Source organism: Comamonas endophytica, assembly GCF_023634805.2.
Classification (GTDB): Bacteria; Pseudomonadota; Gammaproteobacteria; order Burkholderiales; family Burkholderiaceae_C; genus Comamonas; species Comamonas endophytica.
The window spans coordinates 2,200,253-2,256,194 of sequence record NZ_CP106881.1 but is presented as its reverse complement, the minus strand read 5'-3'; the positions used below and the strand labels follow the sequence as shown (position 1 = coordinate 2,256,194).

The 55,942-nt window shown below is 68.1% G+C and carries 50 protein-coding genes (2 of these 50 cut by a window edge); 27 read left to right on the top strand and 23 right to left on the bottom strand.

Translation table 11 applies throughout. The features are described from left to right. From M9799_RS10140 to M9799_RS10130, 3 genes are all read left to right on the top strand, one after another. On the top strand, window positions 1–103 hold the 3' end of the coding sequence (locus tag M9799_RS10140) for a dihydroneopterin aldolase (RefSeq protein ID WP_175502659.1). It extends 272 nt beyond the left edge of the window; the window shows 103 of its 375 coding nt (coding positions 273–375); the start codon falls outside the window, past its left edge; it ends in the stop codon at window positions 101–103. A gap of 5 nt (window positions 104–108) precedes the next feature. Beyond that, window positions 109–1,065, top strand: a complete 957-nt coding sequence (ttcA, locus tag M9799_RS10135) for a tRNA 2-thiocytidine(32) synthetase TtcA (RefSeq protein ID WP_377007909.1) — start codon at window positions 109–111, stop codon at window positions 1,063–1,065. A gap of 73 nt (window positions 1,066–1,138) precedes the next feature. Then, window positions 1,139–1,810 carry a DUF4136 domain-containing protein gene (locus M9799_RS10130; RefSeq protein WP_231041558.1) on the top strand — a complete coding sequence of 224 codons (672 nt, stop codon included), beginning with the start codon at window positions 1,139–1,141 and terminating at the stop codon, window positions 1,808–1,810. Between the two features lie 290 nt (window positions 1,811–2,100). Here the strand turns inward: M9799_RS10130 and M9799_RS10125 are convergent, their stop codons facing one another. From M9799_RS10125 to M9799_RS10105, 5 genes are all read right to left on the bottom strand, one after another. Then, window positions 2,101–3,807 carry a dipeptide ABC transporter ATP-binding protein gene (locus tag M9799_RS10125; protein ID WP_231041557.1) on the bottom strand — a complete coding sequence of 569 codons (1,707 nt, stop codon included), beginning with the start codon at window positions 3,805–3,807 and terminating at the stop codon, window positions 2,101–2,103. Next, a complete protein-coding gene (locus M9799_RS10120; RefSeq protein ID WP_231041556.1) occupies window positions 3,804–4,754 on the bottom strand; it encodes an ABC transporter permease in 951 nt (316 codons plus the stop codon). The genes M9799_RS10125 and M9799_RS10120 overlap by 4 nt, the downstream gene beginning before the upstream one ends. A 13-nt stretch (window positions 4,755–4,767) precedes the next feature. Then, a complete protein-coding gene (locus M9799_RS10115) occupies window positions 4,768–5,733 on the bottom strand; it encodes an ABC transporter permease (RefSeq protein ID WP_231041555.1) in 966 nt (321 codons plus the stop codon). Between the two features lie 7 nt (window positions 5,734–5,740). Then, on the bottom strand, window positions 5,741–7,330 hold the full coding sequence (locus M9799_RS10110) for an ABC transporter substrate-binding protein (RefSeq protein WP_231041554.1): 1,590 nt from the start codon (window positions 7,328–7,330) through the stop codon (window positions 5,741–5,743). A gap of 207 nt (window positions 7,331–7,537) precedes the next feature. After that, complete coding sequence (locus M9799_RS10105) at window positions 7,538–9,127, bottom strand: ABC transporter substrate-binding protein (protein ID WP_231041553.1); 1,590 nt, start codon at window positions 9,125–9,127, stop codon at window positions 7,538–7,540. Between the two features lie 302 nt (window positions 9,128–9,429). Between M9799_RS10105 and M9799_RS10100 the strand changes: the two genes are divergently transcribed. The 4 genes from M9799_RS10100 (at window position 9,430) to M9799_RS10085 (ending at window position 12,644) form a co-directional block, all read left to right on the top strand. Further along, a complete protein-coding gene (locus M9799_RS10100; protein WP_231041552.1) occupies window positions 9,430–10,065 on the top strand; it encodes a histidine phosphatase family protein in 636 nt (211 codons plus the stop codon). A 51-nt stretch (window positions 10,066–10,116) separates the two neighbouring features. Further along, entirely contained in the window at window positions 10,117–10,311 is a 195-nt protein-coding gene (locus M9799_RS10095) for a YqaE/Pmp3 family membrane protein (RefSeq protein WP_231041551.1), read from the top strand. Window positions 10,312–10,590: 279 nt separating this feature from the next. Beyond that, entirely contained in the window at window positions 10,591–12,141 is a 1,551-nt protein-coding gene (locus M9799_RS10090; RefSeq protein WP_231042153.1) for a TerC family protein, read from the top strand. Window positions 12,142–12,182: 41 nt separating this feature from the next. Continuing rightward, a complete protein-coding gene (locus M9799_RS10085) occupies window positions 12,183–12,644 on the top strand; it encodes a hypothetical protein (protein ID WP_231041550.1) in 462 nt (153 codons plus the stop codon). Between the two features lie 24 nt (window positions 12,645–12,668). On the opposite strand, the gene M9799_RS10080 is transcribed toward M9799_RS10085, so the two are convergent. Next, a complete protein-coding gene (locus tag M9799_RS10080; protein ID WP_231041549.1) occupies window positions 12,669–13,427 on the bottom strand; it encodes a phosphoribosyltransferase in 759 nt (252 codons plus the stop codon). A 137-nt stretch (window positions 13,428–13,564) separates the two neighbouring features. On the opposite strand from M9799_RS10080, the gene M9799_RS10075 reads away from it, so the two are divergent. Further along, window positions 13,565–14,449 carry a lysoplasmalogenase gene (locus M9799_RS10075; protein ID WP_231041548.1) on the top strand — a complete coding sequence of 295 codons (885 nt, stop codon included), beginning with the start codon at window positions 13,565–13,567 and terminating at the stop codon, window positions 14,447–14,449. Here M9799_RS10075 and ruvB read toward each other — a convergent pair. Together ruvB and ruvA are read right to left on the bottom strand one after the other, a co-directional pair. After that, complete coding sequence (gene ruvB / locus M9799_RS10070) at window positions 14,404–15,456, bottom strand: Holliday junction branch migration DNA helicase RuvB (protein WP_231041547.1); 1,053 nt, start codon at window positions 15,454–15,456, stop codon at window positions 14,404–14,406. The genes M9799_RS10075 and ruvB overlap by 46 nt on opposite strands. 5 nt (window positions 15,457–15,461) lie before the next feature. Beyond that, window positions 15,462–16,034, bottom strand: coding sequence for a Holliday junction branch migration protein RuvA (gene ruvA / locus M9799_RS10065; protein WP_231041546.1), 573 nt, complete (start codon window positions 16,032–16,034; stop codon window positions 15,462–15,464). A gap of 48 nt (window positions 16,035–16,082) precedes the next feature. On the opposite strand from ruvA, the gene M9799_RS10060 reads away from it, so the two are divergent. Then, window positions 16,083–17,051, top strand: coding sequence for a PhoH family protein (locus M9799_RS10060; RefSeq protein ID WP_231041545.1), 969 nt, complete (start codon window positions 16,083–16,085; stop codon window positions 17,049–17,051). Window positions 17,052–17,074: 23 nt separating this feature from the next. Further along, complete coding sequence (gene ybeY / locus M9799_RS10055) at window positions 17,075–17,533, top strand: rRNA maturation RNase YbeY (RefSeq protein WP_231041544.1); 459 nt, start codon at window positions 17,075–17,077, stop codon at window positions 17,531–17,533. A 164-nt stretch (window positions 17,534–17,697) separates the two neighbouring features. Here ybeY and dtd read toward each other — a convergent pair whose 3' ends face one another. Both dtd and dbpA read right to left on the bottom strand, forming a co-directional pair. Then, on the bottom strand, window positions 17,698–18,147 hold the full coding sequence (gene dtd / locus M9799_RS10050) for a D-aminoacyl-tRNA deacylase (protein WP_231041543.1): 450 nt from the start codon (window positions 18,145–18,147) through the stop codon (window positions 17,698–17,700). Continuing rightward, window positions 18,144–19,541: an ATP-dependent RNA helicase DbpA gene (gene dbpA / locus M9799_RS10045; RefSeq protein WP_231041542.1), complete on the bottom strand. Its 1,398-nt coding sequence runs from the start codon at window positions 19,539–19,541 to the stop codon at window positions 18,144–18,146. The genes dtd and dbpA overlap by 4 nt, the downstream gene beginning before the upstream one ends. Before the next feature lie 118 nt (window positions 19,542–19,659). Between dbpA and M9799_RS10040 the strand changes: the two genes are divergently transcribed. Continuing rightward, window positions 19,660–21,753 carry a putative bifunctional diguanylate cyclase/phosphodiesterase gene (locus tag M9799_RS10040; protein WP_231041541.1) on the top strand — a complete coding sequence of 698 codons (2,094 nt, stop codon included), beginning with the start codon at window positions 19,660–19,662 and terminating at the stop codon, window positions 21,751–21,753. Window positions 21,754–21,756: 3 nt separating this feature from the next. Then, window positions 21,757–23,238 carry an AMP nucleosidase gene (locus M9799_RS10035; RefSeq protein WP_231041540.1) on the top strand — a complete coding sequence of 494 codons (1,482 nt, stop codon included), beginning with the start codon at window positions 21,757–21,759 and terminating at the stop codon, window positions 23,236–23,238. A gap of 908 nt (window positions 23,239–24,146) precedes the next feature. On the opposite strand, the gene purT is transcribed toward M9799_RS10035, so the two are convergent. Further along, complete coding sequence (gene purT / locus M9799_RS10030; RefSeq protein WP_231041539.1) at window positions 24,147–25,388, bottom strand: formate-dependent phosphoribosylglycinamide formyltransferase; 1,242 nt, start codon at window positions 25,386–25,388, stop codon at window positions 24,147–24,149. Between the two features lie 204 nt (window positions 25,389–25,592). Between purT and M9799_RS10025 the strand changes: the two genes are divergently transcribed. Further along, window positions 25,593–26,441 (top strand): 3-hydroxybutyryl-CoA dehydrogenase, encoded by an 849-nt coding sequence (locus M9799_RS10025; RefSeq protein WP_231041538.1) that lies wholly within the window; start codon window positions 25,593–25,595, stop codon window positions 26,439–26,441. 36 nt (window positions 26,442–26,477) lie between these two features. On the opposite strand, the gene M9799_RS10020 is transcribed toward M9799_RS10025, so the two are convergent. From M9799_RS10020 to M9799_RS10010, 3 genes are read right to left on the bottom strand one after another with little or no spacing between them, the layout of a single operon-like run. Beyond that, a complete protein-coding gene (locus M9799_RS10020; protein WP_231041537.1) occupies window positions 26,478–27,467 on the bottom strand; it encodes a Bug family tripartite tricarboxylate transporter substrate binding protein in 990 nt (329 codons plus the stop codon). A gap of 25 nt (window positions 27,468–27,492) precedes the next feature. After that, window positions 27,493–28,671, bottom strand: coding sequence for a CaiB/BaiF CoA transferase family protein (locus tag M9799_RS10015; RefSeq protein WP_231041536.1), 1,179 nt, complete (start codon window positions 28,669–28,671; stop codon window positions 27,493–27,495). Between the two features lie 51 nt (window positions 28,672–28,722). Further along, the gene (locus M9799_RS10010) at window positions 28,723–29,661 is read right to left on the bottom strand and encodes a hydroxymethylglutaryl-CoA lyase (protein WP_231041535.1); all 939 of its coding nucleotides are present in this window, start codon (window positions 29,659–29,661) and stop codon (window positions 28,723–28,725) included. A 99-nt stretch (window positions 29,662–29,760) separates the two neighbouring features. Between M9799_RS10010 and M9799_RS10005 the strand changes: the two genes are divergently transcribed. Continuing rightward, window positions 29,761–30,495, top strand: coding sequence for an IclR family transcriptional regulator (locus tag M9799_RS10005; protein WP_231041534.1), 735 nt, complete (start codon window positions 29,761–29,763; stop codon window positions 30,493–30,495). Window positions 30,496–30,554: 59 nt separating this feature from the next. Beyond that, the gene (locus M9799_RS10000) at window positions 30,555–31,604 is read left to right on the top strand and encodes a serine/threonine protein kinase (protein ID WP_231041533.1); all 1,050 of its coding nucleotides are present in this window, start codon (window positions 30,555–30,557) and stop codon (window positions 31,602–31,604) included. A gap of 7 nt (window positions 31,605–31,611) precedes the next feature. Here the strand turns inward: M9799_RS10000 and M9799_RS09995 are convergent, their stop codons facing one another. From M9799_RS09995 to M9799_RS09980, 4 genes are read right to left on the bottom strand one after another with little or no spacing between them, the layout of a single operon-like run. After that, window positions 31,612–32,643 carry an ABC transporter substrate-binding protein gene (locus M9799_RS09995; protein WP_231041532.1) on the bottom strand — a complete coding sequence of 344 codons (1,032 nt, stop codon included), beginning with the start codon at window positions 32,641–32,643 and terminating at the stop codon, window positions 31,612–31,614. A gap of 34 nt (window positions 32,644–32,677) precedes the next feature. Beyond that, window positions 32,678–33,796 (bottom strand): oxamate carbamoyltransferase subunit AllG family protein, encoded by a 1,119-nt coding sequence (locus tag M9799_RS09990; protein ID WP_231041531.1) that lies wholly within the window; start codon window positions 33,794–33,796, stop codon window positions 32,678–32,680. An 11-nt stretch (window positions 33,797–33,807) separates the two neighbouring features. After that, window positions 33,808–35,409 (bottom strand): gamma-glutamyltransferase family protein, encoded by a 1,602-nt coding sequence (locus M9799_RS09985; RefSeq protein WP_231041530.1) that lies wholly within the window; start codon window positions 35,407–35,409, stop codon window positions 33,808–33,810. A 33-nt stretch (window positions 35,410–35,442) separates the two neighbouring features. After that, window positions 35,443–36,729: an amidohydrolase/deacetylase family metallohydrolase gene (locus M9799_RS09980; RefSeq protein WP_318530278.1), complete on the bottom strand. Its 1,287-nt coding sequence runs from the start codon at window positions 36,727–36,729 to the stop codon at window positions 35,443–35,445. Window positions 36,730–36,839: 110 nt separating this feature from the next. On the opposite strand from M9799_RS09980, the gene M9799_RS09975 reads away from it, so the two are divergent. The 8 genes from M9799_RS09975 to M9799_RS09940 all read left to right on the top strand — a co-directional run bounded on the left by M9799_RS09975 (window position 36,840) and on the right by M9799_RS09940 (window position 44,427). Further along, the gene (locus M9799_RS09975; protein ID WP_231041528.1) at window positions 36,840–37,349 is read left to right on the top strand and encodes a MarR family winged helix-turn-helix transcriptional regulator; all 510 of its coding nucleotides are present in this window, start codon (window positions 36,840–36,842) and stop codon (window positions 37,347–37,349) included. 422 nt (window positions 37,350–37,771) lie between these two features. Beyond that, a complete protein-coding gene (locus M9799_RS09970) occupies window positions 37,772–38,926 on the top strand; it encodes an ABC transporter substrate-binding protein (RefSeq protein ID WP_231041527.1) in 1,155 nt (384 codons plus the stop codon). Between the two features lie 62 nt (window positions 38,927–38,988). Continuing rightward, window positions 38,989–39,837 carry a branched-chain amino acid ABC transporter permease gene (locus M9799_RS09965; RefSeq protein WP_231041526.1) on the top strand — a complete coding sequence of 283 codons (849 nt, stop codon included), beginning with the start codon at window positions 38,989–38,991 and terminating at the stop codon, window positions 39,835–39,837. A 27-nt stretch (window positions 39,838–39,864) separates the two neighbouring features. Beyond that, window positions 39,865–40,890 (top strand): branched-chain amino acid ABC transporter permease, encoded by a 1,026-nt coding sequence (locus tag M9799_RS09960; protein ID WP_231041525.1) that lies wholly within the window; start codon window positions 39,865–39,867, stop codon window positions 40,888–40,890. Further along, the gene (locus tag M9799_RS09955; RefSeq protein WP_231041524.1) at window positions 40,887–41,696 is read left to right on the top strand and encodes an ABC transporter ATP-binding protein; all 810 of its coding nucleotides are present in this window, start codon (window positions 40,887–40,889) and stop codon (window positions 41,694–41,696) included. The genes M9799_RS09960 and M9799_RS09955 overlap by 4 nt, the downstream gene beginning before the upstream one ends. Then, a complete protein-coding gene (locus M9799_RS09950; RefSeq protein ID WP_231041523.1) occupies window positions 41,683–42,387 on the top strand; it encodes an ABC transporter ATP-binding protein in 705 nt (234 codons plus the stop codon). Before M9799_RS09955 ends, M9799_RS09950 begins: the two co-directional genes overlap by 14 nt. A gap of 44 nt (window positions 42,388–42,431) precedes the next feature. Further along, complete coding sequence (locus M9799_RS09945) at window positions 42,432–43,475, top strand: aromatic ring-hydroxylating oxygenase subunit alpha (protein ID WP_231041522.1); 1,044 nt, start codon at window positions 42,432–42,434, stop codon at window positions 43,473–43,475. After that, window positions 43,462–44,427 (top strand): PDR/VanB family oxidoreductase, encoded by a 966-nt coding sequence (locus M9799_RS09940; protein WP_231041521.1) that lies wholly within the window; start codon window positions 43,462–43,464, stop codon window positions 44,425–44,427. Before M9799_RS09945 ends, M9799_RS09940 begins: the two co-directional genes overlap by 14 nt. Before the next feature lie 4 nt (window positions 44,428–44,431). On the opposite strand, the gene M9799_RS09935 is transcribed toward M9799_RS09940, so the two are convergent. The 5 genes from M9799_RS09935 to M9799_RS09915 form a co-directional block, all read right to left on the bottom strand. Continuing rightward, window positions 44,432–44,854, bottom strand: a complete 423-nt coding sequence (locus tag M9799_RS09935) for a hypothetical protein (RefSeq protein WP_231041520.1) — start codon at window positions 44,852–44,854, stop codon at window positions 44,432–44,434. A 137-nt stretch (window positions 44,855–44,991) separates the two neighbouring features. Beyond that, a complete protein-coding gene (htpG, locus tag M9799_RS09930) occupies window positions 44,992–46,983 on the bottom strand; it encodes a molecular chaperone HtpG (RefSeq protein ID WP_231041519.1) in 1,992 nt (663 codons plus the stop codon). Window positions 46,984–47,097: 114 nt separating this feature from the next. Then, window positions 47,098–48,720, bottom strand: a complete 1,623-nt coding sequence (locus M9799_RS09925; RefSeq protein WP_231041518.1) for a tannase/feruloyl esterase family alpha/beta hydrolase — start codon at window positions 48,718–48,720, stop codon at window positions 47,098–47,100. Window positions 48,721–48,933: 213 nt separating this feature from the next. After that, on the bottom strand, window positions 48,934–50,532 hold the full coding sequence (locus M9799_RS09920) for a pseudouridine synthase (RefSeq protein ID WP_231041517.1): 1,599 nt from the start codon (window positions 50,530–50,532) through the stop codon (window positions 48,934–48,936). A gap of 140 nt (window positions 50,533–50,672) precedes the next feature. Next, the gene (locus tag M9799_RS09915) at window positions 50,673–51,419 is read right to left on the bottom strand and encodes a Crp/Fnr family transcriptional regulator (RefSeq protein ID WP_231041516.1); all 747 of its coding nucleotides are present in this window, start codon (window positions 51,417–51,419) and stop codon (window positions 50,673–50,675) included. A 213-nt stretch (window positions 51,420–51,632) separates the two neighbouring features. Here M9799_RS09915 and M9799_RS09910 point away from each other — a divergent pair, with 213 nt between their 5' ends. The 4 genes in view from M9799_RS09910 to M9799_RS09895 are tightly spaced (at most 19 nt apart) and all read left to right on the top strand, a layout consistent with a single transcriptional unit that may run on beyond the window. After that, window positions 51,633–53,567, top strand: coding sequence for an AMP-dependent synthetase/ligase (locus M9799_RS09910; RefSeq protein WP_231041515.1), 1,935 nt, complete (start codon window positions 51,633–51,635; stop codon window positions 53,565–53,567). A 19-nt stretch (window positions 53,568–53,586) separates the two neighbouring features. Next, on the top strand, window positions 53,587–54,372 hold the full coding sequence (locus M9799_RS09905) for an ABC transporter ATP-binding protein (RefSeq protein WP_231041514.1): 786 nt from the start codon (window positions 53,587–53,589) through the stop codon (window positions 54,370–54,372). A 16-nt stretch (window positions 54,373–54,388) separates the two neighbouring features. Continuing rightward, window positions 54,389–55,318: a branched-chain amino acid ABC transporter permease gene (locus M9799_RS09900; RefSeq protein ID WP_231041513.1), complete on the top strand. Its 930-nt coding sequence runs from the start codon at window positions 54,389–54,391 to the stop codon at window positions 55,316–55,318. Window positions 55,319–55,337: 19 nt separating this feature from the next. Further along, window positions 55,338–55,942, top strand: the 5' portion of a protein-coding gene (locus M9799_RS09895; RefSeq protein ID WP_231041512.1) for a branched-chain amino acid ABC transporter permease. 460 nt of this gene lie beyond the right edge of the window; only the first 605 of its 1,065 coding nucleotides appear in the window; its start codon is at window positions 55,338–55,340; its stop codon lies beyond the right edge, outside the window.

The window sequence follows — 55,942 nt, the reverse complement described above, 5'->3', positions numbered from 1 at the left end:
GATGCTGCTGCCCGGCGTGCGCGGCGTGCGCGTGAAAATTGCAAAATTGGAAATCTTCGACGACTGTGAAGTCGCCATCCGCATTGAAACCGGCCAATGGTGAGCCCGATGAACACCGCTACTGAACACAACCCCTGGATCGACGACGCGCCCGTCGCCGACGAAGCCGCCGCCACCAAGGCCGCAGGCATCAAGATCGAACGCGAGCAGCACAAGCTGGAAAAGCGCCTGTGCCGCGAGGTCGGCCGCGCCATCACCGACTTCAACATGATCGAGGAAGGCGACAAGATCATGGTCTGCATGTCCGGCGGCAAGGACAGCTACACCATGCTCGACATCCTGCTGAAGATGCAGCGCCGCGCGCCGGTGAAATTCGAGCTGGTGGCCGTCAACCTCGACCAGAAGCAGCCCGGCTTTCCCGAACACATCCTGCCCGAGTACCTCGAGGGCCTGGGCGTGCCCTTCCACATCGAGACGCAGGACACCTACAGCGTGGTCAAGCGCGTGGTGCCCGAAGGCAAGACCACCTGCGGCCTGTGCAGCCGCCTGCGCCGCGCGATCCTCTACAAGGTGGCCGACCAGCTTGGCTGCACCAAGATCGCCCTAGGCCACCACCGCGACGACATCCTGCAGACGCTGCTGCTCAACATGTTCTATGGCGGGCGCATCAAGGGCATGCCGCCCAAGCTGGTCAGCGACGACGGCAAGCATGTGGTGATCCGCCCGCTGGCCTATGTGCCGGAGAAGGACACGGAACGCTGGGCCAAGGCGCAGAATTTCCCGATCATTCCCTGCAACCTCTGCGGCAGCCAGGACGGCCTGCAGCGCGTGGCGGTCGGCGAGATGCTGCGCGAATGGGAGAAAAAGCACCCTGGCCGCATCGAGAACATGTTCCGCGCCATGCAGAATGTCGTGACCACGCATATGCTGGACCCCAAGCTGCATGATTTCAAGAACGCCAAGGCCACCGGCATTGCCGATCCCGAGGGCGACACGGCGTTCGACCACGAGGAATTCCCCGCCGCGGCCACGCTGCCCGGGGTCCAGGTGGTCCAGTTGTCCTGAACGGCGGCGGGGGATGCCGGGCTCGCCATCCCCCGCCTGGGCTTTTGCACCGCGAGCGCGAGAAGGAAACGCCATGGCTTTGATCCGCTGGAAACTCTCCCTCACGGTGCTCGGATGCGCCGCACTGCTTGGCGGCTGCGCCAGCGTGCGCGATGTGCAAAGCGACGTGCAGAGCTTCTCGACCCTCACCGCGCTGCCCGCGCCGCCGACCTACCGCCTCGAGCTGCTGCCCTCGCAGCAGGCCCAGGCGCCGCAGTTCGCGGCCATCGAGGCCCAGGCCCAGCAGGCGCTGGCCCGGGTCGGCCTGCAGCGCGACGACAGCCAGGCCAGCCTGGTGGTGCAGATCAGCGCCCAGGCCCGCTACACGCGCGACACCGCCTATTACGGCCCCTACGGCCCGCGCTGGAACTGGGGACTGGGCTTCGGCCGCGGCGCCGGCTGGGGCATGGGCATGGGCTTCGGCGGCTTCATGTTCGACACGCCCCCGCTGCTGCACTACCGCGCGGTGAGCGTGGTCATGCGCGAGCAGCGCACGCAGCGCGTGGTCTATGAGACCTCTGCGGTGCACGAGGACGTTTGGACCAATGATCCGGCGATCTTCGGGACGCTGTTCGATGCGGCGCTCAGCGGGTTTCCGAATCCGCCGCAGGGGCCCAGGCAGATCCGCACGCCGCTGCCGGTGTCGGGAGCGGCGCCGGCTGCGGCACCCGTGCCGAGCGTACAGCCGGTGCCGGTCAGGCCTTGAGGACTGGCCTGGCCTGAACCGGCCCCGCGGCCCGTCGGCACACCGCCTTGCGCCAGGCTTGGAGCGAATGGATAGAACCGTTTGTGGTGGGCCTGTCGAACCATGAACGGCCCCGCGAAAAATCCAGCAGGGCCTTTCCGACGTGCATAGACCCAAACTTTTGGACAGGACGTCCATCCTTCGACAGGCTCAGGACGAACGGGTGTTTTACCGCTCGCCCTGATCTTGAGCTTGTCGAAGGTCAAGAGCCCATGCAAAGAGTCCAGCAAGGCCTTCCCAAGTGCCCGACCTCAATGCGCATGCTGTATATCCGGCACCGCCGCCATCAGCGCGCGCGTGTAGTCATGCTGCGGCGCATCGAGCACCGCCTGGGCGTCGCCCGCCTCGACCAGACGGCCGCGCTGCATCACGCCGATGTCATCGCACATGTGGCGGATGACGGCCAGGTTGTGGCTGATCAGCAGATAGGTCAGTCCGAACTCGTCCTGCAGGTCGCGCATCAGGTTCAGCACCTGGGCCTGCACCGACACGTCGAGCGCCGAGGTCGGTTCGTCGCAGATGATGAATTCCGGCTGGCTGGCCAGCGCGCGCGCGATGGCGATGCGCTGGCGCTGGCCGCCGGAGAACTGGTGCGGGTACTTGCGCGCATCGTCGGGCGCCATGCGCACGCGGCGCAGCGCCTGGGCCACGCGCTCGGCGGTCTCGCCGGGGTGGGCGCTCAGGCCGAGCACCTCCAGCGGCTCGGCAATCAGCCGGCCCACGGTCCAGCGCGGGTTCAGGCTGGCGTAGGGGTCCTGGAAGATCATCTGGATGCGCCGGCGCAGGTCGGTCCGCGTCTTGAAGCGGTCTTCGCCATCGAACAGCACCTGGCCGCGCGTCGGCTGCGTGAGGCCCGCGACCATGCGCGCCACCGTCGACTTGCCCGAGCCCGACTCGCCGACCAGCCCGAAGGTGCGGCCCTGGCGAATGGCAAAGCTCACGCCATCGACCGCCTGCAGCATGCGCCGCGGCTGGCGCGACACCACGCGCTCGAGCCAGCCCAGCGACAGATCGAACTCCTTGCCCAGGTCGCGCACTTCCAGCAGGGTCCTGGCCTCGCCCGAGGGTGAGCGGGGCACGGGCTCGGCCTTGGCCGCAGGCGGGCTCACGCCCCGGCCTATCTCGGGCACGGGCAAGCGATCCAGCCGCTCATGCACCGAAGGAATGGCCGCCATCAGCACGCGCGTATAGGGCGCGGCGGGCCGGTCCAGCACCTCGCGCACCGGCCCGGTTTCCAGCACCCGGCCCTGGTACATGACCATGACCCGGTCGGCGGTTTCGGCGATGACACCCATGTCGTGCGTGATCAGCATGGCCGCGGCCTGGCGCTCCTGGCACACGCGGCGCAGCAGCGCGATGATCTGCGCCTGTACCGACACATCGAGCGCCGTGGTCGGTTCGTCGGCAATGATCAGTTGCGGCTCGGCGCACAGCGCCAGCGCGATGGCCACGCGCTGGCGCATGCCGCCGGAGAACTGGTGCGGGTACTGGCCGAAGCGCACGCGCGGATCGGGGATCTCGACTTCCTCCAGCAGCGCCAGCGCGCGCTCCCGGGCCTGGGCCTCGGTCAGCGGCAGATGGGTGCGGATGGTTTCGACCAGATGCCGCCCCACGGTATAGACCGGGTTCAGGCTGGTCAGCGGGTCCTGGAAGATCGAGCCGATGCGCCGCCCGCGGATGCGCCGCATGGCCTCGCCGCGCAGTTCGTCGATGCGCTCGCCGCCCAGCTCGACGCTGCCACTGGAGATGCGCCCGGGTGGATCGATCAGCCCGATGACGGCCGCGCCGGTCATCGACTTGCCCGCGCCCGATTCGCCGACCACGCCCAGGATCTCGCCGGCGGCGATCTCGAAGCTCACGTCGTCAAGCACCTGCACCGGGCCACGGTAGGTATCGAAGGTCACGCCCAGGCCGCGCACGCGCAGCACCGGTGGGGGATGGATGTCGGTGGAGCTCATTGCAGCTTCGGGTTCAGGGCGTCGCGCAGCCAGTCGCCGACCAGGTTGACGGACAGTGCCAGGGCCAGCAGCACCAGCGAGGGGAACAGCAATATCCACCACTCGCCCGAGAACAGGAAGCCCTGGCCGATGCGGATCAGCGTGCCCAGCGAAGGCTGGGTGGGCGGCAGGCCCACGCCCAGGTACGACAGCGTGGATTCGGCGACGATCGCGTGCGCGAAGCTGATCGCGGCAATGACCAGGATCGGCGCCAGCAGGTTCGGCAGGATGTGCCGCCCCAGGATGGCGCTGCGGCTGCGGCCGATCAGTTGCGCGGCCAGCACATAGTCCTTTTGCTTCTCGACCATGACGGCGCCGCGCACCGTGCGCGCGTACTGCACCCAGTCGGACAGGGCGATGGCCAGGATGATGACCAGCACCGCCACCTGCTCGCGCGCGCCCTCGGGCACCACGCCGCGCACGATGCCCAGGATCAGCATCGCCACCAGGATCACCGGAAAAGTGAGCTGCACGTCGGCCAGGCGCATCAGCAGGGTGTCGAACCAGCCGCCGGCATAGCCCGCCAGCAGCCCCAGCGGCACGCCGATGCACAGCGACAGCAGCACCGCCGACACGCCGACCAGCACCGACATGCGCAGGCCGTAGAGGATGGCCGAGGCCACGTCGCGGCCCTGGTCGTCGGCGCCCAGCAGGTAGAGCGACCCGCTGGCGCCCTCGGACCAGGGCGGCAGGAAGGCGTCGTTCAACTCGAGGGCGGCCGAATCGAAGGGGTTCTGCCAGGCCAGCCAGGGCGCGAACAGCGTCGCCAGCACGATCAGCAGCAGCATGGCCGCCGCGACCTGGACGGTGCGCGAGCGCGCGAACGCGCGTTTCACGGGAGAGTCGCTGTGGCGCCAGCCGCGCCGGGGTGCTGGCGGGGGCGCCGTTTTTTCAATCACATCGTGCATGTCATTTCCTTCATCACCGGCGGCGCAGGCGCGGATCGACGGCCAGGTAGAGGAAGTCCACCAGCAGGTTGATCACCACATACAGCAGCGCGATGAACATCAGATAGGCCGAGATCAGCGGCACGTCCACGCCCTGGATGGAGGAGATGAACAGCAGGCCCACGCCCGGCCACTGGAACACGGTTTCGGTGACGATGGAGAACGCGATCAGCGTGCCGATCTGCAGACCGGCAATGGTGATGACCGGAATGAGCGTGTTGCGCAGCGCATGGCCGAAGTACAGGTCCTTCTCGCGCAGGCCGCGCGCGCGGCCGAAGCGGATGTAGTCGGAGCGCAGCACCTCGAGCATCTCGGCGCGCACCAGCCGCATGATCAGCGTCATGTTGTAGAAGCCCAGCGTGATCGCCGGCAGGATGATCGCGCTCCAGCCCGAAGCCGTGAGCAGACCGGTTTCCCAGCCGCCGACCTTGACCGTCGTGCCGCGGCCGAAGGACGGCAGCCAGCGCAGCTCGACCGCGAACAGGTAGATCAGCCCGATGCCGATCAGGAAGGTCGGCAGCGACACGCCGACCAGCGACACGGTCATGACCGCGCGGCTGAGCCAGCCCTCGCTGCGCAGCGCCGTGTAGACCCCCAGCACCAGCCCGATCGCCAGCGCTCCCAGCGAGGCGATCAGCGACAGCTCCAGCGTCGCCGGCAGGCGCTCGGCAATGACCTCGCTCACCGGCCGCTTGAGCCGGTAGGAGATGCCCAGATCGCCCTGCACCACCTTGCCCACATAGTGCAGGTACTGCAGCGGCACGGGCTGATCAAAGCCCAGCTCCCTGGTCAGCGCCGCGCGTTCCTCGAGCGTGGCGTCCTCGCCCAGCAGGCTGATCGTCGGGTCGCCGATATGGCGGAACACCATGAAGGCGATGAGGGAGACCGCCAGCAGCACCAGGGCCGACTGGCCCAGGCGCCGCAACAGATAGGCCAGCATGGGAGCCTCACTTCGCGCCGAGCTTCACGTCCTTGAAGAGCACGGCGTTGTCCGGGTGCACCGGCACGTCGATGCGCTTGATGGAGGCGAAATGGATCACCTGGTCATGCAACGGAATGTAGAAGCGTTCCTTCTGCACCACGTTCCAGATGCGCTGGATGGTCGCATCGCGCTTGGCCTTGTCCGGCTCGGAAGCCAGCGACACGATGTCCTTGTCGACCTCGGCGCTGCTGAAGCCCGTGGCATTGGTCGGGCCGCGCCCGTCCTTGCCGCGCGTGTGCACCAGGAAGTCGAAGATATAGGCCGAGTCATAGGTCGGCACGCCCCAGCCGTAAAGGTAGAAGTCGAGATCGGCGTTGTTGATGGCGACGCTCTGCTGCGCGATGGGGCGCGCGACCACGGTGGTCTTGATGCCGATGCGGCCCAGGAAGCCGGCAATCGCCGTGCTGATGGCTTCGTCGTTGACGTAGCGGTCGTTGGAGGTGTGCAGCGTCAGATCGAAGCCGTTGGGGTAGCCGGCATCGGCCAGCAGTTGCTTGGCCTTGGCGGAATCGACCTTGGGATAGGCGGCCATGGCCTTGCTGTAGCCGTTGACGAAGGACGGCGCGATCATGCCCGAGGGAATCGACAGCCCGCGCATGGTGGAGCGCTTGAGCGCATCGCGGTCGATGGCCAGGTGGATGGCTTCGCGCACGCGCGGGTCGGCCAGCGGGTTCTTGCCCTTGAGGCTCGAATGCTTGAGCTCCTTGCCGCCGACGTTCAGGCCCAGGAAGATCGAGCGGTTTTCCGGGCCTTCGTTGATGCGCAGCCGCTGGTCCTGCTTCAGGCGCGCCACGTCCTGCGCCGGAATGTCCTGCGCGAAGTCGACTTCGCCCGACAGCAGCGCCGCGACGCGCGTGGCCGGCGACTTGATCGGCAGGTAGATCAGCTCGGTGATCTGCAGCGGCGCCTGGCCCTTGCCCCAGTACTGGGGGTTGGCTTTCATGACGGTACGCGAATCCTGCTCGCGGCTGGCCAGCATGTAGGGGCCGGTGCCGTTGGCGTTGCGCGTGGCGAAGTTCTCGGTGGAGCTGGCCGGGTCCTGCGTGGTTTCGGCGCCCTTGGCCTTGGCCCAGGCCTCGCTCATCATGAACAGGTTGGTGAGGTTGTCGGGGAAGATCAGGTTCGGGCCGTTGGTCTTGACATGCACCGTGAGCTCGTCGACGGCCTTGGCCTCGACCATCGAGGCCAGCAGCGACTTGACCTGTGCGCCCGGGCCCTTGGCGCGCTGCAGCGAGAAGACGACGTCCTTGGCGGTAAATGCCGTGCCATCGTGGAACTTGACGTTCGGACGCAGCTTGAATTCCCAGACCGAAGGGTCGGCGGTGAGCTTCCACGAAGTGGCCAGTGTGGGCACCAGCTTGCCCTTGGCATCGCGCGTGACCAGCGTCTCGTACATCTGATGCAGCAGCACGAAATTGGTGCCGGTGTTGAAGGAATGCGGATCGAGCGTGGTCGGATCGGAAGCGCGCGCCCAGCGCAGCGTTTCCGCCTGGGCGCCGCCGGCAGTCAGCAGGCCTGCGGCAAGCAGGGACGAGAACAACGTTTTCAGCAGCATCGAGGTTCCTCAAGCAAGTGGGTGAAGCCAGACCGCGCGCCGCTCTGGAGGCGGCTGCGTTCGCTCGCTGCACGGATGCAAGAACCGGGCCTGCGCTCCGTGCGGCACCCATCTTGGCGGGCCTGCCAATCGCAATCAACGGGGTAAACCTCAGCCACTCAGGCGTTTGGTCACCGCATGTAACAGTTTCCCCGGCGCCTTCTGCCCTTACTTCGCGCCGAACTTCACATTCTTGAAATGCACCTCGTTTTCCGGATGCACCGGAATGTCGAGCCGCCGGATGGAGGCGAAATGCACCATCTGGTCGTGCAGCGGAATGTAGAAGCGCTCCTTCTGCACCACGTCCCAGATGCGCTGGATCGCGGCATCGCGCCGCGCCGGATCGGATTCGTTGGCCAGCGAGGCGATGTCGGCATCGACGCCGGCATTGCTGAAGCCCGTGGCATTGGTCGGGCCGCGCCCGTCCTTGCCGCGCGTGTAGACCAGGAAGTCGAAGATATAGGCCGAGTCATAGGTCGGCACGCCCCAGCCGAACAGGTAGAAATCGGCATCGGCCTTGTTGATGGCCACGCTGTGCTGCGCGATCGGGCGCGCGACCACGCTGGTCTTGATGCCGATGCGGCCGAGGAAGCCGGCGATGGCCGTGCTGATCGCCTCGTCGTTCACATAGCGGTCATTGGTCGAATACAGCGTGAGGTCGAAGCCGTCGGCATAGCCGGCCTCGGCCATCAGCTTCCTGGCGCGGGCCACATCGGCCTTGGGATAGGCCGCCATGGCCTTGGTGTAGCCATGCACGAAGGGCGGCGCGATGATGCCCGAGGGAATGGACAGCCCGCGCATGACCGAGCGCTTGATCGCGTCGCGGTCGATGGCCAGGTGGATGGCCTCGCGCACGCGCGGGTCGGCCAGCGGGTTCTTGCCTTTCACGCTCGAGTATTTGAGCTCTTTGCCACCGACATTGAGCCCGAGGAAAATCGAGCGGTTCTCCGGCCCCTCGTTGATGCGCAGGCGCGGGTCCTGCTTCAGGCGCACCACGTCCTGCGCGGGAATGTCCTGCGCGAAGTCCACCTCGCCCGACAGCAGCGCCGCCACGCGCGTGGCGGGCGACTTGATCGGCAGATAGATCAGCTCGGTCACCTGCAGCGGCGCCTGGCCCTTGCCCCAGTAGTTGGGGTTGAGCTTCATCACGGTCCTGGCATCGAGCTCGCGGCTGGCCAGCATGTAGGGGCCGGTGCCGTTGACATTGCGCGTGGCGAAGTTCTCCACGTTGCTGCCCGCGTCCTGCGTGGTCTCGGCGCCCCTGGCCTTGGCCCAGGCGGCGTTCATGATGAACATGTTGGTGAGGTTGTTGGGAAAGATCAGGTTCGGGCCACTGGTCTTGACCTGCACCGTCAGATCGTCGACGGCCTTGACCTCGACCATCGACGACAGCAGCGACTTGACCTGCGCCGTCGGGCCCTTGGCGCGCTGCAGCGAAAACACCACGTCATTTGCCGTCAGCGGTGCGCCGTCGTGGAACCTGACGTTCGGGCGCAGCTTGAATTCCCAGACCGTGGGATCGGCGGTCATGCGCCACGAGGTCGCCAGCGCAGGGATGAGCTTGCCCTTGGCATCGCGGTAGACCAGCGTTTCGTACATCTGGTGCAGCAGCGTGAAATTGGTGCCCACATTGAAGGCATGCGGGTCGAGCGAGGTGGGGTCGGAGGCCCGCGCCCAGCGCAGCGTTTCGGCATGGAGCGCAGGGGCGCTCAGCAGGCCCGCGGCCAGCAGCAGCGAAGACAGGCGTTGGAATGACATGGGGAACCTCCCGGAATGAAACAACAAGCGGCGCTGCGGACGGGCCGGCATCGACCGTGGTGCCATGGCTCCTGCCTGCAAACCATCTTGGCGAGCGCCCTGGAGGTGTGCAAGGATGCAAGCATCCCCTGCCCTGTCGGCAGGCAACCCGGCACGGCGCAGGCGCAAATCGCTTCGTGGAGCGCGCATTCCCGCCGCGGCGCCTGCCAACCGGGCCGGGCCTGCGTGGCCCGCCCTGCGCCGCCCGAGCAGTTGCCGCACAATCGGCAGCTGCCTTTCCACTGCCAAACCGATCCCGCCGCATGCAAGCCACCCGCATCATTGCCATCCGCCATGGAGAAACCGCCTGGAATGCCACCGCCCGCCTGCAGGGCCACCAGGACATTCCGCTCAACGAACTGGGCCTGTGGCAGGCCGCGCAGGCCGCGCGCGCGCTGGCCGACGAGCCGGTGGCGCAGATCTACAGCAGCGACCTGCAGCGCGCCTACCAGACCGCCGAGGCGGTGGCCGCCGTCACGGGTGCGCCGCTCACGGCCGAGCCCGGGCTGCGCGAGCGCAGCTTCGGCATCCACGAGGGCCGCACCTTTGCCGAGCTGGAAGCCGAGCTGCCTGACATCGCGCGCCGCTGGCGCCAGCGCGACCCCGACTTCACGCCCGAAGGCGGCGAATCGCTGGTCATGCTGCGCGAGCGCGTGCGCGCCACGGTCGATCGCTTGGCCGCGCGCCATGCCGGCGAGCTGATCGTGCTCACCGCCCACGGTGGCGTGCTCGACACGCTCTACCGCCTGGCCACGGGCCAGGAGCTGCAGGCGCCGCGCACCTTTGCGCTGGGCAATGCGGCCATCAACCGGCTGCTTTGGACTCCACAGGGGCTGGGTTTGGTGGGCTGGTCAGACACTTCCCATCTTGAAAATACAGCGCGTGACGAAATATGCTGAGAGAGCCGGCGGCGATTGCGCACCGCCGGCCCATTCTCCGAGGGAACCTTGATGCGACTTCTTCTAGCCCTGCTGCTGCCTTTTTCCGTGTTCTTCACCATTGGCCGGCCGTTTTCCGGGTTGCTGTGCCTGGTGCTGCAGATCACGCTGATCGGCTGGATTCCGGCGGCGATCTGGGCGGTGTATGCGCTGAGCCAGTACAACACAGACAAGAAGATCGAAAGAATGAACCAGCAGCGGCGCTGAGCAAATCCGTTCGTGGTGAGCCTGTCGAACCATGAATGGCCTGCACTAGAGAACAGGCCCGTCATCCTTCGACAAGCTCAGGACGACCGGATTGCCCGTCATCATTCGACGGGACCGATGAGCGGATCGTTGGTTTTTGACCAGGTTGAACTTTCTTGCACAATCGTGCTCACAGAACGTCCTCAACCAACAGCGAAACCATGCCTGACAAACCTGCCCCCGCGGCACCCGATGCGTTAATTCCGGCCTCCATCCACGCGAACGATGGAGGCCTGCATGATTGAGTTGTTCAGCGACCCCGCCGTCTGGGTCGGCCTCCTGACCCTGGTGCTTCTCGAGATCGTCCTGGGCATCGACAACCTCGTCTTCATCGCGATCCTCTCCGAAAAGCTCCCCCCGCACCAGCGCGACAAGGCCCGCATCATCGGCCTGAGCCTGGCGCTGTTCATGCGCCTGGGCCTGCTTTCGGTCATCTCCTGGATCGCCACGCTCACCACCCCCCTCATCGATCTGGGACCATTGGCGCTTTCGGGCCGGGATCTGATCCTGCTGCTGGGCGGCCTGTTCCTGATCTTCAAGGCCACCACCGAGCTGCACGAGCGCATGGAAGGGGTGACGCACTCCGCGAATTCCGGCAAGGGCTATTCCAGCTTCCTGGCGGTCGTCACGCAGATCGTGATCCTGGACGCGGTCTTCTCGCTCGATGCCGTGATCACTGCCGTGGGCATGGTCGACGAGCTGCCGGTCATGATGGCCGCCGTGGTCATCTCGATTGCCGTCATGCTGCTGGCTTCCAAGCCGCTGACGCGCTTCGTGAACGCGCACCCCACGGTGATCGTGCTGTGCCTGAGCTTCCTGCTGATGATCGGCTTCAGCCTGGTGGCCGAAGGCCTGGGCTTCGATGTGCCCAAGGGCTACCTGTATGCGGCCATCGGCTTCTCGATCCTGATCGAGTTCTTCAACCAGATCTCGTCGCGCAACGCCAAGGCGCAGGAATTGCGCATTCCGCTGCGCGAACGCGCGGCCAACAAGGTGCTGTCGCTGATGTCGGCGCAGCGCGGCGACGCGGCGCACCAGGCCGACCCCGCCGACCTGCCGGACGAGCCCCAGGCCTTCGTGCCCGAGGAGCGGCTGATGGTCACGGGCGTGCTGTCGCTGGCCGAGCGCAAGGTGCGCTCCATCATGACGCCGGTGTCCGACGTGGACTGGGTGGACCTCAACGGCGACGCCGAGGACATCCGCCTCTCGCTCAACGACAACCCGCACAGCTACCTGCCGGTCTGCAACGACAGCATCGACGAGCTGGTGGGCGTGGCGCGCGCCAAGGACATGCTGCGCGACCTGATGCAGTTCGGCTCGATCCAGCCAGGCACCATCAAGCGCCCGCGCTTCGTGCAGGAAAGCACCGGCGTCATCGCGCTGCTCAACGACCTGCGCACTTCCAAGGGCCGCATGGTCATCGTCAAGAACGAGTTCAATGTGATGTGCGGCGTGGTGACGCCGATCGACGTGCTGGAAGCGATTGCCGGCGAATTCCCCGACGAGGACGAGACCTTCACCATCCAGAAGTCCGCCGAGCGCGACAACCTGTGGATCGCCAGCGGCGCGGCCGACGTGCACCTGGTGCAGCAGCTGCTGGGCACGCAGCAGCTGATCAGCGCCGGCGACTTCTACGCCACGCTGGGCGGGCTACTGACCGACCGGCATGGCGCCGTGCCGCCCAGGGGCACGCAGATCGACATCGGCGACTGGCGCTTCACGGTGCTGGAAAACGAGGACGATGTGCTGCGCAAGGTCAGCATCGAAAGCATCGACACCGAGCACCATTGATCGCCCTGCCATGCCGCCCTTGCGCGGCATGGCGTTTCGTCATGAACAAGTTTCTGTTGCTGTGCGGCGCCCTGGCACTGGCCGCATTGACCGCCTGCTCCGACTTCCGCGAGCGGCTGACGGACGGCTATCCGACCAAGGATGTCGTCATCGACAAGGACACTGCCACGCCCAACCAGCTGGCCGATGCCCTCAACCAGATCGCGCGCCTGTCGCTGATCGGCGACGACTGGGAATTCGAGGACGAGCGCGACCACTGCAGCGTGACCGTCATCGAGGGCGACACGCGCAATGCACGCCGGCTGAGCCTGCAGGATGCGACGTTCGCCATCCAGCGCGACAGGGCCAGCGGCAAGTATTACGCGACCCTCAGCAACCGCGGCCGGGTGCATCTGGAGCACGACGGCACGGCGTTGCGGCTGTTCGAGACCGACTCCTATCATGGCCTGTCCATTGCCGAAGGCTACCTGATGGCGCTGGCGCAGAAATGTGCGGCCGGCTAGGTGCGGCCGGCTAGGCGCGGCCGGCTAGGCGCGGCCGGCTAGGTGCGGCCGGCTAGGCGCGGCCAGCATGCAGCCCCCCGCCTGACCTTCTAGGCTTCTGGCACCCAGCCGCCGGGCGCGCGCACCAGCATCGGCGCGTCGAGCGCGCCCAGCACGGGAATGGGCGTGCCGTCGGCCTGGCGCAGCCGTTCGCGCCAGCGCGTGCCCTGGCGCATGGCCACGGCGATCGCCTCCACCTGCGCGCCGCAGCGCCGAGAGCATGGTGGCGCCGGTGCTCACGGTGTCGTCCACCACCAGCACGCGCCGGCCGTCCAGCAGGCTGGCCTGGTGCGGATCAAGGTAAAGCCGCTTGTCCTGGCCGGGCGAGCTGATCGAGCGCACCGGCTCGGACAGCTCGTCGCGGTACCAGTACTTGCGTGAAAAGCCCAGCGGCACGAAGCGCGCATGGCCGAGACCGCGCGCCACGGCCGGCGCGAAGGACAGGCCCAGCGTCGGCAGCCCGACCACGGCATCGACGGGGAAGTCGCGCGCCTGCTCGACCATCGCCTGGGTCAGCGCCTGCACCACCTCGAGCGCGGCCTGGTTGGCGACCAGCGAGGTCATGCAGCGCGTGGCGTCGCCGGGCAGGCCGCGCAGCGGCAGCAGCAGGTAGCGGCCATCGCGCAGCCGCGCGGGATAGCTGCGCTGGTAGGGCGGACTGGTCGATTGCGCCAGTTCATTGGCCGAGAGAATGCGCTGCCAGTAGCCGGTGGTGGCGTCGAAATCGGGGGAAGCGGGCTGCAATAGATGATCCACCATGCTGGCCTTGCATGCCGGAAGCGCCGGCGGCGCGCAGATGATAGTCGGCAGGAGCGTCCCCTGCCCAGGCCGAGGGTTCCCCTGCATCGCCAGCATGGGTAGGGCGCGACACAATCGGTTGCATGCACCTTCCACGCTACGCGCTGTCCTGGTCATGCCCCGCCCTGGGCATCGTCCTTGCGCTGGCATTTGCCTGGCGGGTGCTGGCCGCCGATACCGGGCACCCGCCGCTGGCGGAGTTCGCCATGGCATGGGGCACGGTGCTGGCCAGCCTGCTGGCGGGCGTGGCCGCGCTGCGCAGCCGCCTGCCGCCCGCCCTGGCCTGCATGCTGCAGGCCGGCGCGCTGGCCACGGCCGGCGGCGCCATGGGGCTGCAGCCCTGGCACCTGGTGTTCAAGCCGCTGGCCATGGTCTGTGCGATGGCCGCCGTCGCCTGGCATATGCGCCGCCATGGGACGTGGCGCGAGGGCGGGCTGCTGCTGGCGGCGCTGGCCGCGTCGCTGGCCGGCGATGTCCTGCTGATGCTGGACGGGCTGTTCATTGCGGGCCTGCTGGCCTTTCTGCTGGCCCATCTTTGCTATCTCGCGCTGTTCCAGCAGGGCCAGCGCTGGTTCGCGCTGCGCGGCGCGCTGGCGCTGTTCCTGCTGCTGGCCGCGGCCATGTATGCGTTTCTTTGGCACGGCGGTCTGCCCGCGAACCTGCGCCTGCCGGTCGCAGCCTATGTGCTGGCCATTGCGCTGATGGCCGCGCAGGCCTGGGGCCGCTGGCACCAGGCGCGCCCCGCCGGGCGCCGCGCCGCGCTTCTGGTGGCGCTGGGCGCCGCCAGCTTCCTGCTCAGCGATGCGCTGCTTGCCACGGACCGCTTCGTGCAGCCCCTGGCCTGGGCGCCGCTCGCCGTGCTTTCGAGCTATTACCTGGCGCAGGCATCGATCGTGGCCGGCATGCTCTGCGCGCCGCGGCCTCAGGCGTCTTCTGCCGGCAGGGCCGGCGGCATCACGCCCAGGTGAAGGTAGGCCGCCTTGGTGGCGATGCGCCCGCGCGGCGTGCGCTGCAGATAGCCCTGCTGGATCAGATAGGGCTCGATCACGTCCTCGATGGTGCCCGATTCCTCGCCGATGCTGGCTGCGATGTTGTCCAGCCCCACCGGGCCGCCATCGAAGCGGTGGATCACGGCTTCCAGCAGCTTGCGGTCCATGATGTCGAAGCCCTGCGGGTCCACGTCGAGCATGGCGAGAGCGCGGTTGGCGATGTCCTGCGTGATGCGGCCGTCGCCCTTGACGTCGGCGTAGTCGCGCACGCGCCGCAGCAGCCGGTTGGCGATGCGCGGCGTGCCGCGCGAGCGGCGCGCGATTTCCCAGCCGCCTTCGGTGTCGATCGGCACGCCCAGCAGCCCGGCGCTGCGCTCGACGATGCGCGCCAGTTCCTCCGAGGTATAGAACTCGAGCCGCGCGACGATGCCGAAGCGGTCGCGCAGCGGGTTGGTGAGCATGCCCGCGCGCGTGGTGGCGCCGACCAGCGTGAAGGGCTGCAGGTCGAGCTTGATCGAGCGCGCGGCCGGGCCCTCGCCGATCATGATGTCGATCTGGTAGTCCTCGAGCGCGGGGTAGAGGATTTCCTCCACGACAGGCGACAGGCGGTGGATCTCGTCGATGAACAGCACGTCGTTGGCTTCGAGATTGGTCAGCAGCGCCGCCAGGTCCTTGGGCTTTTCCAGCACCGGCCCGCTGGTCTGGCGCAGGTTCACGCCGAGCTCGGCGGCGATGATGTGCGACAGCGTGGTCTTGCCCAGGCCCGGCGGGCCGAACAGCAGCACGTGGTCAAGCGCCTCGCCGCGCTTGCTGGCCGCGCCAATGAAGATCTCGAGCTGCTCGCGCGCCTTGGCCTGGCCCACGTATTCCTGCAGCAGCTTGGGGCGCAGCGCGCGCTCCATCGCCTCCTCGTGGTGCGACAGCGGCGCGGCGGAGATGGCCCGCTTCGGCGGCGCGGGCGCGAAATCGTCGGTGTGGATGGTCATGGTGCCTATTTAGCCAGGGCCTGCAGCGCGCGCTTGATGCCTTCGCTCACGCCCACATCGGGCGGCAGGGCTTTGAGCGCGGCCGCGGCTTCCTTGTCGCTGTAGCCCAGCGCCAGCAGCGCCTGCAGGATGTCGTTCTGGTGCTCGTTGGTGAACAGCGACTTCGAGCCCATGTCGGCGCCGATCTTGCCCTTGAGCTCGAGAAGCAGCCGCTCGGCGGTCTTCTTGCCGATGCCCGGCACCTTGATCAGCCGCCCGGCCTCCTGCAGCGTCACCGCCTGCGCCAAGTCCTCGACGCCGATGCCGCTGATGATCGCCAGCGCCGTGCGCGGGCCGACGCCGCTGATCTTGATCAGCTCCCTGAAGGTCTGGCGCTCGCTGGGCGTGCCGAAGCCGAACAGCAGCTGCGCATCCTCGCGCACAATGAAGTGCGTGAGCAGGCTGACCTGCGCGCCGGTCGCGGGCAGGTTGTAGAAAGTGCTCATCGGCACCTGGACTTCGTAGCCCACGCCGTGACAGTCCACCAGGACCGTGGGCGGGTTTTTATCCAGCAGCGTGCCGGTCAATTTGCCTATCATTGAAATCCTTTGCCGCCACGTTGGCAGCTCCAGATTGGAATTATCCGCGTGATCCTGCGCCACACCTTCACACCCCACCACAACACCCGGCTCAGCCACCTCTGCGGCCCCGCCGACGTGCATCTGCGCACCATTGAAACCGCGCTCAAGGTCTCGATCGCCCACCGCCACGAGCAGTTCAAGATCGACGGCCCCAAGGCCCGCGCCCAGGAGGCGCTGGAGATGCTGCAGGCGCTCTACGAGATGGCCGACGACCCGATTCCCGAAGCCCAGCTGCAGCTGATGCTGGCCGGCGACAGCGAGCTGCTGGAAGCCCCGGCGGGCGCGATCCAGCTGTCCACGCGCCGCGCCGACCTGCGCGCGCGCACCGCCACGCAGAACCTGTACCTCGAGAACATCGCCACCCACGACATCACGCTGGGCATCGGCCCGGCGGGCACCGGCAAGACCTACCTGGCCGTGGCCAGCGCGGTGGACGCGCTCGAGCGCAGCGCGGTGCAGCGCATCGTGCTGACGCGCCCGGCGGTGGAGGCCGGCGAGCGCCTGGGTTTCCTGCCCGGCGACCTGACGCAGAAGGTCGACCCCTACCTGCGCCCGCTCTATGACGCACTTTATGACCTGATGGGCTACGAGAAGGTGCAGAAGGCCTTCGAGCGCAACGTGCTGGAGATCGCGCCGCTGGCCTTCATGCGCGGGCGCACGCTGAACAACGCCTTCGTCATCCTGGACGAGGCGCAGAACACCACGCCCGAGCAGATGAAGATGTTCCTCACGCGCATCGGCTTCGGCGCCAAGGCCGTGGTGACCGGCGACGTCAGCCAGATCGACCTGCCCAAGGGTGCGCAGAGCGGCCTGATCGACGCCGAGCGCGTGCTCAAGCGCGTCAAGGGCATTGCCGTGACGCATTTCACCAGCGCCGACGTGGTGCGCCATCCGCTGGTGGCGCGCATCGTCGATGCCTACGAAGCGCGCGGCAGCCAGGCCGTGGCGCGCCGCGCGCGCGCCCGCGATGAATGACCGAGTCTGCCCTTGAAGTTCCCATGCCCCTGCAACAACTGCAACTGTCCCTGCAATTCGCCCGCTTCGACGCGGCCCCGGCCCACCGCGCCGTGCTGTCCCGCAGCAAGGTCACGCGCTGGATCCGCCACGCGCTGGCGGCCGACGCCGAAATCACCGTGCGCATCGTCGATGCCGAGGAAGGCCAGGCGCTGAACCTGCAATACCGCCAGAAGGACTACGCCACCAATGTGCTGACCTTCGACTACCAGCAGGAGCCCACGGTGATGGCCGATCTGGTGCTGTGCGCCCCCGTGGTCGAGCGCGAGGCGCGCGAGCAGCACAAGACGCTCGAGGAGCACTACGCGCATCTGCTGGTCCACGGCACGCTGCATGCGCAGGGGTGGGACCATGAGACCAGCGAAGAGGATGCCGAGGAGATGGAGGCTTATGAGAGCGAGATCATGGGGGAACTGGGGTTTGCGGATCCGTATGCAAAATAGGGTTCGCCAGGCCTTTAGGGCAGGCCCTTCATCCTTCGACAGGCTCAGGACGAGCGGTTAGGAAGGTGGCAGGCTCGAGCATCAAGTCCAGGCATGAACCCGAGAACCGTTCGCCCTGAGCCTGTCGAAGGGTGGACGGCCTGCACTCCAGTAAATAGCCAGCCTCAGCCTTTAGCCCCCACCCGCAACGGCACCGTCACCGGCCCGTCGTTCACCAGATGCACCTGCATATCCGCCCCGAACTGCCCGGTCTGCACCGTGGCATGCGCGGCGCGGGCCTGCTGCACCAGATAGTCATAGAGCCGCCGGCCTTCCTCGGGCGCGGCGGCCTGCTTGAAGCTCGGGCGGTTGCCGCTGGCGGTATCGGCGGCCAGAGTGAACTGGCTCACCAAGAGCAGCCCCCCGCCCACGTCCTGCAGGCTGCGATTCATCTTGCCCTCGTCGTCGCCGAAGACGCGCAGCTTGAGCAGCTTGGCCAGCAGCCGGTCGGCCTCGGCCTCGGTGTCGCCGCGCTCGGCGCAGACCAGCACCAGCAGGCCCTGCCCGATCCGACCGCAGACCTCGCCCGCGACCTCGACGCGCGCCTCGCGCACGCGCTGCAGCAGGCCGATCACAGCAGCCGGGCCTTCACGCTCTTGCCCTTGACGCGGCCCGCGTTCAGCTTTGCCACGGCCGCGCCCGCAATGCGCCGCTCGACGGCCACATAGGTCGAGAAGTCGTTGACGCTGATCTTGCCGATCTGCTCGCGCGTGTAGCCGAAGTCGGCGGTCATCGCGCCCATCACATCGCCGGCGCGGATCTTCTCGCGGCGCCCGCCGATGATCTGGATGGTCTGCATCGGCGGCACCAGCGGCTCGCGGCTCGCGGGCGTGAGCCCGTCCAGCGGGAACCAGCTCGACGCGCGGCCCTGCAGCTGCTCGATCTTGCCGACGTTGCCCATCTCGTCGAGACTCGCCAGGTTCAGCGCCAGGCCCTCGGCGTCGCCGCGGCCGGTGCGGCCGATGCGGTGGATGTGGACTTCCGGATCCGGCGTGACCTCGACATTGATCACGGCCGCCAGGTTCGAGATGTCGAGTCCGCGCGCCGCCACGTCGGTCGCCACCAGCACCGAGCAGCTGCGGTTGGCGAACTGCACCAGCACCTCGTCGCGCTCGCGCTGCTCGAGCTCGCCGAACAGCGCCAGCGCGCTGAAGCCCTGGGCCTGCAGCAGGTTCACCAGCTCGCGGCACTGCTGCTTGGTGTTGCAGAAGGCAATGCTCGATTCGGGACGGAAGTGCAGCAGCAGGTCGGCCACGGCCTGCAGGCGCTGGCCCTCGGCGACTTCGTACCAGCGCTGCGCGATCTTGCCCTCGCTGTGCTGGGCCTGCACGGTGATGCGCTGCGGCTGGCGCATGAAGCGCGCGCTCAGGTCGGCAATGCCCTCGGGGTAGGTGGCCGAGAACAGCAGGGTCTGGCGCTCCTTCGGGCACTGGCGCACCACGGTGTCGATGTCGGCGTGGAAGCCCATGTCGAGCATGCGGTCGGCTTCGTCGAGCACCAGCGTGTTCAGGCCCGTCAGGTCCAGCGCGCCGCGTTCCATCAGGTCCATGACCCGGCCCGGGGTGCCGACCACGATGTGCGCGCCGTTCTCCAGGCTGGCGATCTGCGCGCGCGCGGGCACGCCGCCATACACCGTGACGATCTTGATGTTGTCGTGCGCCCGGGCCAGCCGGCGCAGCTCGGTCGCCACCTGGTCGGCAAGCTCGCGCGTGGGGCACAGCACCAGCGACTGCACGCCGAACCAGCGCGGGTTGAGCCGCGTCAGCAGCGCCAGGCCGAAGGCCGCGGTCTTGCCGCTGCCGGTGCTGGCCTGGGCGATCAGGTCCTTGCCCAGCAGCGCGGGCGGCAGGCTGGCGGCCTGGATGGGCGTCATCTGCTGGTAACCCAGCTGCTGCAGATTGGCCAGCATGGCCGGGCCGAGGGCCAGGGTGTCGAAACCGGTGCCGGCGGAAGAGGAAGAGGCATTCATGGGCGCGATTATCCGGGCTCGGGCGCCGGCCGGCGCCGCGCAGGGCTGTAGAGTCGGGACTTGTACGCTGCGTCGATTCGTCCGGTTACGATATAAACAGCTTTTCCCTAGGAAGGTCATGCCCCCCAGCCCCAGCGCGTCCCGCCTCGACAGCAGCAGCGAAAGCGACAGCAATGTCCTGTTGCGACTCGTCATCGATGCCGCGGCGGGAATGATGGCGTACTTCGAGGCCGGCACCCGGTGCTGCCGCTTCGCCAACCAGGCCTTCGCGCGCCACTATGGCTTCGGTCCGGACGAGATCATCGGCAAGCGCCCCTGGGAGATCATGGGCCAGGAGGGCTGGGAAGCGATCGCGCCGCACATGGAGCTCTGCCTGCGCGGCGAGCCGGTGCGCTATGTGCGCCAAGCGCGTTCGCCGCAGGGCGAGCTGCGCGAGATCGAGGCCCGCGTCACGCCGCACCTCGAGCAGGGGGTGCTGCGCGGCGCCGTGGTGCAGGTGCTGGACCTGAGCCAGGGCCGCTCGGTGCAGCAGCAGCTCGACGAGAGCGAGGAGCGCATGCGGCTGTTCTCGGCCGCGACCCACGAGGCGATCCTGCTGCACCGCGATGGCGTGGTGCTCGATGCCAACGATGCGCTGCTGCGCCTCATCGGCTACGAGCTCGAAGAGCTGCGCGGCAAGCCCGCGCTGCAGCATCTGGACAAGGAATTCTGGCCCATGGCGCTAGACGCCATGCACAGCGGGCGCCGTGCCGCCTACAAGGCCACCGTGCGGCACAAGGATGGCCACAGCATCCCGGTGGAAATCGATGCCATGCTGATGCCCGGCAGCAAGGGCGCCCAGGATTTCCGCATGGTCGTGCTGCGCGACATCACCGCGCACCAACAGGCCCAGGCCGAGATGCGCTTCATGGCCGATCACGATGCGCTGACACGCCTGCCCAACCGCTGGCACCTGAGCGACCGGCTCGAGCAGCTGATCGCGAAGGCGCACGAGGAAAAGCGCGCGGTGGCGGTGCTGAGCATCGACCTGAAGCATTTCTCGGCCATCAACGATTCGCTGGGCCACCAGGCCGGCGACCAGGTGCTGTGCGAGGTCGCGCGGCGCCTGTGCAGCTGCGTGCATGCCAGCGACCTCGTGGCGCGCGCGGGCAGCGATGAATTCATCGTGGTGCTGGCCGGCAGCACGGGCCGCGCCGAAACCGAGCTGCTGACGCGCCAGATGGTGGCGCTGCTGGAGATGCCGTACCACGTGGCCGCGCAGCCGCTGGTCGTTGCGCCGGCCATCGGCATCGCGGTCTTTCCCGAGGATGGAGAGAGCGTCGAGGCGCTGCTGCGCAACGCCGGCGCCGCGCGCCATCTGGCCAAGGAAAGCAGCCACCAGCCCTTCCAGTTCTACACGCCGGCGCTGGAGAGCCGCGCCAGCCGCATGCTCAACCAGGAGCAGCTGCTGCGCCAGTCGATCGCGCTGGGTGGCTTCGAGCTGCATTACCAGCCGCAGGTGCGCACCGACAACGGCGCGCTGGCGGGGTTCGAGGCCCTGGTGCGCTGGCGCCATCCGCAGCGCGGCCTGGTCAGCCCCGAGGAGTTCGTGGCGCTGGCCGAGGCCCGCGGGCTGATCACCGCCATCGACCGCTGGGTGCTGCGCCAGGCCTGCCACGAGGCCTGCGCCTGGCTGGCGCAGGGCATGCCGCGCGTGCCGGTGTCGGTGAACATGTCGGCGCAGGAATTCCGCCACCCGGACCTGGCCATCGACGTGGCCGCGGTGCTGGCCGAGACCGGCCTGCCCGCGCAGCTGCTGCATATCGAGCTCACCGAGAGCACGCTGATGCATTCCGACGCGCAGGTGCAGCGCACGCTGCATGCGCTGCAGCAGCAGGGCGTGCAGCTGGCCATCGACGACTTCGGCACCGGCTACTCGTCGCTCGCCTACCTGCGCCGCCACCCGATCCATCAGCTCAAGATCGACCGTTCCTTCGTCACCGACCTCACCGATAACGAGGACGACGCGGCGATCGTCACTGCCATCGTGCAGATGGCCAGAAGCCTGCGCCTGGGCACCGTGGCCGAAGGCGTGGAAACGCCCGCGCAGCTGGCGCTGCTGCGCCAGCTCGGCTGCGAGATGGCGCAGGGCTATCTCATCGCGCCGCCTATGCCCGCTGAACAATTGTTGCAATGGCAGCAAGATTACTGTCACAAGCTGCAGTCACAATAGGCCATGGAACAGTTCAATGATGACCGTGCCATCGTCTGGCACTCCACTCCCGAGCAGGCGCTCGCCCACATCCAGCAGCTCTACCGCGAGCAGATCGGCCACCTGCGCGATGCCATGCAGCGCTTCGTGGCCGGCGAAACGCCCTCCTCGCCGGTGCATGCCTACTATCCCAAGGTGCGGGTGCACACGCACACCGTGGCGCGCGCCGACACGACGCTGGCCTATGGCTTCGTCGAGGGCCCGGGGCTCTACGAAGCCACGCTGACGCGGCCCGACCTGTTTGCCGACTACTACGCCGAGCAGCTGCGCCTGCTGCGCGCCAGTCACGAGGTGGATTTCGAGGTCAGCCTGAGCGACAAGCCGATTCCGATCCACTTCTCCTTTGCCGACAACGACCATATCGAGGGCACGCTCACGCCCGAGCGCCGCATGCTGATGCGCGACGTGTTCGACCTGCCCGACCTGGAGTCGATGGACGACGGCATCGCCAACGGCACCTGGCACCCGCAGCCCGGCGGCGCGCTGCCGCTGTCGCTGTTCACCGCGCCGCGCGTCGACTATTCGCTGCACCGCCTGCGCCACTACACCGGCACCGCGCCCGAGTGGTTCCAGGACTTCGTGCTGTTCACCAACTACCAGTTCTACATCGACGAATTCATCCGCCTGGGCCATGCCGAGATGGCCAACCCGGAAAGCGAATACTGCGCCTTCGTCGAGCCCGGCAACGTGGTCACGCGCCGCGCCGGCCTGCCGGCCGAGCCCATCGACGAGTTCGGCAGCCCGCCGCCGCGCCTGCCGCAGATGCCCGGCTACCACCTGGTGCGCGCCGACGGCACCGGCATCACGATGGTCAACATCGGTGTCGGCCCGGCCAACGCCAAGACCATTACCGACCACATCGCGGTGCTGCGCCCGCATGCCTGGATGATGCTCGGCCACTGCGCCGGCCTGCGCAATACCCAGCAGCTGGGCGACTACGTCCTGGCGCATGCCTATGTGCGCGAGGACCATGTGCTGGACGAGGAGCTGCCGCTATGGGTGCCGATTCCGGCGCTGGCGGAGATCCAGGTGGCGCTGCAGCAGGCGGTGGCCGACGTCACGCAGATGCCGGGCAGCGACCTCAAGCGCATCATGCGCACGGGCACCGTGGCCAGCACCGACAACCGCAACTGGGAGCTGCTGCCCAACAACATGCCGCAGCTGCGCTTCAGCCAGAGCCGCGCCGTGGCGCTGGACATGGAGAGCGCGACCATTGCGGCGAACGGTTTCCGCTTCCGCGTGCCCTATGGCACCTTGCTGTGCGTGAGCGACAAGCCGCTGCATGGGGAGATCAAGCTGCCGGGGATGGCGAATCACTTCTATCGCGAGCGGGTGGATCAGCATTTGCGGATCGGGATGCGGGCGATCGAGATCCTGCGTGCTGGAGGGATCGAGCGACTTCACAGTCGGAAGCTGCGGAGTTTTGCGGAGGTGGCGTTTCAGTAAATACGGTTGGTTTAGCAGCGACGATATTTACTGCATGCTCTTGCCGGGGGCAGAGGCCGGGTCTCGGCCCGGCAGCCGACTTCATTTTCTTGCTCGCACAAGAAAACGAAGCAAAAGAATGCGGCCTAACTACCTGCGTCCCTCCGCTGCGCTCCGGGCAACCTGCCGTGCTCGGTCCCGGGCTGCACCGCGGAACTCGCTGCGCGGCTGCGCCGCTCCGCTCGGACAACCGCGGTGAGTCAGTTGACGAAGCCTCCGTGTCCTTCGGCACTCCGGCCCAGCCCGGGCCCTGCGCGCGGCAGGCGCAGGCAGATGGGCGGGGACCGGGGCCCGGGAACCGGGAACCGGATAGCTCTTTAGAGTTTTAGGACGCGCTCCTTGCCAAGGCTCGCCCCAACACCGTTCGTGGTGAGCCTGCCTGGCCGGCCGCGTCGAACCATGGACGGCCTGCCTAAAAACTAGAGGGCAGGCCGTCCATCCTTCGACAGGATGCCCTGCGCCAAGCTCAGGACGAACGGTTTTTAAAACCGAGAGGGCACATTAGAGACAATGGCACATCTTTCACCCCTCAAAGAAGCTATCCCGCTCCCGGCCCCCGCCCTTCTGGCTGCGCCTGCCGCGCGCAGGGCCGGGGCTGGCAGGTGTGCCGAAGGACACACCTGCTTCGTAAACTGATTCACCGCAGTTGTTCGAGCGGAGCGGCGTAGCCGCGTAGCGAGTTCTGCGGTGCAGCCCCGGACCGAGCACGGCAGGTTGCCCGGAGCGAAGCGCAGGGTCGCAGACAGCAGGGCCGCATTCTTTTGCTTCGTTTTCTTGTGCGAGCAAGAAAAGTGAGTCGGCTGCCGGGCCGAAACCCGGCTCCTGCCCTCGGCAAGGGCATGCAGTCAATACCGTCGCTAAAGAGTAGCTCAAGCCAACCGCGGCTTGACCTTGCTTGCCGCAAGCCGGGCGCGATCACGTGCCAAAGCGATGTCGTCGTGGCGCGCCAGTGCTACGCCCATGCGGCGCTTGGCGAAGCTCTCGGGCTTACCGAAGAGGCGCAGGTCCGTGCCGGGAACGGCCAGCGCTTCTTCCACGCCATCGAACACCATGTCCGTGCCCTCGGCGCCGCCATAGATCACGGCACTGGCGCCGGGGTTGCGCAGCGAGGTGTCCACGGGCAGGCCGAGGATGGCGCGCGCATGCAGTTCGAACTCGCTCTGCCATTGCGTGGCCAGCGTCACCAGGCCGGTGTCGTGCGGGCGCGGGCTGACCTCGCTGAACCAGACCTCGTCGCCGCGCACGAACAGCTCCACGCCATACAGGCCCAGGCCCGCGGGTTCGCCATTGCGGTCCATGCCGAGGTCGTGCGTCACGGCCAGCGCGATGGCCTGCGCGCGCTCGAGCGCCGCGGGCGACATCGGCTGGGGCTGCCAGCTCTCGATGTAGTCGCCGTTCTTCTGCAGATGGCCCACGGGCGCACAGAAATGCGTCTCCACCCGGCCGTCGGCGCCGCGCGCGCGCACCGTCAGCAGTGTGATCTCGTATTCGAAGTCGATGAAGCCTTCGACGATGACGCGGCCGTGGTTGACTCGGCCGCCGGCCATCGCTGCGTCCCAGGCCGCGGCCACGTCCTGCGGGCCGTCGATCTTGCTCTGGCCCTTGCCGGAACTGCTCATCACCGGCTTGACGACGCAGGGGTAGCCGATGGCGGCCCGGCCGTCGGCGCCATCGATGGCCGCCTGCAGCTGCGCCAGCGAGTCGCAGAAGCGATAGGGGCTGGTGGGCACGCCCAGGGTTTCGGCGGCGAGCCGGCGGATGCCTTCGCGGTCCATGGTCAGGCGCGCGGCGCGCGCCGTGGGCACCACGCGCACCACGCCCGCGGCTTCGAGCTCTTCGAGCATCGGCGTGGCAATGGCCTCGATCTCGGGCACCACCCAGGCGGGCTGTTCCTGCTCGATCAAGGCTTTCAGCTGCGCTGGATCGCTCATGGCAATGGTGTGCGCGCGGTGCGCGACCTGGTGGCCCGGTGCGTTCTCGTAACGGTCGACGGCAATGGTCTCGACACCCAGGCGCTGGAGGGCGATCAGCACCTCCTTGCCGAGTTCGCCGCTGCCCAGCAGCATGACTTTGGTGGCGTGGGGGGAGAGCGGCGTTCCTAGAGTCGTCATGGCAATCGATCCGATAGAGGCGAAGAAAATGCGGGGCCCTCCTAGCGGGAGCCCGTGGCTGGCGTGATTCTCGGGCATTTGCGCGGCCGCCAGGGGTTTACCTGGGCAGCCTCCGGGGCAATCGCCGGCCGCGCGCATCTGGGCCGTGACTTCGATTGCCGCTACCATCACGCCGGTTCAATTCAATTTGTGGAGACTTTTCAAATGGCGATTCAAACTGTCGGGATCATCGGCGCGGGCACCATGGGCAACGGCATCGCGCAGGCCTGCGCGGTGGCGGGCATCGATGTGGTGCTGGTGGATATCTCGGACGCGGCGGTGCAGAAGGGCCTGGCCACGGTGTCGGGCAGCCTCGACCGCCTGATCAAGAAGGAAAAGATCAGCGAGGCCGACAAGGCGGCGGCGCTCGCGCGCATCAAGACCTCGACGCAATACGAAGACCTGAAGGCCGCGCAGCTGGTGATCGAGGCCGCGACCGAGAACCACGCGCTGAAGATCAAGATCCTGCAGCAGATCGACGCGCTGCTCGCGCCCGAGGCGATCCTGGCCTCGAACACCTCGTCGATCTCGATCACGCAGCTGGCGGCCATCACCGGCCGTCCCGACCGTTTCATCGGCATGCACTTCTTCAACCCGGTGCCGATGATGGCGCTGGTGGAGATCATCCGCGGCCTGCAGACCAGCGACGAGACGCACGACACCGTCAAGGCCCTGGCGGTGGCGCTGGGCAAGAGCCCGATCACCGTCAAGAACGCGCCCGGCTTCGTCGTCAACCGCATCCTGGTGCCGATGATCAACGAGGCCTTCTTCGTGCTCTCCGAAGGCCTGGCGACGGCGGAAGACATCGATGACGGCATGAAGCTCGGCTGCAACCAGCCCATCGGCCCGCTGGCGCTGGCCGACATGATCGGCCTGGACGTGTGCCTGGCGGTGATGGAGGTGTATCTCGAGCAGTTCGGCGACAGCAAGTACCGCCCGAGCCAGCTGCTCAAGGAAATGGTGGCCGCCGGCCGCCTGGGCCGCAAGACCGGCCGCGGCGTCTACCAGTACTGAAGCTGCGGGGCGGCCCGCCAGCGGCCGCCCGTTCGCTCATTCCAGCGTGATGTTGGCGTCCTTGATCAGGCGCGCCCACTTGCGTTGCTCGGCAGCGATGTACTGCTGCGCCTTGGCCGGCGAGCCGCCCATGGCCGTGCTGCCTTCGGTGGCCAGCAGGGCGATGGTCTCGGGCTTGGACAGCACCTTCTCGTTGGCCGCATTGAGCGCCTGCACGACGGCGGCGGGCGTGGCGGCCGGAGCGACGATCACCTTCCAGTCCACCGCCTCGAAGCCGGCGTAGCCGGACTCGGCCACCGTGGGCACGTCCTGCAGCACCGCAAGGCGCTGCGCCGAAGTCACGGCCAGCGCGCGCAGGCGCTTGCCCTTGATCATCTCCAGCACCGATTGCGGCGTGGCGAACATGAAGTCCGTGCTGCCGCCCAGCAGATCGTTCACGGCCGGGCCCGCGCCCTTGTAGGGCACGTTCAGCACCTGGAACTGCGCGCGGTGCGCGAGCATCTCGCCGGCCAGGTGGCCCACGGTGCCGTTGCCGGCCAGCGCCTGCTTGAAGTCGCCGGGCTTGGCCTTTGCCGCCTTGATCGCATCGCCCAGGGTCTTCCAGGGCGAATCGGCGCGCACCACCAGCACCACCGGCTGCGAAGCCACCAGCGCCACCGGCACCAGGTCCTTTTCGGCATCGAAGGGCATGCGCGGCATCAGCGCCGGATTGATCGCCAGGTTCGCGGTCTGGCCCAGGCCGACCATCAGGCCATCGGGCTTGGACTTGGCAACGATGTCCATGCCGATATTGCCGGCCGCGCCCGGGCGGTTTTCCACGATCATGCTCCAGCGGGTTTCGGCCGAGATGCGCGCGGCAATGAAGCGGGCCACGGTATCGGTGCCGCCGCCGGGGGTGTAGGGCACGACCAGCTTGATAGGGCGGCCGTCGGGATAGGCGGGGGCCTGTGCCCAGGCGGGCAGCGTGGCGCCCAGCTGGGTGCAGCCCAGCAATGCAGCGGCAACGAGTTGGCGGCGATTCATCATTTTTGTCTCCTGGAGGGGTCTGTGTTCAAGGTTGCAGCGCGGCGATTTCCGCGTCGCTGTAGCCGGCTGCGCGCAGCAGTTCGGCGGTGTGCTCGCCCGGCTGGGGCGGCTGCAGGCGCACGCCCGGGCGCTCGCCATCGAGCGTGAAGGGCAGCAGCGGCACCAGGGTCTCGCGGCCGTCGGCCAGCGCAATCGGTGCCAGGCCGCCGGTGGCCAGCAGATGCGGGTCTTCCAGCAGCTGTTCTGGTTTGGTGATCGGTGCAAAGGGCAGGCCTTCGGCCTCGAAGATCGCGGCCAGTTCGGCGGCCGAGTGTTCGGCCAGCAGCGCGCGCAGCTCGGGCATGAGCCAGTCGCGCGCCTCGACGCGGCCGTTGTTGGTCGCCAGGCGCGGATCGTCCTGCAGCCGCTGCAGGCCCAGCGCGCGGCAGAAGATGTCCCACTGCTTGTCGCTGACCACAGCCAGGAAGATCTGCTCGCCACCCTGCACCGTGAACACGTCGTAGATCGCCCAGGCAGAGACGCGCGCCGGCATGGGCGCGACGCTGCGTCCGGTGATCGCCGCCTGCAGCATGTGCTGGCCGACCAGGAAGACGTTGTTCTCGAACAGCGCCGACTGCACCTGCTTGCCCTTGCCGGTCTTTTCGCGTTCCGCCAGCGCAGCCATCGCGCCGATGGCGCCGAACATGCCGCCCATGATGTCGTTGACGCTGGTGCCGGCGCGCAGCGGATCGCCGGGGCGGCCGGTCATGTAGGCCAGCCCGCCCATCATCTGCACCACCTCGTCGAGCGCCGTGCGGTGCTCGTAGGGGCCGGGCAGGAAGCCCTTGTGGCTCACGTAGATCAGCCGCGGGTTGCGCTGCTGCAGCGCCGCGTAGCCCAGGCCCAGCTTGTCCATGACGCCGGACTTGAAGTTCTCGCTGACGATGTCGGCGGTGTCGATCAGGCGGCGCGCGGCTTCCTGGCCCTCGGGGGTCTTGAGGTCCAGCACCACGCTTTTCTTGTTGCGGTTGAACATCGGAAAGAAGCCCGCGCCCGAGCCGCGCAGGTTGCGCGTGGTGTCGCCGCCCGGCGGCTCGATCTTGATGACCTCGGCACCCAGGTCGGCCAGCAGCATGCCGCAGGTGGGACCCATGACCATGTGGGTGAATTCGATGACCCGGATGCCGGCATAGGGCAAGGCCGGCGGGGTGTGGGATGTGTCCATGGGGATTCCGTATCGGTGGAGAGGCGCGCCGCGCGGGCGCGCAGCAGCAGTTCAGCGCGTCTGGGCGAAGCCCTTGGGCAGTCCGGCTTCGGGCGTCATGCCATACACCGGCTCGCCAGGCAGGCCGGCCACGAGCGGCGCGCGCGCGGCAAACAGGCGCTCGAGATCGAGGCCGGTGCGCACGCCCATCGCCTCGAACATGAACACCAGGTCCTCGGTCACGACGTTGCCCGAGGCGCCGGGCGCATAGGGGCAGCCGCCCAGGCCGCCGAGCGAGCTGTCGAAGGTGCGCACGCCTTCGTCCCAGGCGGCCAGGCAGTTGGCCAGGCCCAGGCCGCGCGTGTTGTGCATGTGGGCTGCGCCCGCATGCGCGCCGATCTCCGCGCGCAGGCGCCGGAACAGGCGGCGCACCTGCGCCGGGTTGGCATAGCCCACGGTATCGGACAGGCCCGACTCGTCGGCGCCGGCTTCGATGCACAGGGCGGCCAGGCGGATCACGTCGTCCTCCGCCACCTCGCCCTGCAGCGTGCAGCCGAAGGCGGTGGAGATGCCGGCCTCGAGCTTGACGCCCGGCGCCAGTTCGTCGCGCAGCCGGGCGATGGCGCGCACCTCCTCGACCATTTCCTGCGGCGTCTTGCGCACGTTGGCCAGCGAATGCGCGGTGCTGGCCGAGACCGGCATGGTCAGCTTGTGCACGCCGGCCTGAAGCGCGTTCTCGGCGCCGCGCCGGTTGGGCACCAGCGCCATGACGGTGATGCCGGAGTGGCGCAGCGCATGGCGCACCACTTCGGCGGCATCGGCCATCTGCGGCAGCAGGGACGGGGGAACGAAGGAGGCGACTTCGATCTCGCGCACGCCGGCCGCCACCAGCGCGTCGATCCAGCGGCATTTGTCGGCGGTGGGCATGGTGGCTTTGACCGACTGCAGGCCGTCGCGCGGGCCGACCTCGCTGATCAGCACATCGGAGGAAGGAAAGTTGTCTGAAGTCATGGCAAGCACCAGCCGTTTCGCAAGATAGAACGATATTCTCTAAAATAGAATCTTTGCGCGAGCCGGCCCAGGCTGTCAAGCCGGTGAGACAATCCCCCCATGCCCCGCAAAGCCGCTACCGAATCCGTTGCCGACGCCGACTCCGCCCAGGGCGGCGTGGCGGCCGTGGACCGTGCGCTGAGCCTGCTTGCCGCGTTCCAGCCCGGCGATTCGGCGCTGGGCCTGGCGGAACTCGCCGAGCGCACACGCCTGTACAAGAGCACGGTGCTGCGCCTGCTGGCCTCGCTCGAGCATGCGCAGTGGGTGCAGCGCCTCGACGACGGGCGCTATGCGATCGGCCCGCAGGCCGCGCGCCTGCATGCGGTCTACCAGGCCTCGTTCTCACTGGACCGGGTGGTGCTGCCGGTGCTGCGCGCGCTGGTGGTGGAGACCGGCGAGAGCGCGGCCTACCATGTGCGCCGCGGCGACACACGCGTGTGCCTGTTCCGCGTCGACTCCCCGCACCCGGTGCGCGACCACATCCGCGCCGGCGACCTGCTGCCCATGGACCGTGGCACCGGCGGGCGCGTGCTCACGGCCTTCGATCCGGTGCTGGGCAAGGCGCCCGGGCCCGACCGCAATCTCTACGCGCGCATCCGCGCCGACGGCTTCTACACCGCAGTCGGCGACCGGCTGGCCGAGGTGGCGGGCGTGTCGGCTCCCGTGCTGCGCGCCGACGGCAGCGTGGCCGCGGCCGTCACGCTGACCTGCCCGGTGCACCGCTACCAGGCGCGCTTCGTGCCCGCCGTGCTGCAGGCGGCGCGCAGCCTGTGCGGCCAGGTAGGCGACGACTGACGGAGGGTGCTCCGCCGGGGGGACAATCGGGCGGAAGATCGGAGGGACAATAGCGGGCTATGACCCTGCCCTCTTCCCTTGGCGCTTCCAGCGTCCACCCCTATGAACAGCTCACGCCGGATGTGGTGCTGGATGCGCTGGCCTGCGTCGGCCTTTACGGGGACGGGCGCCTGACGGCGCTGGGCTCCTATGAGAACCGCGTGTACCAGGCCCATCTCGAAGACGGCGAACGCGTGGTCGCCAAGTTCTACCGCCCGGGCCGCTGGAGCCGCGCGCAGCTCGAGGAGGAGCATGGCTTCGCCGCCGAGCTGGCGGCCGCCGAGATTCCGGCCGTGGCGCCGCTGGTGCTGCAGGGCGCGACCCTGCACGAGCACGCGGGTTTCACCTTCTCGGTCAGCCCGTGGCGTGGCGGGCGCCAGCCCGAGCTCGATGACTTCGAGGTGCTGGAATGGATCGGCCGCTATCTCGCGCGCATCCACACCGTGGGCGCGGCCCGGCCCTTCGTCACGCGCCCGCCGCTGGATCTGCAGTGCTTCGGCCACGACTGCTTCGACTGGCTGCTGGCAGGGCAGATCATTCCGCTGGAAGCCCAGAGCGCCTGGCGCACTGCCTGCGAACAGGCGCTGGCATTGATCGGCGGCCGCGCCAGTTCAAAGGGCGAACCGGCCCTGTTCGGCCTGGAAGATGCCGACTCCATCCGCCTGCATGGCGACTGCCACCCGGGCAATATCCTCTGGACCCCTGTCGACGAAGACAGGGGCACGGGCGGCCCGCATTTCGTCGATCTCGACGACGCGCGCATGGGCCCGGCGGTGCAGGACCTGTGGATGCTGCTGTCCGGCGACCGGCGCCAGCGCACGCAGCAGCTGGGCGCGCTGCTCGACGGCTACGAACAGTTCCGCCCCTTCGACCGGCGCGAGCTGGTGCTGATCGAGCCGCTGCGCACGCTGCGGCTGATCCACTACAGCGCCTGGCTCGCGCGCCGCTGGGAAGATCCGATCTTCGCCATCAACTTCCCCTGGTTCGGCAGCCCCGACTACTGGCGCGGCCAGACCGACATGCTGCACGAGCAGATCGAGGCCATGCAGGAAGCGCCGCTGTCGGCCTGAGGCCGGCTCAAGGCACCTTGCGCTGGGCCGCGGGCGGCAGGTACTCCGCGGTGTAGACCTGCGCGGCCTGCGGCGCGGGAATGCCGAAGGCCAGCGCCACTTCCTTGAGCGATTTCTCCAGGCGCACGGGATCGATCTGCCCGAAGCCATGCTCGCGCACCCAGGGTGTCACGATGGACCAGTCGAGCGACAGCTGCAGCCGCTGCTGCTCGACCTGGCGGTTGATCAGCGGATCGCGCTGGTGCAGCAGGGCAATGGCGCCGGCCGGGTCCTTGATGCTGCTCTGCAGGCCTTCGATCACGCAGCGGGTCACGGCCTTGAGCGCGGCGCCGTTCTTCTGCGCGAAGCTGCGCTTGGCGACCAGCGCGCTGCCGTACAGCGAGGAGCCATGCTGCGGGTAGTGCATGACGACGATCTCGCCGGCGGGAATGCCCACCGCCTGCGCGCCCATGTAGCCGGTGAAGGAGGCGCCGCTGATGGCATCGGCGGTCTTGCGCGCGAGCATGGTCTCGCGCATCTCGGGCGCCACGTTGAGCCACTTCACCGCGTTCGGATCGATGCCGTTGGCCTGGGCCAGCGCCGGGAACAGACGGCGCGAGGCATCGCCCGGGGGCGCGGCAATGGTCTTGCCCACCAGGTCGGCGGGCTTGCGGATGCCGGTGTCCTTGCGCGTGATGATCGACAGCGCGGCCGCGTCGTAGATCATCAGGAAGGAGATCAGCTGGTCCTCGGCGTTCTTCTGTTTGGCGTTGTATTCGATCATCGCGTTGATGTCGGCGAAGCCCACCTCGTAGTTGCCATTGCCGACCTTGATGACCGTATCGCCCGAGCCGAAGCCGCGGTCCGTGGTGACGTTCAGCCCGGCCTTCTGGTAGCAGCCGCTGGCATGCGGCACGAGGAACGGCGCCTGCGGGCCCTGCAGCACCCAGTCCAGCGCAAAGCGGATCTTTGTCGGCTCCTGCGCGTGGGCGCTGCCGATCAGGCAGGCCGCGGCCAGCAGCGCGGTCTTGGTCGAACGAAGGGAATGCATCGAGGTCATGGAAAACTTCCGTTGGAGAAATGGGGAGCGGAAATCACTGTCCGCCGCCTGCGGCGGGGGCTTCGAACAGCGCGGAGTCGGGCGCGTACCAGCCGCGGCCCATGAGCTGCGCCGTGCCATCGGCGCCGAGGATGGCGAGGTTGACCAGCGGCGGCAGGCCGCTGCGGCGCACGCACGCGGGATCGACCAGGCCGGTGGCCGGATCGCACACCTGCGCGCGGCGCGCGGCCACGTCGCGCGGCAGCGTCGAGCGCCATTCCTCGCACAGCGCCGGCGCCGCCGCCAGCGACTGGCCACCCAGCCCGCAGAAATCCAGCACCGCGCTGTCGCCGATGGCGCCCAGCGCCGGCGTCTGTTCATGGCCGGCAAAGCGCGTGCCCTGCGGCGGCCGCGCGGCAACGGCCTGCCAGCCGCGCGCGCCGCGCAGCCGCAGGCCAAAGGCCTGGCCGTTGCCGCCCGCTGCCGCAATGGGCGCGTCTTCGGCACGCATGCGCCAGGCGGCAGCGGCCATCAGGATAGTGAGCACAAAGCCCGGGCTCGCGGCCAGCGCCTCGCGGTCTTGCGCGCAAATTCCAGGCAGGCGCGCCAGCAGCGCCGCGTTGGCCGCGCCGGTGCGTGCATGGCATTCGTCGCCTTCCTTCAGTGCCTGCTCCACCACGGGACGCAGCGGCACCGGGGCATCGCGCAGCAACGGCGCCAGGCGCTGCCCCAGCGCGGCAATGGCGCGCAGCCGCTGCAACGCGCCGGCATCGGTGGTGCCAAAGCGCAGCGCCGGTGCGGGCCCTTCGATCAGCGGCGCCCAGGCGCAGCGCTTGCCGTCGCCGACGACCGCCAGCGGCATCGAGGCGGACACCACCTGCGCCAGCGGCGTGGCCACGCCATGGTCCTGGGCCGGCGCCAGTTGCACGGCGCCCGTGTCGAGCAGGTTCAGGGCCGCGGCCTCGTCAAGCGCCAGGCCTTCGAACAACAGCGCCTGAACGGCCGCCTGGCGCACCGGGGCCGGCGCCGGGCCCTCCAATGGCGGGCCGGCGTGCAGCAGCACATGGGGTGCGAGTTCCGGCAATGCCTGGGCGCGGGTGACGACATCGCGCCAGCAGGCGCGCGCAAAGGGATTGGCCCAGCGGGCCAGTTCGGCGGAATCGGGGGTGGTCATGGGCAAAGCTCCTAGAACGCGGCCACGCTGCCATCCGAGCGCGGGTCGAAGCCGCCGCAAAGGCTGCCCGAGGGTTCGCGCACGATGCAGCCGGCATGGCCGAAGGTCTCGTCGAAATCCGCCAGCACTTCGACCGGATGGCCGCGCTCTTTCAAGGCGCGCACGGTTTCCGCGGGAAAGCGCCCCTCGAGTTTGAGCGTGTCGCTGCTCTGGCCCCAGGTGCGGCCGAGCAGCCAGCGCGGCGCCTCGATCGCGGCCTGCGGATCGAGGCCGTGCACGACGCTGCGGGTGAACACCGCCGACTGGGTCTGCGGCTGGCCGTCGCCGCCCATGTTTCCGTAGACCATGCTGCGCCCGTCGTTCAGCAGCGCCAGCGCCGGGTTCAGCGTGTGGAACGGTTTCTTGCCCGGCGCCAGCGCGTTGATGTGCGCCGGGTCGAGCGAGAAGGAGGCGCCGCGGTTCTGCCAGTTCACGCCGCTCTCCGCCAGCACGACGCCCGAGCCGAATTCGTGGTAGATGCTCTGGATCATCGACACCGCACGGCCCTGGCCGTCGATCACCCCCATCCAGATGGTGTCCGCCGGCCCTTTCCCCTGCCCCCAGGCCGCGGCCCGGCCCATGTCGATGCGCGCGGCCATGCCGTCGAGCGCTTCGGGAGTGAGGAAGCTGGCGGGGTCCACCGTCATGCAGGCCGGGTCGGTGATGCAGCGGTCGCGCACGGCAAAGGCCTGCTTCACGCATTCCGCCGCCGCATGCACATAGTCCGCGCCGAGGTGATCGAAGCGCTCCACGCCCAGCCGGTCCATCAGGCCGAGGATGATCAACGACACCAGGCCCTGCGTCGGCGGCGGCATGTTGTAGAGCGTGCCGGCGCTGTGCGCCAGCTGCAGCGGCGTGCGCAGCAGCGCCTGGTGGCGCTGCAGATCCGCCAGCGTCAGCGCGCTGCCCACCTGCGCCAGATCGCGCGCCAGGCTGCGCGCCAGGTCGCCGCGGTAGAAGTCGTCCAGCCCGGCGCGCGCCAGCTGCTCGAAGGTGGCGGCCAGGCGCGGCTGTCTGAACAGGGAGCCCACGCCAGGCACTACGCCCTCGGGCATGAAGGCCTCGGCAAAGCCGCTCACGCCCGCCAGTTCGGCCTGCCTGGCCTCGGTGTTGCGCTGCTGGCTGCGGGTCACGGGCACGCCCCGGGCCGCGCCATCGATGGCATCGGCCAGCAGGCGCTCCAAAGGCATGCGCCCGCCCAGGCGCGTGCGGCTGATCTCCAGCGCCTTGGCCCATCCCGAGAGCGTGCCCGCCATGGTGAGCGCCGCGCCGGGACCGCGAAAGGGAATGGCACCCTGGCCCGCGTATTGGGCGATATCGGCGCCCAGCGCGCTGGCGCCGCAGGCATCGATGCCGATGACTTCGGTACTGCCGCCATCGGGCAGGCCGACGAGCCAGAAGCTGTCGCCGCCGATGCCGTTCATATGCGGGTAGGCGACGGCAATGGTGGCGGCAGCCGCGACCATCGCTTCAATGGCATTGCCGCCCTCGCGCAGGACGGCCAGCGCCGATTGCGACGCCAGGGCATGCGGCGCCACGGCCATGCCGCGGCGCCCTCTCACGGGTTGGGTCATGGCTTCGCCTCCGGTGTCAGCGCGGCGCGGGCTTCAGGCATGGACGGCACTGGCGGCCTCCTGCGGCTGCGGAAGGATGGCGGCGGTGGCGTCGAAACGCTCGCCGGCGCGCAGGCAGAACGCCGGGGTCAGCATCTGCCGGGTGACCACCTCCGTGCCCTCGTTGTCGCGCAGCACCCAGCGGCCGCGCGCATCGTCGAGCACGCTGATGTCGGCCACGCCGCCCACCTTGAGCGTGCCCAGCTCGCCTTCCATGCCGACCATGCGCGCCGCGTTGCGCGTCACCATCGCCACGACATGCGCCAGCGGCAGGCCCAGCGCCAGCATGCTGGTCATGGCGGACACCAGGCTGAAGCGCGTCTTGCCCTTGAAGATATGGTCCTCTTCATCAGGGTGGCTGTCGGGCGTGCCCGCGGGCGCCGCGACCTGGGTGTTGTAGCCATGCATGTCGGCGCCCAGCGTGTCGGGGATGACGCCGGCATCGAGCACGATGCGCGCCGTCTGGTAGCTGAAGTGCGAGCCATGGCCGACATCGATCTTCAGGCCGCGCCGGATGGCTTCGTGCACCAGTGGATGCAGCTTGCCGTCGAGCTCGACGAAGCCGCCCGGATGGCGGCTGAACGGGTGGGCCAGGATGTCGCCCGGCTTGAGCATCTCCACCACCTGGTTGAAGATCGAGTCGGGATTCACGGCCAGCCCGCCCTCCTCGGGCCTGGGCCAGAGCTGGCCGAAGTGGATATACACCGGCAGATCCGCCTCGCGCCCGATGCGCGTGGCGATGCGCATCACATCGACGCCCCAGCGCGCGAAGCCGCCGATCTCGGCATGCGCCTTCAGGCCGCGCACCAGGTCGCGGTTCTCGCGCGCCGAGCGCACCGTGGCCTCGACGTCCAGGCATTCGGGCCGGTAGAGTTCGGGGTAGTAGTGCCCTTCCAGCCCGCCGACCAGATAGGCCGAGAGATAGGCCAGCACCCGGGTCTTGGAGGGCTCGGCCACATACTGGCGAAAGCCCGGCAGGGTGATGCAGCTGGGCCCGCCCTGGTCCACCAGTGTGGTCACGCCCGAGTGCACGCCGCACATATCGGGATTGAGGCCGAAGCGCCCCGTCACGCCCTGGTAGACATGGGCATGGGTGTCGATCAGGCCCGGCAGCACCAGCTTGCCGCGGCAATCGATGCGCTGCGTGTCCGCGGACACTCCGCTTCCCATGTCCTGCCCGATGGCGGCAATGCGGCCCTCGGCCACCAGCACATCGAAAACGCCGTCCCGGCCCACCGTGGGGTCGATCACGCGTCCCCCTGTCAATAGCATGCTGCGCATAGAAATAGCCGGCGCCAGGGCCGCTGCAGTTGAAGATGCGTGGTGTACCGCATAAATTGTGCCAGCGCGATTTCGCCGATTTGGTGCGGCCTTGGGGATAGACTCGGCACATGAAGACCGAAGCCTCCCAGGCGTCCCTGCGCGCCCAGCTCGACGAGTACTACCAGCGCTCCGCGCTCTTTTCGCGGCCGGGATTCCTGCTGCGCCGGCTGCACCAGATCCATACCGGGCTGTTCGCCCAGGAGACCGGCGAGCATGGCGTGACGCCGGTGCAGTACAGCGTCCTCACCATCCTGGTGGCGCTCGGGGAAATGGACCAGAACACGCTGGCGCTGGAGATCGGCCTGGAGCGCTCGAGCGTGGCGGAAGTGCTGCCGCGCCTGGAAGCGCGCGAGGTCGTCGAGCGGCGCCAGTCCACGCGCGACCGTCGGGTCAAGCTGGTGCGCATCACGCGCAAGGGCCGCGCGCTGGTCAAGCGCATGGAGCAGGCCGCGCAGCGCGCGCACGACCGCACCATTGCCCCGATCCCCCCCGAGGAACGCGAGCTCTTCCTGCTGCAGCTCAGCCGCCTGGTCGAGGCGCACAACGACACCAGCGTGGTGCCGCTGCGCATCCGCTGAAACCGCGCCCAGGAAATTAGGTGGTACACCCCGTTTTGGGGAATGCCCCGGAATGGGTGCGCCACAACTGTGCGGCAGGGGCCGCATGCGGGGGCCGGAACGCCTGCGCCGCGCACCTCATATGTGGCACACCACATTCTTTTTCAGGCGCTTGCCCTGCGCGCGGCAGTGCCATCCACCAGCGAATCGCCGATGTGGCACGACTGTTGCTGTGAACGCTGCAGCAGCCGGCAAGAAGGCTGCAAAAGCGAGGGAATGCAACCCATGCAGCCCGGGAGCGCCGCCCATGCCGTCATGACGACGGATCCACCGGCCGGTCCTTGGCGATATATGTGGTGTACCCCTTATTTGGGAGGAAATGCTGCGCCGCGGGCGGCCGGCAGTTCTTTCGTCAAGCACTGCTACCCAAGGAACCGTCGATGATGATTACGCACAACTTGCGCACCCTGCTGGCCACCGCGGCCCTGGCGGCGCTGGCCTCCCAGGCTTCGGCGCAGGACACCATCAAGATCGGTGTCACCATGCCGCTGACCGGATCGGTCGCCGCTTCCGGCAACTACGTCACCAACGGCGCGCGCATTGCCGCCGATGTCATCAACCGCAAGGGCGGCGTGCTGGGCAGGAAGCTGGAGCTGGTCATCGAGGACAACAAGTCCAACCCGCGCGAGGCCGTGAACTCGGCGGAAAAGCTCATTCTCAAGGACAAGGTGCCGGTGATGATGGGCGCCTGGAGCTCCACCTTCACGCTGGCGGTGATGCCCAAGCTGGTCGAGTACGGCGTGCCGATGGTGGTCGAGACCGCCTCGTCGGGCAAGATCACGACCGCGGGCAACCCCTGGATCTTCCGCATCAGCCCCACCTCCTCGATGGAAGCCGTGGCCTTCGGCAAGCAGCTCGACGGCATGTCGCCGGCGATCAGGAAGGTCGACTTCCTCTCGGTCAACAACGACTGGGGCCTGGGCGCGACGGCCGCCTTCAAGAAGATGCTCGAGGACAAGGGCGTCACGGTAGGCCGCGCCGAAACCATGGCGCCCGACGCCACCGACCTGTCGGCGCAGCTCGCGGCGCTGAAGAACACCGGCGCCGACACGCTGATCGTGACCTCGGGCATCGAGCAGCTGACGCTGGCCATCCGCCAGGCCGGCGAGCAACGCCTGCCGCAGCGCATCCTCACCACCGGCGGCTCCTTCCCCGAGCCGCTGCTGAAGGCTTCCGGCCCCAAGGGCTACGCCAGCCAGCACCTGCTGTTCTTCGCGCCCTGGGACATCACGCGCGCCAAGTACCCCGAAGTCGCCAAGGAGTTCGCGGATGCATGGACCGAGCGCAAGTGGGAACTGCCGGGCCAGTCCGAGGGTTTCCGCGGCTATGACGCGATCCTGACCATTGCCGAGGCCATCCGCATTGCCGGCAAGGCCGAGCCGGCGGCCATCCGCGACGCGCTGTGGAAGGTGAAGATCAAGGGCGTCAACGGCGACATCGCCTTTGCCAAGGAAGGCCCGGCCGGCAAGGAAAGCGGCCAGAACGAGGCCGCCGTCTACGTCGTCGAGCTCAAGGACGGCAAGGTCCAGGTCAAGTAATTGCAGGGCCGCGGCAGCCGCGGCCGGCGGAGCACATCTTGGATCAATTCCTCCAACATCTCTTGAACGGCCTCGTGCAGGGGTCCACCTATGCGCTGCTGGGGATCGGCCTGACGCTGATCTTCGGCATCATGAAGGTGGTCAACATGGCGCACGGCGAGCTCTATACCCTGGGCGCGTATGTCGCTTACGGCTTCGTCGCCGTGCTCGGGCTGAACTACTTCGGCTCGGTGCTCGTGGCCGCGGTGGCCGGCCTGGCGATCGGCGCATTGATCGAATGGATGCTGCTGCGCCGGCGCAACCTCGCGGCCATGGACGAGGTCATGCTGATCATGATCGGCGTGATGATCGTGCTGCAGAACGCCGAGCTGCTGCTGTGGGGCGGCGTGGCCAAGGCCGTGCCTTCGCCCTTCACGCAGGAGCCCGTGGTCTTCGGCGCGGTGTCGGTGTCGCCGATACGGCTGTTCGTGCTGGGCACGGCGCTGGTGCTGCTGGTGGCCTTCTACCTGCTGATCGAGCGCTCGCGCCTCGGGCTGGCGATGCGCGCCACCTTCCAGGACAAGGACGCGGCCAAGATCGTCGGCGTCAATGTCTCGCGCATCTACACGCTGACCTTCGCGCTCGGCTCCTGCCTGGCGGCCGTGGCCGGGGCGCTGCTGGCGCCGGTGTTCGTGGTCAACCCGACCATGGGCGACCTGGCCAGCCTCAAGGCCTTCGCCATCGTGATCCTGGGCGGGCTGGGCAACCTGCTGGGCGCGACGCTCGGCGGCTTCGCGCTGGCGCTGATCGAGGAGTTCGGCGCCGGCTACATCTCCACGGCCTACCGCGACGCCATCGGCTTCCTGGTGATCCTGATCGTCATGATCGTGCGTCCGCAGGGCTTGTTCACTTCCAAGGAACGGGTGGGCTGACAGATGAATGCTTCACGCAATTCCACCTTGATTTTCGCCGTGGCGGCCCTGGTGCTGGCGGCGCTGCCGCTGTGGTGGCCGGACCCCTATGTGCTGTCGGTCGTGGCCTCGGCCGGCATCTTCATCATTGCCGCCATCAGCCTGAACCTGCTGCTGGGTTATACCGGCCAGCTGAGCCTGGGTCATGTCGCCTTCTTCGGCGTCGGCGCCTATACGACGGCCCTGCTGTCGCTGGGCTTCGACGTCGCCCTGCCCGGCCTCGACGAACCCTGGGTGGTCGCGCCGCAGCCGGTGTGGCTGGCCTTTGCCAGCGCCATTGCCGTGGCCGGGCTGTTCGGCTGGATGATCGGGCAGCTCGCCTTTCGCGTGCGCGGCGCCTACTTCGTGATCGTGACCATCAGCTTCGCGCAGGTCATGCGCATGGTGGCCATCAACTGGGTCGATCTGACCGAGGGCCCGATGGCGCTCAACAACATTCCCCCGCTCACCTTCTGGCTGCCGGGCGCGGGCGTGGTCGAGCTGGTGAGCAAGGCCAGCACCTACTGGCTGGTGCTGGCGGTGGCGCTGCTGTCGTACCTGCTGGTCGCGGCGCTGGTGCACAGCCGCGTCGGGCGCGCCATGATCGCGCTGCGCGAGAACGAGACGCTGGCGCGCTCCATGGGCATTCCGGTCACGCACTATCTGCGCATCGCGGCGGTGGGCGCGGCGGCGATCGCGGGCGCTGCGGGCGGGCTGTATGCCCACACCGTGCGCATCATCGACCCCGATGTCTTCATGTTCATGTTCACCATCACCATGGTCATCATGGTGATCGTCGGCGGCAAGGGCACGCTGTCGGGCCCGGTCATCGGCGGGCTGCTGTTCGGGCTGCTGCCGGAACTGCTGCGCGGCTGGCTGGCGCCCGAGGTGCAGTGGATGCTGTACGGCACGCTGATGGTCGTGATCCTGGTCTTCATGCCGCGCGGCATCGTGCCGGCACTGGTGCGCCGGCGTACCCGTCCGGCGCGCCCCGTCCAATCATCCACGCCGGCCGTGGCCAAGGAGGTCGCATGAATACTGGCGCCCATACCGCGTCCGCGCCCGAGGAGGTGCTGCGCCTCGAGGACGTGACCATGCGGATCTCCGGCCTCACGGCCGTGGACCATCTGGGCTTTGGCGTCACCGCCGGGCAGATCGTCAGCCTCATCGGCCCCAACGGCGCCGGCAAGACCACGACCTTCAACGTGATCTCGGGCTACATGCGCGCCACCACCGGCCGCGTGCGGCTGTTCGGCGAGGACGTGACGGGCCTGTCGCCCGAGCGCATCGCGCAGCGCGGGCTGGTGCGCAGCTTCCAGCGCACCAGCGTGTTCGCCGGCTGCACGGTCTACGACAACATCCTCACCGGCCTGCACCTGCGCGGGCGCGGCGGCGTGCTGCAGGCGCTTCTGCGCGGCACGGCCTTCCGCCAGGAGGAGCAGCGCCTGCGCGCCGAGGCCGACGAGATCCTTGGCTTCATCGGGCTGCGCGCGCGTGCCGGGGAGCTTGCCAACGGCCTGTCCTATGGCGAGCAGCGCCTGCTGGGCGTCGGCCTGGCGCTGGCGGCGCAGCCGCGCGTGCTGCTGCTCGACGAGCCGGCCGCGGGCCTGAACCCGTCGGAGACCGAGGCCTTCAAGCACATGGTGCGCCGCATCCGCGACCGCGGGGTGACCATCCTGCTGGTCGAGCACGACATGCACATGGTGATGTCGATCTCCGACCACATCGTCGTGCTGAACCACGGCAAGCTGATCGCCACGGGCGCGCCACAGGCGATCCAGCAGAACCCCGAAGTCATTCGCGCCTACCTTGGAACGGGGATCGAACATGCTCAAGCTTGACGACATCAGCGTGCGCTACGGCGCCACCCTCGGCGTGGACCGCATCTCCATCGAGGTGCGCGAGGGCGAGCTCGTCACCCTGATCGGCGCCAACGGGGCCGGCAAGTCGACCACCCTGCGCGCGATCAGCGGGCTCGAGCCGCTGTCCACCGGCAGCATCCGCTTCGACGGCCATGACATCGGCGGCGCGATGCCGGCCCAGATCATCGAGCGCGGCATTGCCCACTGCCCCGAAGGCCGGCGCGTGTTCCCGCAGCTGAGCGTGCGCGAGAACCTGGAGATGGGCGCCTACCGCCGCATCGACCGCCAGCGCGTGCGCAGCGACATGGAACGCATGTTCGACCGCTTCCCGCGCCTGCGCGAGCGCAGCGGCCAGGCGGCCGGCACCCTGTCCGGCGGCGAGCAGCAGATGCTGGCCATCGCGCGCGCGCTGATGGCGCGCCCGCGCCTGGCGATGTTCGACGAGCCCTCGCTGGGCCTGGCGCCGAACATCGTGCAGATGATCTTCGAGCTGATCCTCGAAGTGCGGCGCGAGGGCACCACGGTGCTGCTGGTCGAGCAGAACGCCTATGCCGCGCTCGGCATGTGCGACCGCGCCTATCTGCTGGAAAACGGCCGCATCGTCACCAGCGGCAGCGCCGCCGACATGCTGGCCAACGAAACCATCCGCAAGTCCTATCTCGGCGGATGAGCCCTTCTTCCCACCCCCACGAGCCCACGACACAAGGAAGCACCATGAACTGTCCCGCCCGATCCGGCATCCTCGACGAACCCACCATCGAGCCCGCACTGCTCAACGACTGGCATGTCGTGGGCACCTCCGAAGAATTCGCGCCGGGCAAGCTGGTGCCGATCACGCTGCTCGAGCGCGACCTGGTCGGCTGGCGCGACGACGAGGGCGTGGCCCATGTCTGGGAGGACCTGTGCATCCACCGCGGCGCGCGCCTGTCCAAGGGCTTCATCCAGAACAACCGCGTGGTCTGCCCCTACCACGGCTGGAACTACGACGCCACGGCCCAGTGCGTGCTGATGCCCGCCGCGCCCACCGAGAAGCCCATGGCCAAGGCCCGGGCGCTGCGGCACCACACCAGGGAGGCCTACGGCCTGGTCTGGGCCTGCCTGGGCGAGCCGGCGCACGACATTCCCGCCTTTCCCGAGTGGGACGATCCGAGCTACAAGAAGGTGGTCTGCGGCCCCTACCACTTCCGCTCGGGCTACCGCGCGCTGGAAAACTTCATCGACCCTACGCATTTCCCCTTCGTGCATGCCGGGGTCAACGGCATCATGGACCTGCCCGACCCGATTCCCCCCTACCAGGTCAAGCTCGAGGACGGCATCCTCAGCACCTCGGAAATCAAGGTCACGCAGCCCTATGGCGATCCGCGCAACATCCCCGTGGTGGCCTACTACGCCTACAAGTGCCTGCGCCCGCTGGTCGCCTACTTCAAGAAGCGGGTGGTGATCTCCGACCCGCAGCACGCGCACCTGGGCAGCGAAGACGACCGCTTCTGCACCTTCTTCACCGCGCAGCAGGTGGATGCCACGCACAGCATCGTCCGCATCACCTGCGCGATGAACTTCGACCCGCAGCCTACAGACGCCGAGGTGCGCCGGCGCCAGGACCTGGTTTATGCGCAGGACAGCGCCATCGTCGACACCCAGCGCCCGGAACGCATTCCCGTGGACCTGCGCAAGGAGCTGCACCACCGCACCGACCTGCTGGGCCAGAAATACCGCAAGTGGCTGCATGACATGGGCGTGATGTATGGCACTGTCTGAAACCGGGGGCCGGCTGCGCGCCCGGCTGCAGGCCATCGAACATGGCTGCGAGGGCATCTGCCAGTACCGGCTGGTGCCGCTGGACGCGCAGGAATTCCCGCCCGTGGAAGCCGGCGCGCATGTGGACCTGCATCTGCCCAATGGCCTGGTGCGGCAGTATTCGCTGCTGCCCTCTTCCGGGCCCGGGGGCTATCTGATTGCCGTGAAGCGCGACGCGGCCGGCCGCGGCGGCTCGCAATGGCTGCACGAGGCCGCGCGCGTCGGCATGGCGCTGGAGATCTCGGCGCCGCGCAACCATTTCGCGCTGCGCGAGGACAACGGCGCGCAGGCCCCGGTGCTGCTGCTGGCTGGCGGCATCGGCATCACGCCGGTGTATGCGATGCTGCACGCGCTCGAAGCCCAGGGGCGGACCTTCGAGCTGCATTACTGGGGCCGGTCGCTGGAGCAGATGCTGTTTGCTGGGCAGCTGGGCGCGGATTCGCGCGTGCAGCTGCATGTGGCGGCGCAGGGCAAGGCACCGCGCGCCGCCGAAGTGGTGGCGGCCGCGCATGCCGATGCCGACGTCTATGCCTGCGGCCCGCAATCCATGCTGGACGAGCTGGCGGCGCTGGATGCCAGCCGGCGCAGCGGCCGCATCTACATGGAGCGCTTTGCGGCGCCGGTGCCCGTTGATGCGAGCGCCGCAGCAGGCTTCGAAGTGGTGCTGGCGCGCTCGGGGCTGCGCGTGCCCGTCGGGCCGGAGCAAAGCATCCTGGAAGTGCTCAAGGAGCGCGGCATGGATGTCATGTATTCCTGCGAACAGGGCGTCTGCGGCGCCTGCGAAGTAACCTGCCTGGAAGGCGAGCCGCTGCACCTCGACAGCGTGCGCACGCCGCAGGAACATGCGCAGGAAAAGACCATCATGATCTGCTGCTCGCGCAGCCTGGGCGAGCGGCTGGTGCTGGATCTCTGAGCGTTCAGTGCAGGCTGCAGCCGCCGTAGACCTGGCAGTCGGGCACCGCCCTGCCCTGGCTGTCCTGCCATTCCTGCACGCCGCCCGGTGCGGGAACGGATTCGGGCACGGGCGCCGCGGGCGGGCGCGCATTCGGGTCATGCAGCACCGTGGAGCGGCCCACGCCCACGCCCACCGAAGCCGGCCCCACGGGCGCGGCGACGCCCACTCCGGCATGGCCCAGCACCCGGCCGCCGGAGCCCACGCCCACACCCACGCCGACCGGCCCCACGCCCGTGCCCACGCCCACGCTGGGGCCGCCGCTGCCCATGCCCACGCCGACCGAGAACGGGCCTACGGGAATGCCGACGCCCACGCCTACGGAGCTGCAGCCGGCGAGGGCGAGCAGCAGGGTGGCGGTGGCGAGGCGGAGGGTTTGTTTTCGCATGGGGAGATTTTGCAGCAGGTGGGGATGTTGGGCGGTAGTCCTTGGCCGACGCCCTGCTGCCACTTGAGATGGGGCCCCAGAAACAAAAAATCCCCCGACCCAAAGAGACGGGGGATTCCGGAGCTTAGAGCCGGAAGTCAGACGAGAAGCGCATTCACCCGCTTCACATAAGCCGCCGGATCCTCCGGCAGCCCGCCTTCCGCCAGCAGCGCCTGATCGAACAGGATATGCGCCAGGTCATGGAAATGCACCGAGCCGTCGAGCTTCTTCACCAGCGGATGCTCGGCATTGACCTCCAGCACCGGCTTGACCTCGGGCGCGGCCTGGCCGGCCTGCTTGAGCAGGCGCGCCAGCTGGTTGCTCATCGCGTCGTCCTTGACCACCAGGCAGGCCGGGGAGTCGACCAGGCGCGTGGTCACGCGCACGTCGTCGGCCTTGTCCTTGAGTGCTTCCTTGAGCTTGGCCAGCAGCGGCTTGAAGGCTTCGGCGGCTTCCTCCGCGGCCTTCTTCTCGTCCTCGTCCTGGAGCTTGCCCAGATCGACCGCGCCCTTGGCCACGGACTGCAGCGGGGTACCGTCGAACTCGGTCAGGTAGTTCAGCGCCCACTCGTCGACGCGGTCCGTCATCAGCAGGACCTCGATGCCCTTCTTCTTGAAGACCTCCAGCTGCGGGCTGTTCTTGGCAGCCGCCAGCGTGTCGGCGGTGATGTAGTAGATCGCTTCCTGGCCCGGCTTCATGCGCGCCTTGTAGTCGGCGAAGGACACGCTCACGGAATCGCTGGTCGTCGAGGCGAAGCGCAGCAGCTTGGCCAGGCGCTCGCGGTTGGCGAAGTCCTCGCCCAGGCCTTCCTTGAGCACGGCGCCGAATTCGGCGTAGAAGGCGCTGTACTTGCCTTCCTTGGCCTTGTCTTCTTCGCTGACCACATCGGTGACGCTGTCGGCATTGGCCGATTCGCCATCGGCCGCAGCCGCTTCATGCCGGTCGTGCTTGGCCAGGTCTTCGAGCATCGACAGCACGCGCTTGGTCGAGCCTTCGCGGATCAGCTTCACGTCGCGGCTTTCCTGCAGCAGCTCGCGGCTGACGTTGAGCGGCAGGTCGGCCGAATCGATCACGCCCTTGACGAAGCGCAGGTAGCTCGGCAGCAGCGCCTCGGCGTCATCCATGATGAACACGCGCTTGACGTAGAGCTTCACGCCCGCCTTCTTGTCGCGGTTCCACAGGTCGAACGGGGCCTTGGCGGGAATGAACAGCAGCTGCGTGTACTCGGCATTGCCCTCGACGCGGTTGTGCGCCCAGGTCAGCGGGTTCTCGGAATCATGGCTGATCGCGCGGTAGAACTCCTGGTACTGCTCCTCGGTCACGTCCTTCTTGGGGCGGGTCCACAGCGCGCTGGCCTGGTTGACGGTTTCCCATTCGCCGGTCTTGACCATGCCGCCGGGCTGGCGGCCGCCGTTCTCGTCGCCGGGCACCAGCAGCTCGCCGTCCTTCCACTCTTCCTTCTCCATCAGGATCGGCAGGCTGATGTGGTCGGAATACTTGCCGATGATCTGCTTGAGCTTCCAGGCGTTGAGGTATTCGTCGGCGTCCTCGCGCAGGTGCAGCGTGACGGCCGTGCCGCGCTGCGCGCGCGTGATCTGCTCGACCTCGAAGTCGCCCGTGCCGGCGCTGGCCCAGCGCACGCCCTCTTCGGCCGGCAGGCCCGCGCGGCGCGATTCCACGGTGATGCGATCGGCAACGATATAGCCCGAGTAGAAGCCCACGCCGAACTGGCCGATCAGCTGCGCATCGGACTTCTGGTCGCCCGAGAGCTTGCGCATGAAGTCCTTGGTGCCGCTCTTGGCAATCGTGCCCAGGTGCTCGATGGCTTCCTGCTGGCTCATGCCGATGCCGTTGTCGGCAATGGTCAGCGTGCGCGCTTCCTTGTCGAAGGACACGCGCACTTCCAGCTGCGGCTGGTCCTCATACAGCGCGGTGTTGTTCAGCGCCTCGAAGCGCAGCTTGTCGCAGGCGTCGGAGGCGTTCGAGACCAGCTCGCGCAAGAAGATTTCCTTGTTGGAGTACAGCGCATGCGTCACGAGGTGCAACAGCTGCGCGACTTCGGCCTGGAAGGAATGGGTTTGCTTGCTCATAGGATGAAATATTTCTGCGGGTTGCAACAACTGCCAGCATGTAATGCCAGGGCCGCCATTATCAAGGGTGGCAATCCCGCAGGCTGGCGCAGGCGCCCTGCGCCAGCCGGGCGCTCACTGGCAGCGGTAGCTGCTGGCGGCGTTGGTGTCGCCAGCCCCCGAATACACCGCCTGCTTTGGATAGGAGCACAGGGGCCGGGTGCGCTCGACGGCATTGCGGGTCACCCGCGCTGCCACCAGATCGTCCGGCGCCTGGCCCTGCTCCACCCAGCGGTCGAGTGCGCCGAGCAGGTCGCGCGAGGGATCGTTGGGGATCAGCGTGCCATCGGCGCGCAGCGTGGTCGCGCCCGGCCCGCCCGAGCAATGGCCCATTCCGGGCACCAGCATCAGGCGGTAGAACTCGTCGGTCGCAGCCTGGGAGCCCTGGCGCGCGCGCACCTGTTCGTAGTAGTTGATGCTGTCGTAGGCGCTGACCACGGGATCGTTCCAGCCGTGATAGACCAGCAGCTTGCCGCCGGACGCCTTGAAGCGCGACAGGTCCGGATTGGTCTGGTCCACCAGGGGCGCGATCTTCGCGTTGGCGTAGCTCACATCGCGGTCGAAGTCAAAGCTCCACCAGTTCCACTTCGGATCGTCGAAGGTCCAGTAGCGCCAGAAGTCGGCGCGCGTCGGCTCGGTGCCGCCCATGTAGCTGCCCCAGCCCGACTCCCCGCCCACGGGCCAGCCGGGATAGAGCTGAGCGCCGGTGCGCGGATTGCGCGGTCCCTGGTAGATCTTCTTCGCGGCGTTCAGCTGCTCGGCGGTCAGGCAGCTGGAAGTCTCGGCGCCGGTGCACAGCAGCGCGTCGGGGTTGAACCTGGCCGTCGTGCACTGGCGCGGATCGTCGATCACCCCATCCATCACGCCATCGAGCCCATCGCAGGCCGCCACCGCCCGGCTGGTGAGGAACTGCAGCTTGGCATTGCTGAGATAGCTCACGTTGTTGACGTTGTCGGGCCGGTTCGCGCGGAAACGCCACATGAACTCGATGTTCAGCGCGGTGCGGTTGTTGCCCGGCGCGCCGGCGATGATGCCGTCGAAATCCTCGGGATAGCGCTGGGCTTCGGCAAAGCCCTGCTGGCCTCCGGTGGAGCAACCGAGATAGTAGGAGCGCTTTGCCGGCTCGGCACGCAGTTCGCTGAGGTACTGCTTGCCGGCCACGGTGATGCTGTTGATGGAGCGCGTGCCCCAGTCGATGATCTTTTCCTGGTTGTTGACGCCCCAGAGCATGTCCTCGGTCTGGTGGCCGGTGTCGCCGCCGAGCACGGCATAGCCCTGGCGCATCGCGTAGGCCATGTCGCCGTAGCTCAGCGCCGGGCTGTAGCCGCCATTGCCGGTGGCGACGAGCTTGCCGTTCCACGCATCGCCCTCGGGCACCCAGAGCTCGAAGTTGATGTCCGACTGGCTCGTGGGCTGGGCCTTGGCGGTGATCAGGCAGAAGGCCGGAAGGTCGGCCTGTCCGCGGTGCGTGCCTGCCGGCACCGAGGCCGCGGTCTGCAGCACGGCGCCCGGAATCCGCACGTCGGCAAAGGCTTCGGGCGTGCAGGCGCGGGCCTGCGGATGCGGCTCGGGCTGCGGCTGTGGCGTGGGGGCCGGGGCGGGGGCATCCTGCGCGCCGCCGCCGCCACAGGCCGACAGCAGGCCGGCCAGGCCCAGCGCGGCCACCGTGGGCCAGCGGGAAAATCTGCGCTTTGTCATCTTGTCTCCTCGTTGTGGAACACGGCGAAGGCGCGCGCTCGTCCGGCGCTCCACCGCCACGGCCACTCTAAGGGCGCCGTCTTTGGATGGGAATTCCATATTCCGGATGAAGCGATCCAAAGCGCAGATGAATCCAGCGGGTGCCCGTGCCGGCACGGCAAGCGAAAAAAAGGGAGCGCCAGGCGCTCCCTTCTTCAGTCCGGCAACGCAGCCTCAGAAGCTCTCGTCCGCGCCCAGATAGCGCCACTGGCCCGCGGGCAGGTTGCCCAGCACCACTTTGCCGATGCGGATGCGCTTGAGGCCCACGACCTTCAGGCCGACGAGCTCGCACATGCGGCGGATCTGGCGCTTCTTGCCCTCCGTGAGCACGAAGCGCAGTTGCTCGGGGTTCTGCCACTCGACCTTGGCCGGCTTGAGCGGCTGGTCGTCGAGCGACAGGCCGTGGCACAGGCGCGCGAGCTGCTCGGCGGGGAAGCGCTCCTGGACGTTGACCTGTACATCGCCATAGGTCACGCGCACCAGGTACTCCTTTTCCATCTCCGAGTCCTCGCCGATCAGCTGGCGCGCGACGCGGCCGTCCTGCGTCAGCACCAGCAGGCCCACGGAGTCGATGTCCAGGCGGCCGCAGGGCGCCAGGCCCTTGAGCTGCGAGAAGTTGAAGCGCGTCGCGCTGTGGTCCTGGTTCCAGCGGCTTTGGGCATTGAGCAGCGCCACGGCGGGCGTGTGGCCGTCCTCGGCCTGGCCGCTGACATAGCCCATGGGCTTGTGCAGCAGGATCGTGACCTGCTGGTCCTGCACGCCCTTGGCGGCTTCATCCACGGTGATGCGGTCGCTTGGCAGGACCATGACGCCCATCTCCGCGACCTCGCCGTTCACGCGCACCCAGCCCTTTTCCACCCAGTCGTCGGCCTCGCGGCGCGAGCACAGGCCCATGTCGGCCATGCGCTTGTTGATCCGCACCGAACCGGGCGCGGATTCCTGCACTGCGGCAGCCTGGGGCGGGCGCTTGACGGGGATCTTGCGCGCGTCTTCGCCGGCGGGCACCTGGTAGGTGCGGATGCCGGTGAACGGGCGGCGCGGCGCTTCGTCGCTGCGCTCGTCGCGGCCGCCGCGGCCAGCGCCCGGGCCCTCGAAACGGCCGGCGGGACGTGCGCGCTCGCCGCCGCCCGAACGGCGGTCGTCGACACGCTGTGCGGGACGGCGCTCGCCACCGCGGTCGTCACGCCGGGCGCCATCCGCATGGCCGAAGCTGCCTTCACGGCCACCGCCCTCACGCGGGCCGCCCTGACGCGGGCCGCCACGGAAGTCATCGCGGTCACGGCGCGGGTCGGCACGCCCCTCGAAACGGGGTGCGTCATCGGGGCGCCCAAAGCCGCCTCCCTCGCGGCCGCCACCTTCGCGAGGACCGCCCTGGCGCGGGCCGCCACGGAAGTCATCCCGGCGCGGGCCGGCCCGCCCCTCGAAGCGCGGTGCGCCATCCGAACGGCCAAAGCCGCCGCCCTCGCGCGGCCCCTGGCGTGGACCCTCCTGGCGTGGACCGCCTTGGCGCGGTCCGCCCCGGGGATCATCGCGGCCAGGGCCGCCCCGGTTCTCGGAGCGCACTGCGCCCGAGGGCCCGCGCTGGCGGTCGCCATAGGGAGCGGAAGAACGGGCGGCGCCATCGCGGCTGCCACCGGGTTTGCCCGCGCGTCCGCCTGCCGCGCCGCCCGGGGACCGGGAAGCGGGTGCCGGCGCGGCCGGCTTGGGAGAAATGCGCAGGGTGGCACGCGGGCCGGAGCCAGGCGTGCGGGGGGAAGATGGAGAGGAAGACATTTGCCGCTATTGTCGCCGTCCTGCCTCGAAACTGCTTGCTACCAGTTGTTATGCCATGGCGCTGCCCGGCCATAGCGGCGCCTCTTCCCCTGCAGCGCCGCAGACATTGGCCCTTGCGAAAAGCGGCATGCAGCCGGGCGTCAGCCGCTGGCCACCAGGCTCCCGGCAGGGGCCGCAGCCCGGAACTGCGCATTGCGCAGCGCCGCGAGATCGAGCACGCGCAGGCCGCCATACTCGATGCGTATCGCGCCCTGCTCCTGCAGGTTGGCCAGCGCCTCGTTCACGCGCTGGCGCGACAGGCCGACCAGATAGGCCAGCTCCTGCTGCGTGATGCGCAGCACCTGCGCCATGCCGGGATAGAGCACCGGGTTGAAGAAGGCCGCCAGGCTGCGCGCCACGCGCACCTCGGGGCTGCCCATGCGGTCGTTCTCGCGCGCCGCGATGAACTGGCCCAGCCGTTCGTTGAGCTGGTCGAGCACGAAGCGGTTGAAGGTCAGCGAGTGGTCGAGCAGCCAGTGGAAGGTGTCGCTCGGCAGCCCTGCGACCACGCTCTTGCGCAGCGCCTGCATGTTGTAGCGGTAGGGCTCGCGCTTGACCACCGTGCCCTCGCCGACCCAGCCGCCGGGCGGCACGCCGGTGAAGGTGACGGTCTGGCCCTGGGCGTTGTCGGCATGGATCTTGAGCAGGCCCTCGACCAGGCCGAACCAGTAGGTCACGGGCCGGCCGACGCGGCAGACGTAGTCGCCCGGCAACGCATCGCCCACCAGCAGCGCCGCCTCGGCGCGTGCGCGCTCGTGCGGCTGGAGCACGTTCAGCCAGGGAATATTGCGCATCTCCTCGGGCGTGGGTTCTCTGCGGCGCTGGTGCAAGGACAGGTCTTGGCTCATGGGCATGAGCATGGCGCGCGAATGCCCGGTTGCCGATCGGGGATTTCCCACAGTGGCCACCGCCGCAACAGCGGACGCCGGGCGCGTTTTCCCGCACAGGACTTTCCCCTGGAATGTCGCCGCCAGGACAAAAGGACGTCAAACCGCTTCCTAACATTGTCCTCAACCCCCGCAATATCTGGCCCGGGCCCGTCCACTTTCCGAGGAAACGCAATGACCACCACGTTCCCGCACCTGCTGCAAAAGCATGCCGCCGAACGCCCGGACGCGCCCGCCCTGCGCGAGAAGGAATACGGCATCTGGCAGACCTGGAACTGGCGGCAGGTGGCGCGGGAAGTGCGCCACCTCGCCTGCGGCCTGGCAGCGCTGGGCTTCGCGCGCGGCCAGAACCTGGCGCTCATCAGCGACAACCGTCCGCATGTCTACATGGGCTTCGTCGCGGTGCAGAGCCTGGGCGGCGTGCCGATCCCGCTCTACCAGGATGCGGTGGCCGCGGAAATGGTGTTCGTGCTGCAGGACGCCGACATCGAATATGCCTTTGCCGAGAACCAGGAGCAGGTCGACAAGCTGCTCGAGATACGCGAGCAGGTGCCCGGCATCCGCCACATCATCTATGACGATCCGCGCGGCCTGCGCCACTACGACCAGCCAGGGCTGGTCAGCACCGCCGAGCTGATGGAGCGCGGCGCCAAGTGGGATGCAGAGCACCCCGGCGCCTGGGAGGCGGGACTGGCGCAGCTGCGGCCCGAGGACATCTCGGTCATCCTCTACACCTCGGGCACGACCGGCAAGCCCAAGGGCGTGTGCCAGACCCATGCCAGCTTCGTGCAGGCGGCCATGGGCGGCGTGCAGGTCGACGGGCTGAACGCCAGCGACAACGTGATCTGCTATCTGCCGCCGGCCTGGTGCGGCGACCATCTGTTCTCGCTGGCGCAGTGGTTGGTCGCGGGCTTCACCATCAACTGTCCCGAGTCCGCGTCCACGGTGTCCATCGACCTGCGCGAGATCGGCCCGACCTATTACTTCGCGCCGCCGCGCATCTTCGAGGGCATGCTGACCTCGGTGTCGATACGCATGGAGGACGCGGCGGCACCGAAGCGCTGGCTGTTCGAGCGCTGCATGCGGCTGGCGCAGCGCGTCGGCTCGGACATCCTCGACGGCAAGCCCGTCAGCTTTCTGGACCGCATGCGCTACCGGCTGGGCGACCTCGCGATCTACGGGCCGCTGCGCAACGTGATGGGGCTGTCGCACATCCGCGTGGCCTATACGGCGGGCGCGGCCATCGGGCCCGACCTGTTCCGCTTCTTCCGCTCCATCGGCATCAATCTCAAGCAGCTCTACGGCCAGACCGAGACCTGCGCCTATGTCTGCATCCAGCACAACGGCCAGGTCAAGCTGCACACCGTGGGCCCGGCCGCGCCGGGCATCGAGCTCAAGCTCGCCGACAACGGCGAGGTGCTGGTGCGGGGCGTGTCGGTGCTCAAGGAGTACTACAAGCGCCCCGACGCGACGGCCGAGGCCATCGACGAACACGGCTACTTCCACACCGGCGACGCGGGCGTGATCGACGCGGACGGCCATCTGCGCATCATCGACCGCGCCAAGGACGTGGGCAAGACCAACGCCGGCGCGATGTTCGCGCCCAACTACATCGAGAACAAGCTCAAGTTCTTCCCGCACATCAAGGAGGCGGTGTGCTTCGGCCACCAGCGCGACCAGGTCTGCGCCTTCATCAACATCGACTTCGAGGCCGTGGGCAACTGGGCCGAGCGCCAGGGCCTGCCCTATGGCGGCTATGTCGATCTGACCTCCAAGCCGCAGGTGCAGGCGCTGGTCGCCGAGTGCATCGCCAAGGTCAACGCCGACCTGGCCAGCGAGGACGGCATGGCCGGCACGCAGATCGCGCGCTTCCTGGTGCTGCACAAGGAGCTCGACCCCGACGACGACGAGCTCACGCGCACGCGCAAGGTGCGGCGCAACTTCATTGCGGACAAATACGGCGTGCTGGTCGACGCGCTCTATGCGGGCCGCAGCGAGCAGTTCATCACCACCCAGGTCAAGTTCGAGGACGGCCGCACCGGCAGCCTGAGCGCCACGCTCAAGCTGCTGGACGCCAAGACCTTCCCTCCCGCCAAGGCCGCCGCCTGACATCGCCCGAAGGAAACGCATGCGCACCCAACCCATTGGCGATGTCGTCCTCGACATCCAGAACCTCAGCCTGCGCTTCGGCGGCGTCAAGGCCCTGACCGATATCTCGTTCGATGTGCGCGAGCACGAGATCCGCGCCATCATCGGCCCGAACGGCGCGGGCAAGAGCTCGATGCTCAACTGCATCAACGGCGTCTACACCCCGTCGGAAGGCAGCATCACCTTCCGCGGCAAGACCTTCTCGCACATGAACAGCCGCCAGGTCGCCGAGATGGGCGTGGCGCGCACCTTCCAGAACCTGGCGCTGTTCAAGGGCATGAGCGTCATCGACAACATCATGACCGGGCGCAACCTGAAGATCAGAAGCAACCTGCTGATGCAGGCGCTGCACCTCGGCCCGGCGGCGCGCGAGGAGGCGCGCCACCGCGAGTTCGTCGAGCACATCATCGATTTCCTGGAAATCCAGGCCTGGCGCAAGACGCCCGTGGGCCAGCTGCCCTACGGCCTGCAAAAGCGCGTCGACCTGGGCCGCGCGCTGGCGATGGAGCCGCAGGTGCTGCTGCTCGACGAACCGATGGCCGGCATGAACGTCGAGGAAAAGCAGGACATGTGCCGCTTCATCCTCGATGTCAACGACGAGTTCGGCGCGACCATCGTGCTGATCGAGCACGACATGGGCGTGGTGATGGACATCTCCGACCGCGTCGTGGTGCTCGACTACGGCAAGAAGATCGGCGACGGCGCGCCGCAGGAAGTGCGCTCCAACCCCGACGTCATCCGCGCCTATCTGGGCAACGCGCACTGAGCACAGGAGCAGTCCCATGGCATTCTTCCTCGAAACCCTCTTTGGCGGCCTGATGGTCGGCATGCTCTACGCGCTGGTCGCGCTGGGCTTCGTGCTGATCTTCAAGGCCTCGGGCGTGTTCAACTTCGCGCAGGGCGCGATGGTGCTGTTCTCGGCCCTGGCGATGGCACGCTTTTCCGAGTGGATCCCGCAGTGGCTGGGCATCGCGCCGGGCCTGCTGGGCAATCTGCTGGCGATCGTCGTGGCGCTGGCGCTGATGGTCGCGGTGGCCTGGCTGATCGAGCGGCTGGCGCTGCGCCACCTGGTCAACCAGGAGCCGATCACGCTGCTGATGGCGACGCTGGGCATCGCCTACCTGCTCGACGGCCTGGGCCCGCTGGTCTTCGGCAGCGCGGTCTACAGCATCGACGTCGGCATGCCCAAGGACCCGATCTTCATCCTGGGCGGCCTGTTCGAGGGCGGCCTGCTGATCAGCCAGGAGGATCTGTACGCCGCCGGCATCGCCACGCTGCTGGTGATCGGCCTGGCGCTGTTCTTCCAGAAGACCAAGACCGGCCGCGCGCTGCGCGCCGTCGCCGACGACCACCAGGCGGCGCAGTCCATCGGCATCCCGCTGTCGCGCATCTGGGTCATCGTCTGGTCGGTGGCCGGCGGCGTGGCGCTGGTGGTGGGCATCATCTGGGGCTCGAAGCTGGGCGTGCAGTTCTCGCTGTCGCTGGTGGCGCTCAAAGCCCTGCCGGTGGTGATCCTGGGCGGTCTGACCTCTATTCCCGGCGCCATCGTCGGCGGGCTGATCATCGGCGTGGGCGAGAAGCTCTCCGAGGTCTACATCGGCCCGATGGTCGGCGGCGGCATCGAGACCTGGTTTGCCTACGGCCTGGCGCTGGCCTTCCTGCTGGTGCGCCCGCAGGGGCTGTTCGGCGACAAGATCATCGACCGCGTCTGACCGTTCCAGGAGATAACCCATGTTCTATCGTGAAAACGGCCAGTTCAAGACCAGCTACGCGGCCGACCAGCAGATCTTCCCGATCGCGCAGGACCGCATCGCCATCCTCGCCATCCTGCTGCTGGCCTTCGTCGCCGTGCCGCTGACTGTGAGCGACTACACCTTCCAGGCGGTATTGATTCCCTTCCTGATCATGGCGCTGGCCGCCCTGGGCCTGAACATCCTGGTCGGCTACTGCGGCCAGATCTCGCTGGGCACGGGCGCCTTCATGGCCGTCGGGGCCTACGCCGCCTACAACCTGCAGGTGCGCATCGAGGGCATGCCGCTCTTGCTGTCGCTGCTCGGCGGCGGGCTGTGCGCGATGGCCTTCGGCGTGGTGTTCGGGCTGCCCAGCCTGCGCATCCGCGGCCTGTACCTGGCGGTGGCCACGCTGGCCGCGCAGTTCTTCATGGACTGGCTGGCCAGCCGCGCGCCGTGGGTCACCAACAATTCCTCCTCGGGCTCGGTCAGCGCCGGCCAGCTGTCCATTGCCGGCTGGGTCATCGACACCCCGGCCGAGAAATACCTGCTGTGCCTGGGCCTGCTGTGCATCCTGGGCCTGCTGGCGAAGAACCTGGTGCGCAG

Excerpts from the sequence above, each read along its gene's own strand:
- M9799_RS09995 (WP_231041532.1), bottom strand. The coding sequence starts at position 32,643 with ATGACCTCGATGCATTCCCTTCGTTCGACCAAGACCGCGCTGCTGGCC.
- M9799_RS09980 (WP_318530278.1), bottom strand. The coding sequence starts at position 36,729 with ATGCGCAGCATGCTATTGACAGGGGGACGCGTGATCGACCCCACGGTG.
- M9799_RS10095 (WP_231041551.1), top strand. The coding sequence starts at position 10,117 with ATGCGACTTCTTCTAGCCCTGCTGCTGCCTTTTTCCGTGTTCTTCACC.
- M9799_RS09970 (WP_231041527.1), top strand. The coding sequence starts at position 37,772 with ATGATTACGCACAACTTGCGCACCCTGCTGGCCACCGCGGCCCTGGCG.
- M9799_RS10010 (WP_231041535.1), bottom strand. The coding sequence starts at position 29,661 with ATGACTTCAGACAACTTTCCTTCCTCCGATGTGCTGATCAGCGAGGTC.
- ttcA (WP_377007909.1), top strand. The coding sequence starts at position 109 with ATGAACACCGCTACTGAACACAACCCCTGGATCGACGACGCGCCCGTC.
- M9799_RS10020 (WP_231041537.1), bottom strand. The coding sequence starts at position 27,467 with ATGATGAATCGCCGCCAACTCGTTGCCGCTGCATTGCTGGGCTGCACC.
- M9799_RS10100 (WP_231041552.1), top strand. The coding sequence starts at position 9,430 with ATGCAAGCCACCCGCATCATTGCCATCCGCCATGGAGAAACCGCCTGG.
- M9799_RS09975 (WP_231041528.1), top strand. The coding sequence starts at position 36,840 with ATGAAGACCGAAGCCTCCCAGGCGTCCCTGCGCGCCCAGCTCGACGAG.
- M9799_RS09940 (WP_231041521.1), top strand. The coding sequence starts at position 43,462 with ATGGCACTGTCTGAAACCGGGGGCCGGCTGCGCGCCCGGCTGCAGGCC.
- M9799_RS09905 (WP_231041514.1), top strand. The coding sequence starts at position 53,587 with ATGCGCACCCAACCCATTGGCGATGTCGTCCTCGACATCCAGAACCTC.
- M9799_RS09950 (WP_231041523.1), top strand. The coding sequence starts at position 41,683 with ATGCTCAAGCTTGACGACATCAGCGTGCGCTACGGCGCCACCCTCGGC.
- M9799_RS09920 (WP_231041517.1), bottom strand. The coding sequence starts at position 50,532 with ATGTCTTCCTCTCCATCTTCCCCCCGCACGCCTGGCTCCGGCCCGCGT.
- M9799_RS09925 (WP_231041518.1), bottom strand. The coding sequence starts at position 48,720 with ATGACAAAGCGCAGATTTTCCCGCTGGCCCACGGTGGCCGCGCTGGGC.
- M9799_RS09945 (WP_231041522.1), top strand. The coding sequence starts at position 42,432 with ATGAACTGTCCCGCCCGATCCGGCATCCTCGACGAACCCACCATCGAG.
- M9799_RS09985 (WP_231041530.1), bottom strand. The coding sequence starts at position 35,409 with ATGACCCAACCCGTGAGAGGGCGCCGCGGCATGGCCGTGGCGCCGCAT.
- M9799_RS10005 (WP_231041534.1), top strand. The coding sequence starts at position 29,761 with ATGCCCCGCAAAGCCGCTACCGAATCCGTTGCCGACGCCGACTCCGCC.
- M9799_RS10085 (WP_231041550.1), top strand. The coding sequence starts at position 12,183 with ATGAACAAGTTTCTGTTGCTGTGCGGCGCCCTGGCACTGGCCGCATTG.
- htpG (WP_231041519.1), bottom strand. The coding sequence starts at position 46,983 with ATGAGCAAGCAAACCCATTCCTTCCAGGCCGAAGTCGCGCAGCTGTTG.
- M9799_RS10075 (WP_231041548.1), top strand. The coding sequence starts at position 13,565 with ATGCACCTTCCACGCTACGCGCTGTCCTGGTCATGCCCCGCCCTGGGC.
- M9799_RS09955 (WP_231041524.1), top strand. The coding sequence starts at position 40,887 with ATGAATACTGGCGCCCATACCGCGTCCGCGCCCGAGGAGGTGCTGCGC.
- M9799_RS10115 (WP_231041555.1), bottom strand. The coding sequence starts at position 5,733 with ATGCTGGCCTATCTGTTGCGGCGCCTGGGCCAGTCGGCCCTGGTGCTG.
- ruvA (WP_231041546.1), bottom strand. The coding sequence starts at position 16,034 with ATGATAGGCAAATTGACCGGCACGCTGCTGGATAAAAACCCGCCCACG.
- M9799_RS10125 (WP_231041557.1), bottom strand. The coding sequence starts at position 3,807 with ATGAGCTCCACCGACATCCATCCCCCACCGGTGCTGCGCGTGCGCGGC.
- M9799_RS10130 (WP_231041558.1), top strand. The coding sequence starts at position 1,139 with ATGGCTTTGATCCGCTGGAAACTCTCCCTCACGGTGCTCGGATGCGCC.
- M9799_RS10110 (WP_231041554.1), bottom strand. The coding sequence starts at position 7,330 with ATGCTGCTGAAAACGTTGTTCTCGTCCCTGCTTGCCGCAGGCCTGCTG.
- M9799_RS10015 (WP_231041536.1), bottom strand. The coding sequence starts at position 28,671 with ATGGACACATCCCACACCCCGCCGGCCTTGCCCTATGCCGGCATCCGG.
- M9799_RS10035 (WP_231041540.1), top strand. The coding sequence starts at position 21,757 with ATGGAACAGTTCAATGATGACCGTGCCATCGTCTGGCACTCCACTCCC.
- purT (WP_231041539.1), bottom strand. The coding sequence starts at position 25,388 with ATGACGACTCTAGGAACGCCGCTCTCCCCCCACGCCACCAAAGTCATG.
- M9799_RS10105 (WP_231041553.1), bottom strand. The coding sequence starts at position 9,127 with ATGTCATTCCAACGCCTGTCTTCGCTGCTGCTGGCCGCGGGCCTGCTG.
- ruvB (WP_231041547.1), bottom strand. The coding sequence starts at position 15,456 with ATGACCATCCACACCGACGATTTCGCGCCCGCGCCGCCGAAGCGGGCC.
- M9799_RS09990 (WP_231041531.1), bottom strand. The coding sequence starts at position 33,796 with ATGACCACCCCCGATTCCGCCGAACTGGCCCGCTGGGCCAATCCCTTT.
- M9799_RS10040 (WP_231041541.1), top strand. The coding sequence starts at position 19,660 with ATGCCCCCCAGCCCCAGCGCGTCCCGCCTCGACAGCAGCAGCGAAAGC.
- M9799_RS10120 (WP_231041556.1), bottom strand. The coding sequence starts at position 4,754 with ATGCACGATGTGATTGAAAAAACGGCGCCCCCGCCAGCACCCCGGCGC.
- M9799_RS10025 (WP_231041538.1), top strand. The coding sequence starts at position 25,593 with ATGGCGATTCAAACTGTCGGGATCATCGGCGCGGGCACCATGGGCAAC.
- M9799_RS09910 (WP_231041515.1), top strand. The coding sequence starts at position 51,633 with ATGACCACCACGTTCCCGCACCTGCTGCAAAAGCATGCCGCCGAACGC.
- M9799_RS09900 (WP_231041513.1), top strand. The coding sequence starts at position 54,389 with ATGGCATTCTTCCTCGAAACCCTCTTTGGCGGCCTGATGGTCGGCATG.
- M9799_RS09915 (WP_231041516.1), bottom strand. The coding sequence starts at position 51,419 with ATGAGCCAAGACCTGTCCTTGCACCAGCGCCGCAGAGAACCCACGCCC.
- ybeY (WP_231041544.1), top strand. The coding sequence starts at position 17,075 with ATGCCCCTGCAACAACTGCAACTGTCCCTGCAATTCGCCCGCTTCGAC.
- dbpA (WP_231041542.1), bottom strand. The coding sequence starts at position 19,541 with ATGAATGCCTCTTCCTCTTCCGCCGGCACCGGTTTCGACACCCTGGCC.
- M9799_RS10000 (WP_231041533.1), top strand. The coding sequence starts at position 30,555 with ATGACCCTGCCCTCTTCCCTTGGCGCTTCCAGCGTCCACCCCTATGAA.
- M9799_RS09935 (WP_231041520.1), bottom strand. The coding sequence starts at position 44,854 with ATGCGAAAACAAACCCTCCGCCTCGCCACCGCCACCCTGCTGCTCGCC.